The sequence below is a fragment of the Vreelandella malpeensis genome, from assembly GCF_020622355.1.
GTDB classification, from domain to species: Bacteria; Pseudomonadota; Gammaproteobacteria; order Pseudomonadales; family Halomonadaceae; genus Vreelandella; species Vreelandella malpeensis.
Map to the genome: position 1 here is coordinate 166,023 of NZ_WHVL01000005.1, position 55,906 is coordinate 221,928.

A 55,906-nucleotide genomic window follows, 5' to 3' on the forward strand; every position below is an offset into this window, starting at 1 on the left:
GAACGGTACGCGCCTCAAGCTGCTGGCGCGTTCCCGGGCCATCCGCCTCGAGGTTGGTCATTACGATCGTGCGGCTGGCGTTCAAGCGCCCGCTACGTCTGTGCTCACTGAACGCGGCCTGTTTCACTTCGTTGCCGCTGGGTTGGAATGCGGTGTTCATGGCTTGAGGCCTCCTTACTCACACAGACCGTACACGGATGAGCACGCAGGCCCCTCCGACGACGCGATCAGATCAAATTGACGTCCGCCACGACTGGTACGTGACCAGTCGACAACGGAATGGATGCCATGACGCTTGAGCGACACGTCGGTGGCGCCACGAGCCGGCCAGAATGTAGCTACGCCCCGTTTGCTCGCCGCGCTTACGATCCGCTCCCACTCGGCGACGCGCTCAATGACCTCCGGGTAGCGGCTGGCGATCTCGGCGAACTCCCCCTTGCGAGCATTGATGCACGGCATGCAGCCCACGCGGCTCATGCCCTGGCTGTACAGCGCGTTGGGCTCGATGCGGTGCTTGTGGTGCATGGCAAACACCTCGGCGACGCTCCACTCGAGAATGGGCCGGTAGGCAATGATGCCCAGGTCGAGCAGCTCGGAATGCGGCAGGCGTTGGCGGGCGGGCGACTCCTCCTTGCGAACGCCTTGCCAACTGATGACGCGGTGGCCGGCGCGCAGCAGTGGCATTTCAACCTGCTGCTGGATGGGCAGGCTCTTGAGCTCGCCCGTACAGAATTTCGCTTTGGTACTGGGAAAGCGCCCCTTGAGCATGGCCAGGTCGAGAAACGGAATGCCGGTGGTGTGCTGTAGCGCCGCCATGCCGCGTTCTTTCAGATCGTCCGGCCAGTGATCGGCGATGTACTGGCGCTTGCGAGCAAAGTCGGCAGTAAAGTCGGCCTGAACCCGCTGGATCTCCAAGCCCAGGGCCTGCTCGAGGTAGGCGATGTACTCATACGTTTTCGGGTGCTCGTGCCCCGTGTCGGCTAATACCGGCACGAGGTTGGGCGTGCCGCGCTCCAGCGCCAGCAGTAGCATGGCAGTGGAGTCCTTGCCGCCGCTGATGCTGATCACGTTTTGAAAGGCCATTTTTATCGGCTCCCCAGGGCGGCGCGTATCATGCGCAGCCCCTGTGTTGAATTCATGCGATCGGGCATGCCGGCATCGGCCGCGGCGCGCGCGGCAGCTTCACGGCTGGCGCGCTCGGCTCGCTCGGCGCGGGTCATGGTGCTGTCATGACCGATCAGGCCCCGGGCGCTCAGCTGCTCGCCGGCCATGACGCGGTTGACCAAGGCGGCGTACTCGCGGCGGAACTGGCGCTCGAGGCGCCCAGCGCGGGTCTCGCCGCCGCCGTGGGTCAGCTCCCACCAGCCCACTGCCGCGCCGGCCATGCGCACCGCTTCGTGCGACCACTGGTGCTGGCCGGGCTGGTGGGCGTGAGCGCACACCTCGCGCCAGGCCTCTGCCTCGGGCAGCAAGCCCATGTCCTCGGCGCGGGGCTGGCACAGGGCTGCGAACTCGGCGGGCATCGGCGGCCATGCGGTATCACCCTGGCGGGCGGCGTCCTGTACCCGCTGGCGCACCCTCCGCAGGCCGACGGCCAGCTGTGCCGGCGCCAGCGCCTGGAGCTCGGCCCACCAAGCGCCGGTCTGGTCATACGGGCCCCAGTCGCTGGTAAACCGGGCACCGAACAGCTCGCCCATCACGTTGAACAGCTCGTCGATGTCACCAGCCGCCACCGTGGGCGCGGTATTCGCCGTCGAGCGTTTGGCCTGTGCCGGGTTCTGGCGCTCGGCCTTCGGCGCGTGCCCGGGCTTCCTGAGCTGTGAGACGGCGTTTGGGAGTACGGTCGCGGCGGTTTTCATGAGCGTTGCCTCCGGTGGTAGTCGGGGTGGTATGCTGCTGGGCTTGCTGGCGCTTGGCATTTTCGGCGACCCAGCGCGCAAAGCGGCGGGTCCAATCGGCATGGGTCATCGTGCGGGCGGGCTGGGCGGTGAAATGCTCGCGGAAGTCGGTTAAGGCGTCGTACACGTTGGCGTCCGGGGCCAGCCCGCGCTGGTAGCATGCAATCCAGTAGGTTTCCTGATCAGGCTCCCAATTGAACGTCATCGCGGTTTTGCGTGGCGAGTCGATGGGGTCGGCAACGGGTTCGCCGTCGTCGGCCTGGGCGGCGGCGCGTTCGAACACGCTGGACGCTTCCGGCGCGCTCGCGTCAGAGAGAGAGGGGGTTGTGATCTTGGTATCTTGATTCGTCGGAGATTTTTCCGACCCTTCGCGGATATTTTTCCGACCCTCGGATATTTTTCCGTGCTGGGTCGGATTTTTTTCCGACCCTTCGGCGCCCGGTTGTGGGGTCGGATTTTTTTCCGACCCTTGCGCCTTGTTCCAGCTCTTCGCCTTGCTTGTCAGGCGCATGTAGGTCTTGTTGTCGGTGCTGGTCATGTCGATCAAACCGGCGTCGCGCAGCTGCTTCATGAGCCGGTAAGCCGTATCGGGCTTGTCGGTCAAAAGCGGCAACTCCTGAATGATTTTGCCTTTGCCTATGTTGAACCACACCGCCCCGTCGATCTGGCGGGAATCGGCCCACGAGGGCACCTGGTACAGGAACGCGAACAGCATGGCCTGCTGGGCATTCAGGCCCCAGGCGAGTGCCTTGGATTGGTTGATGGTGACGAGGTATTGCATCAAGCGCCCCCGGCGAACATATCCGCCTGCTGGCACTCAGCCGCAACTCGCGATGATAGCCAGATCGACTCGGTGCGAAACACGGTTCTACCTCGTCCGGACGCTGGAACTTCACTACAGACCTGGGTCCAGTTACACAGGTGATCGCGGTACAGATCGCAGTCATATCCACTCACGATGACGAAGCCGCGCAGCCGCTTGATTGCCTCGAGAAACATCTCGTGATCGGCGTCACTCATTTCATGCCGGTAGCAACCGCCATCCGCTCCCAGAGCTCGGGTGCCATGGACGTAGGGCGGATCCACGTAATGCATGACCCGGGCACCATCGCGATCCCGCATCACATCCACGGCGGGCCTGTTCTCGATCACCACTCCAGACAAACGCTCACCGAACGCTGCCAGATTGTCAGGGAAGCGAGCCCAGTAATTGGCGGGGTTGACGCCGCGTCCACTAGAGCCAGAAAAGCCTCGGAAGCCGGTGCGCCCCTTCGTGGCGGCCCCGCTACCAAAGCCCGAGAAGGCTCTGAACACCGTGCGACGTGCCTGCTCAACGGGGTCATCCGACGTTTGATAGGAAAGCTCGAACTCGGCACGGGCATACGGGGTAAGCGCCAGCAGAGAAGCCAGTCGCTCGCGCTTCACATCGTCTTGCAGTACGCGGAAGACGTTGACGATCTCCCCATCCATGTCGTTGTAGACCTCGTACGGGCTGCGAGGCTTGCGCATCAATACACTGGCGCTGCCACCGAAGGGCTCGACGTACGTGTCGTAGGATGAGGCGTTGGGAAAGTGCGCCAGCAGCCAGTCAGCCATTTTCCACTTGCCGCCGTGGTAGCGCAGAACGGGAGGCAGCTTGCTCATACCCTCACCTCACAAATACCTGTATACAAAATCACGGTTGCGGTACCGATGAATCAGCCGCGCCGGTAGCGGTAGACTGTTTGTGATCGGACGGCGAGAACACGCCTGGCAGCAGATCGGCAGCCTTAACGCGACCGAACGTCTTTTGCTCGATGAGAACAGCAAAGCGTGGCGGCAAAGGCCGTTTGCCCCGGCAGACCTGAGAAAGAAACTGAGGAGTCATACCGATCGCATCACACAGCGTGGCGCGAGACCCTCCAAAGTGTTCGATGGCTTTTTCGATCATAAGAGAACCTAAAGCGTAGCTTTACTAATTGATCAAGCATAGCTTGCTTTAAGCGCATTGCCTACCCCTGTCAAAATTAAAGCAGTGCTTAACTTATAAAGGGCGTGGTATGGACATCGAATTGTTCAAGGATCGGATACGACAGGCGATCATGCTCGCCAAGAAGGAGGGCCACACCCAGGCGGCGATAGGCGAGGAAGCCGGCGTGACGCCTCAGGCGGTCGGGCAATGGCCACGAAGCGGCAAGATCACCAATGACAATCTGGCAGTCCTGGCGCGGCTATCGAAAACGCCCATCGAGTGGTTTTACAACGAGAGTTTTTCACGCGAAGCCGTGGCGCCACAGGAAGCGCATGGCAAAGAAATCGGCCCCGCGCCCGCCATCACGGGCCTTTGCCCAGAGATCAGCTGGGTGCAGGCAGGGCATTGGGCGGAGGTATGCGACATCAATCATGATCCCGAAACAACAAACTGGTTTCCCCGGCCCCCGGGCGCCAGCCCGCAAACGTTCGTCTTGAAGGTCGTAGGCGAGAGCATGCTGCCCGACTACCCGCCCGGTCGATTCATCTTCGTTGACCCGGAAAAAATCGCTGCCAGCAATGACGATGTGATCGCCGTCATGACGGAGACCAACGAAGCCACGTTTAAAAGGCTCATCGAAGAGCCAGGTAGCCCGCGCATGCTCAAGGCCTTGAACCCTGCTTGGAAAAACCCCTACCTCGAGATCAATGGCAGTTGCAACATCATAGGCGTGGTCATTGCCGACATGCGGATGCGCCACCGCTAACGCTGCTGATCGCCACTCCCGCATAAAGCCCGCCACTGTGCGGGTTTTTTCTTGCACGCTTTATCTCTGCTTTATTTTTTGTAAAGCTGAGCTTGACTCAAAATGAAAGCATTGCTTTACTTGGCATAAAGCAAACAGGGATAAGCATCATGCACACCATCGAACCCCAAGAATTCGAATGCCAGGGCTTCACTTGCCGCTTCGGGCCTCGCAATAGCCAATGGCCGAGCCGCGTACAAGCGCAGGTGATCGCCTGTATCGCCGCCGGGCTCACGCATAAAGAGATCGCCAAGCTGCGCGGTTGCTCACCGCGCACCGTCAGCGCCACCGCGTCCGCACTGCTCTACTACCTGAACGCTCACCGGGCGGCGGCCGCCGTCGCCGAGGCCATGCGCCGCGGCTGGATCGCCCCGCTACTGCTGGCGCTGATGATCACCGCCATCACCCCGGACGCGCCGGCCCTGCGCCACCGTCAGCCGATGCGCACCCGCACACCGCACAGCCTCACCCGCCTGGTTTCCAGCAGCCGGGGCGCGGGGAGCGCGTCCGCATGAGCGCCGTCGACAAGACCATCAGCCAGCTCGCCGGCAACCGCTTGGGCGACATCACGCGCATGGTTGCCGAGACGAACACCGGCGCGTTGGCGCGAATGGATCTGCGCATTCAGTCCACTGAGCTCCAGCTCGAGATAGACCGGGGGCGACGCCGCATGGTGCTGCACGCATTCATTGCCGGCTCTGATCGCGACACGCTCAACGAGCTGGAGGCGCTGATCACCGACGCCGCCGATTTCATCGGCACAACGCCCGCCGCCCTGGGAATCCATCTCACTCTGGGAGTTCAGCCATGACCCCGAAAAAACGACGCACCCTGCTGGGCGGCACCGCCCTGGCCGCCCTGCTGGCCCTGGGCCAGATCACCCAGCACGACGCCGAGCGCCAGCACGACTGGCTGGTGGCGTACTGCACCGATGCCGCCGTATGGCAAGCCGAGGAGCGCCGCGGCGTGCCGCTCAACCAGCGCACCGGCGCGCCGGACTACCGGGGCATCGCCGCCGAGTCCTGCCCCGGTATGCGCCCCGCCGGGCCCGCGCTCGATGCCGATCGGCAGGCGCCGGCGCGGATTGCGATGCCGGATACCGCCGGCGCGCCTTTCCAACTCGTTCAGTTCTGAGGTGATCGCCATGACTTTCCGCGTATTCGGCATGACCGAGAGCAAAGCCCGCCAACTGGCAAGGGCTACCCCCCCCCGCCCGCAAGAGGACCTCAAGGTCTACGAGGAGCGCGTTTGCCAGAAATTCGACGCACTTATGGAAGGGAAGCGCGTGGTTCCGGTGAGCGCATCGTTCGACGCGCCGCAGTTCGCCAGGCAGTTCATCGATATGGCGCGCCGCTCAGGGCGTCATCGCAACCTGATGATCAAGTACCCGCAGGAGATCGACGTCGTGAAGCGCGGCAAGCCTGCAAAGAAGACCGTATGGCTGGAGTACACGCAGTGATCGACGAAGCCGCTTTCGACCGAATCTTCAAACAGCCCACGCCCGCCCAGGGCGATAACCAGAAAGGTGAGACCAAATGAGCAACCAAACCCTGGAGCAGCTACTTCACGCCCGTATCTCTGAGTTCACTGCCAGCGAGCGCCCGAAAGAGATCATCGACCAGCACGTGGAAAAGATGTTCGCCAGCGTGATCGAAGATGCCTTTCGCAGCTATGGCGACATGGGCAAAGCCGTGAAAGAAGCCATTCAAGCGGCCATGCCTGGCAACGTCAGCAGCATGGTAGAGCTGACTCGCTACAACAGCCTCATTGCCAACGCTATGAAAGAGAAGTGGGAGCAGTCAGGCGTGGCCAGCGACATGGTGCGCCGTGCCCATGAGGCCATTGACGAAGCCGTCAGCGAATTGGAAGTGCCCGAGTTTGTGAGCCTGAGAAAATTGCTGGCATCGTTCGTTGAGGAGCATGCCGAACAGGCCATGGAAAACCAGTGGGATGCACCGCGAATTGAAATTGAGGAGTCCGACAGCTTAGACGGTCACTACCACATTTACTTTGATAAAGACCCCTCCGAACCCAGCTACAGCACGCGAAGTGTTTACCGCCTAGACAACATGCTGGCCGTTAGAGCGCGTGGAATCGATAAGCACGATGACCATGACACCGGCGAGGTCTACGCCGCCCAAATCGACGGCAGCATCATGGGCAAAAAGATGGGTGTTTGGCGCAATGACTGGCAAAAGCAAATGGTCGCTCTCTACTACGGCGGCGCAAAGCTGGTCATCGACTGCGATGCAGACGACTTCTGCTACCCACACAACTACTAAGGCGGCCCATCATGTGGTTCAAACACCTACAACTCTACCGCCTGCACGGCATGCAGCTACTCAGCCCCGAGCAAACCGCCCTGGCAATGGCTGAGCACGCCGCCAAGCCATTGGGCAATGCCGACGCCCGCCGCATGGGCTGGACGCCCCCCGCTAGCCGCCTGGGCGGTGGCCAGTTGCTGCACACCCTGCAAAACGATGGGCACCGCCTTATCAGCGCCCTACGTCAGGAGCGTCTGCTGCCCGCCTCGGTTATCAAGGAGGAAGTGGAAGAGCGCGTTGCCGAGATCGAAGTAACCGAAGGCCGCAAGGTCACGTGCAAGGAAAAGAGCGCGCTCAAAGAACAGGTAATCGAAGAGCTACTGCTCCGCGCCTTCGTGCGCAGCCAGAAAATAGACCTGTGGTGGGACACCAAGCGCCAGCTGATCGGCGTCAACACGTCGAGCCGCGCCCGCGCCGAGGAAACGCTCGATCTGCTGCGCGAAACCCTGGGCTCGTTGAAAGTCACGCCGTTGACCACGCAAACGCTACCGGTGCGTGCCATGACCACCTGGCTTGGCGACGCGGCCACCCGCCCCGCCGACATGCAGCTGGGTGACCAGGTGGAGCTCAAGACCAAGGGTGACGACGGCGTGGTGCGCGGGCGCCAGCTCGACCTCGACAGTGACGAGGTGCAGCAGCACCTCGAGCACGGACGGCAAGCCACCCAGCTCGCCCTGGGCATCGAGGGCCAGCTCTCGTTCGTGCTCCACGACGATCTGGCAATCAAGTCGCTGCGCTTCGGCGATGCGCTGATCGAGGAAGCCGATTTCGCCGATGATGGGGACGACGCCCTTGCACGGCTCGAGACCGACTTCGTGCTGATGGCCGGGTGCTTGCGCGCCAGTGTCGAGCGGGTTGTCGAGTGGCTGGGTGGTGAGGCTCAGCGCCAGCAGGGCAACCCGGAGGGCAGTAGCGATGCGTAAACCAGCCTACCGCCACAACGGCATCTACATCGACGATCCTGTTACGGGTGTGAAAACGTCGCTCAGCGCCATGGCAAAAAGGCACGGCGTCAGCCCCTACATGGTCACCAAACGCTATCACGCCGGCGTGCGGGGCGCGGCGCTGATCGAGCCCTACAACCCAGCCCAGCTTTTCGAAGAGCACCTGGCGCGGCAGCGCGCCGAGGCGGAAAAGCGCGAGCGCATTTTCTGGACGAACACTTGGGGACTGGCGTGTCCGATGTCGCGCCTGGGTGATGTGTTGAACCGTGGGGAGGGCGCGCAATGAGCAATGCTCCTCACTGGCGTACCCAGTACGCACTCGATTACGACGGTGAGATCAACGTCGATCTGTTCGCCGGCGGCGGCGGGGCCAGCACTGGCCTTGAAATGGGCCTGAAACGCCCGGTGCACATCGCTATCAACCACGACGCCGACGCGATTAGCATGCACATGGCCAACCACCCGGGCGCAGAGCACTACCAGTGCGACGTTTTCGAAGTTGATCCGCTCACCGCTACGCGCGGCCGCCCGGTGGGTCATTTGCACATGAGCCCCGACTGCACCCATCACAGCCAAGCCGCTGGCGGCCAGCCTCGCAAGCGCGCCATCCGCTCACTCGCCTGGGTCGGGCACAAGTGGGCGGGCAAGACGCGCCCGCGCGTCCTCTCGCTCGAGAACGTCAAGCAGATGATGCAGTGGGGCCCACTCGTTGCCAAGCGCTGCAAAGCCACCGGCCGTGTCATAAAGTTGGACGGCACCGTCGCCGCACCTGGTGAACGAACGCCGGTCAACGAACAGTTTCTGGTGCCGTGCAAGAAGCGCCGCAGCCAGAACTGGAGGCACTTCATCAAGGGGCTACGCGCCATGGGTTACGCCGTCGAGTGGCAAACCCTGGCCGCCTGCGACTTCGGCGCCCCGACTACACGCGACCGCCTCTACCTTTACGCCCGGCGCGATGATCTCCCAATCGTATGGCCACAAGCCACCCACGCCCGCAAGCCTGCCAAGGGGCAACAGCGCTACGCGCCGGCGGCGAGCTGCATCGACTGGTCGGATCTCGGCAAGAGCATTTTCGAGCGCCCCCGCCCACTGGCCGAGAACACGCTGAAGCGGATCGCCAAGGGTATCGACAAGTTCGTGCTCAATGCGGCCGAGCCGTTCATCGTGCCCGTGACCCACCAAGGCGGCCCTGGGCGCGTGCATTCGATTCAAGAGCCGCTTCGTACCGTAACAGCCGCTCATCGCGGTGAGCTCGCCGTTGGCTCGCCCTGCCTCGTTCAGCTCGCCCACGGCCAGGGAAAGCCGGGCGGCGTTCAGCGCTGGGGCATTGGCAGTCGCGATATTGAAGAGCCCATGAACACCGTCACAGGCAGCGGCGGCATGGCAGTGGCCACCGCGTTCATGGCCCAAATGAATGGCGGATTCTATGAAGGCGCTGGCCGCGCCATCGATGAGCCGCTCAGCACGATTACCGGGCGCGGCACCCAGCAGCAAATCGTCACCGCCCACCTGATGGTGCAGCGGCGCAACCAGCACGGCGCCTCGATCGCAGAGCCGCTGCAAACGATCACCGCCGGCGCGAACCATCACGGGCTGGTGAACTGCACCCTATCGCCCCAGGTAGAAGAAGGCGCACTACGCGTCGCCGCGTTCCTGATGCGCTACCACAGCACCGGCGGCCAATGGGCAGACCTCAATGATCCGATGACGACGATCACTACCAAGGACCGCCTGGCCCTGGTCACCGTCTACATCAAGGGCACGCCCTACGTCATCGTCGATATTTGCCTGCGCATGCTCAAGCCGCGCGAACTCTACCGCGCTCAGGGATTCCCTGAAACCTACATCATCGATCACGGCCACGACGGGCGCCGATTCACGATCACCGCCCAGACTCGCATGTGCGGAAACTCGGTAAGCCCATTGCCGATGGCGGCACTGGCTCGGGCCAATGATCACCAACTGCCAGCAGCACTGGCAATGGGGGCAGCATGAGCCGCTACGCAGAAAACACCAGCGTCTCGAGCGAGCGCAGCCGCGCCGAGATCGAGCAGACCGTCTCCCGCTACGGCGCCAGCGGCTTCATGTACGGCTGGGACGGTGCCACCGCGGTGATGGCGTTCCAGATGCACGGGCGCCGCGTGCGCTTCGATCTGGCGATGCCCGACCGCGCCAGTCGCGAGTTCACGCAAACCGAAACCGGGCGCGATCGGGCGCCAGCCCAAGCGGCCAAGGCGTGGGAACAGGCGTGCCGCCAACGGTGGCGCGCCCTCGCCCTCGTCATCAAGGCGAAGCTCGAGGCCGTCGAGTCCGGTATCACTGAGTTCGAGGAAGAATTCCTGGCCCATATCGTGCTGCCCCACGGCGGCACCGTCGGCGGCTGGATGCTGCCGCAAGTCAAAAGCGCGTATGAGACCGGCGATATGCCGCCGTTACTGCCTGCCCCGGGGGATCAATGACACAGCCCACCCACACCCACCGCGATCACGGCGGCAAATACGCCGAGATCGCCCAGTACCAGGGCGCCGGCGCTTTAGAGGGCCAGTGGCTAGTGGTCTACGAGGATCTCGATAAGGGCGTCCAGAGCGCCACAACCCAAGACGACTGGCGCCAGCAGTGGCGCCCACTCGAGCGCGACGACTGCCCGTTGTGCCTGGGCGCTGGCACCGACCCGATAAAGGGTGATAAGAGCAAACCCTGTGGCCACTGCTACGGGCTGGGGAAAGTCCGCGCCGACGGCAAGCCCCTCAGCGACCTATGGGGTGTTGCTGACATCGCCACCGGCATCATCCAGCGCCAGCGCGTCGAGCTCGAGCAGCTGCGCGCGATCGCCGACTACCCGGGCGTGCGGGAGCTGGTAGAACGTGAGCGCCAGCAGCGCATCGACGCGAGTATCACGCTGCAGGAGCAGGAATGGCGCGGCGGAAAGGGTCACAGCCATGGCGGCCAGAGATATACGGGAGACTGAGGATGAAAACTGGAAAACTGATGGAGCTGGAGCAGTGGAGTCGCGCTCGATTCGAAGGGCGGCCGCCCTCACCCACTACGGTGCGGCGGTGGTGCCGGGAAGGCCATGTACCCGCTAAGAAAATCGGCGGGACCTGGTTTATCGACCTGGACGCCGAACGGCGCCAGACCGGCAACGAACTCGCCGACAGTGTACTAGGAGCCTGACATGGCACCACGCCCGCGCAAGCGAAAAAATAAGGGCCTCGAGCCCAACTTGTACGAGAACCGCGGGTATTACACCTACCGGCGGCCCGATACGGGTACGCGGCATGGCATGGGAAGAGACCGTGCAAAGGCGCAGGATGCCGCCCGGGTGCTCAATGCGAGGCTTGGAGTAGGTGGGGACCTGGTCGCCGAGGTGATGGGCGAAAGCGGAGTAACGCTAAAAGACGCGGTGCATGCCTGGCTGGCGGAATGGGTCGAGCCAAGCAAGTTGGGTGAGTGGACGAAGAAGGCAAAGCGCGGGCGTGGAAACCGCATCATCGCTGATGCCGGGAACGTGCTGCTCGAGCATGTTACGACTCGCTGGTGTGCCGAATACCTCGACGAGAACCACCACAACACGGCGTACGTTCAATACCGCGCGGTGCTCTCCCAGATATTCCAGTTTGCGCAGACGAAAGGCTGGGCAACCGTGGACCCTGTAACGCCTACACGAAAGGACAACTTCTACGAGAAGCAGCGCCAGCGGCTCACCGTCGAGCAATTTCGCGCTATCCATGCAGCCGCACCACCCTGGTTCCAAATCGCGATGGAACTCTCGCTCGTATGCCTGCTCGGTCGCGCGGAGGTAGTGGCTGCAAAATACGATGATGCCCACGATGGGCGACTGCACTACATCCGCCAGAAGACCAAAGAGCGCAGTAAGACGGCCTACGTTGCCATCGGCATGACCGACACCATGGAAGACATCATCAAGCGGTCACGCCAGATCGAACCGGTGTCGCCTCATATCGTGCATCGCAGGCCAAGCCGTATGCCCAAACGCAGGCCAGGGCGGCATTGGTCGCAAGTGACACCTGACTACCTGTCGCGAACGTTCAATGAGCTCGCCCAGGGCGTTCCCACCATCCGCTCGATGCCAGAAGAACAGCGACCCACATATCACGAGATACGCGCTTTGGGATCTCGATTACTCGAGCTGAAAGGGGTCAGTGAGGAGGAGATTCAGGTATTGATGGGGCACTCAGATGTGAGCACCACCCAGGTATATCTGGACAAGCACGACACACGCTGGCAGCTCGCCCAAGGCAACCCGTTCAACATGGAGACGCTGCTCAAGGCAATGAAGCAAAAGGCATGATTTTTACGGCCCGGTGCAACGTTTTACCAATATATTCAGAAAGTTTTACGACACCAACGAAAACCGCCGCTCGGCATGATCCGTAAGCGGCGGTTTTCGTTATGATTCTTTTGGTCGGAGTGACAGGATTCGAACCTGCGACCTTTGCAACCCCATTGCAACGCGCTACCAAGCTGCGCCACACTCCGATGCCCGTTGGCTTATCGCCTCAGAACGGAGCGTATACTAGCGTTAAACGGTGCAAATGAAAAGACCTTTTTAGGCTTTCTTATCAAATGCTTGGCAATCGCATTATTACACGCTCACGAGCAGCGCCTTCATCTCATCGAAAACACCGGGCGCGGTGATCAGTAGCTGCTGCGGGTACAGGTCTTCGGAAAATCCCGGCGGCACGTCTACCAGCCTCCCTACCGTCGCCCCCGCTTCGCGGGCGATGACCCACCCGGCAGCAAAGTCCCAGGGCGAGACGGTTTCGACATAAGCATCGAGGCGCCCGCAGGCAATATCGCAGATATCCAGCGCCGCCGCGCCGTTGCGGCGGATGTCCTGGCAGTGAGTGAGAATGGCTTCCAAGCGAGGCATGAGTGTCTTGCGCGCGCTGCGATCATAGGGGAAACCGGTGCCCACGAGTGTCGTGGCCAGCGCGTCGGCGCCGCTCGGCGCAATGGCGCAACCGTTGCAGAAGGCGCCACCACCCTCCACCGCGGTGAAGGTCTCGTCAAGAAACGGCGCGTGCACTACGCCGACCTTGCCCACGCCGCGCTCAAGCCAGGCAATCGAGACCGCCACGTGGCGAAGCCCTTGGGCAAAGTTCACGGTGCCATCGATCGGATCGACCACCCATAGGGCCTCTTCCAGCCCCGTGGCCTGCTCCGGGCTCAGCTCCTCGCTCAGGCGCGCCTCGCCGGGGAAACAGCGCGCAAGCTCCTCGCTGATGAACGTATCCACCGCCACGTCGACATCCGTGACCAGCTCGATGCCCTGCTTCATGCGCCGGTCGAAACGCTGCTCCGCTCGAGCCTGAGTGATTATCCGCCCCGCCTCTCCGGCGATGCGCACCGCTTCATCAAGGCGCGCCTTCAAGGTAATCGCCATATGCTCTCCCGCGTTCAAGATTAAACGGTTCATGGTAAGCGCAGAAGATGGCGGTGTCATGACATCAACTAAATAGAGATTCGATTAAGTATAATTGAATTATATGATGCGGGGGGATGAGACCACCCCCTTTTTTAAATTTTATAAATTAAGCTTGTATCTGTAATAGATATAAAATTAGGCTAAAAAGCCGTATAACAGCTTTTTAGCCTATCGAATAACTGCTAAAAACAATTTATTCTTGGGTAGAAGCAGGATTATCAGCAGAAATTTGACCAGTAGCGCTTACATATACAGTTTGATTGCGATTTTGTGTAGTAACAGGGGTTGCACCAGTAGGCTCATTTGTTCCTCTAAACCTATCGTTAAGAGATGTAAAATCTGACTCTCCTACATCACAAGATTGAAATTCAAATTCAGGATTCTCAGCCTCACTAGCGCCTACAGCTGTCGTAGACATTGCTAAAGACCTATAGGAACTAAGTTCTGAAAGGCAAGCACTACGCTCTGAACGATCCAAATAATTCCCATACTGCGGTACAGCAATCGCCGCCAGTATACCGATGATCGCGATCACGATCAGAAGCTCGATCAGCGTAAAGCCAGCCTGATAGTAGCGGCGCACTTGCGAGGTGGTCGGTGTTTGCATGATGGGTTCCCTTGCGTGGAGTCGTGGGGGTGATCTAAAGGGGCTTAGCCCGTTATGAATTCACATTAGACCAGCTCTCATTCCTTGACAACTGGGGTTTATCAGCCGTTTTTCAGCGCTATTCAGGCTTTTTGATGACGCCGGAACATGCACTATAGTAGTTTTGATGGCAACTGCCCCTCGTTGCCGCCCCGACTACCAGGCGAAGTTTATGAGCCCTACCCCTTTCGACGAGCCGCATTACGACCGCGAGCTGACCGGCGTTGCCAGACGCCTGGTCGATCACGGCGCGCTGACCGAGGCACAGGCAGAAGTCGCCGATGACAGCGCCGCCGGGCTCGAGCTCTCGTTTCTCGAGCATGCGGTGGAGAGTGGCCTGGTGGCCTCGAAAGACGCCGTGCTCGCCGCCGCCTGGGAGTACGGCCTGCCGGTGGTCGACCTGGAGGCGGTCAGGCTCAAGGCGCTGCCACCGGCCAGCGACTACCCGGTCAAGCTGCTCACCAAGCTCAACGTGCTGCCGCTGGCGCGCCACGGTCACCGCCTGACCGTGGCGGTACCTTATCCTGCCACCCTTACGCAGCTCGACGAGCTGCAGTTCGCCACAAACTTGAGCGTCGAGGGCGTGCTGGCGCCGATCGACCAGATTCGCAGCAATCTGGCCCACTACGTGACGCAGAACGAGCGCAGCTTGCTCGACGAGCTGGACGGCGTGGATGACGCCGTGGCCGAGCTCAACATCGTGACCGAGGAAGACGAAGAGATCGACCTGGAGAGCAGCGCCGGCAGCAAGGACGACGCCCCGGTGGTCAAGTTCGTCAACAAGGTACTGCTCGACGCCATCAGCCGGGGCGCCTCGGACATTCACTTCGAGCCTTATGAGTCTCAGTATCGAGTGCGCTTTCGTATCGACGGCATGCTGATCGAGATCGCCAAGCCCCCATTCGCGATGCGCGACCGGATCGCGGCGCGCCTGAAGATCATGTCGCGGCTGGATATCTCCGAGCGCCGGCTGCCCCAGGATGGCGCGATCAAGCTGCAACTCTCGCGCACCCGATCGATCGACTTTCGTGTCAACTCGCTGCCCACGGTGTACGGCGAGAAGCTGGTACTGCGAATACTCGACCCCTCCTCGGTACGCCTGGGGATCGAGCAGCTCGGCTTCAGCCCCGAGCAGCAACGAGAGTACGAAACCGCGCTGACGCGCCCTCAAGGCATGATCCTGGTGACCGGCCCCACCGGTAGTGGCAAGACGGTGACGCTCTATACCGGCATCAACATGCTCAACGAGATCGAGCGCAATATCTGCACCGCCGAGGATCCGGTGGAGATCAAGGTGTCTGGCATCAACCAGGTCAACGTGCTGCCCAAGATCGGGCTCAACTTCGCCAGCGCCCTGCGGGCGTTCCTGCGTCAGGACCCGGACGTGGTGATGGTCGGCGAGATTCGTGACCTGGAAACCGCCGAGATCGCCGTCAAGGCCGCACAGACCGGCCACATGGTGCTCTCCACCGTGCATACCAACTCTGCGGCCCAGACGCTGACGCGCCTGGCCAACATGGGTGTTGCCACCTACAACATCGCAAGCTCGGTGACCCTGATCATCGCCCAGCGACTGGCGCGGCGGCTGTGCGCGCACTGCAAGACCCCGGCAGACATCCCCATGGCGGCGCTCAAGAAAGCCGGCTTCACCGCCGAGCAGCTCGAGGACGCCACTCTTTACCGGGCCGTGGGCTGCAAGCAGTGCACTCAAGGCTACAAGGGGCGCGTGGGCATCTACGAGGTGCTGCCGATCAGCGACGCCATGCGCAACCTGATCATGCGTGACGGCAACGCCATCGAGATCGACCAGCTCGCCCGCCGTGAAGGCCATTCGAGTCTCTATCAGAGCTGCCTCAACCGGGTGCTGGACGGCAGCACCAGCCTCGAGGAAGTCAACCGGATCAGCAAGGAGTAACCGCGGTGATGGCCAAAGCGAAAACGCGCACCAAACTCGCCCCTCTGCACCGCTGGAAATGGCAGGGCAAGGGCCCCCAGGAGCGGGTGATGAAGGGTGAGCTGATCGGCCGCACCCGGGAGGAGGTGGTCGAGCAGCTTGCCAAGCAGCGCATCAGCGCGATGCGCATCCAGAAACGCAGTAGCCTCAATGGACGCGGCAAGGTCAAGAGCGTCGACATCACGCTGTTCGCCCGCCAGATGGCCACCACGATGCGCGCCGGCATCCCGATACTCCAGGCGCTGCAAGCGATCTCGGAAAGCGTCAAGAAACCCGCCATGGTGGAGCTCACCCAGCAGATCATGCGCGACGTCTCCTCCGGTGACAGTCTCTCTCAGGCGATGGCCAAGCACCCGCGCCAGTTCGACCGTCTCTTCGTTAACCTGGTCGCCGCCGGTGAACAGGCCGGTGCCCTGGACGAGATGCTCGAACGGGTCGCCACCTACAAGGAGAAGGTCGCGTCTCTCAAGGCACGGGTGAAGAAGGCATTGTGGTACCCGGGGGCGGTCATGACCATCGGCGTCGGGGTGACGATGGTGCTGCTCGTGGTAGTGGTGCCCGAGTTCGAGAGCATGTTCCAGGGCTTCGGCGCCGAGCTTCCCATGTTGACCCAACTGACCGTGCGCTTCTCCGAGCTCGCCCAGGCTTTCTGGCTGCCGGCACTCGCGTTGATCGTGGGCGCCATCGTGCTGCTCAAGGCCGCCGCTCGGCGTTCTGAGAGCGTGGCCTTCAGCATCGACCAGTTCATGCTGCGCCTGCCAGTGCTGGGCGATATCCTGCACAAGTCCGCCGTGTCGCGCTTCACCCGTACGCTCGCCACCACCTTCAGCTCCGGCGTCCCCCTGCTTGAAGGGCTCGAGACGGCCTCTGGTGCTGCAGATAACCGCGTGTACATGAAGGCGATCGACGAGGTGCGCCAGGACGTGACCACCGGCCAGCAGCTGCACTTCGCCATGCGCCTCACCAACCGCTTCCCGCCGCTGGCGGTACAGATGGTGAACATCGGAGAAGAGGCCGGGTCCCTCGACGCCATGCTCAACCGGGTCGCGGACTATTACGAGGAAGAGGTCGAAAACAAGGTCGACACCCTCACCTCGTTGATGGAACCGGTTATAATCGTGGTCCTGGGTCTGCTGGTCGGGGGCGTGGTGGTCTCCATGTACCTGCCCATCTTCGAGATCGGTACGGCCCTCTAATTTTTCCCCACGCCTTTGGAGCACCATGGGTTTACCGCCAGTCATTCTTTATGCTTTCGTTTTCGTCGTCGGACTTTGCCTTGGCAGCTTCCTCAACGTGGTGATCACCCGCCTTCCGGTGATGCTGATGCGCCGCTGGCGAAGCGAGGCACTCGAAGCCCTCGAGATGCCCGCCGAGTCTGCCGCTCCTTTCAATCTTGCCACACCCGCCTCGCTCTGCCCGCACTGCGAAGCCCCCATTGCCTGGCACGACAACCTGCCGCTTCTGGGCTGGCTCAAGCGGCGCGGGCGCTGCGCGCAGTGCGATCAGCCCATCAGCATGCAGTATCCATTGGTGGAGCTCGCCGGCGGCCTGCTTGCGGTCGCGGTACTGGCGCTCTTTGGTATGGTGCCGCAGACGCTGTTCATCTATTCGGCGTGCCTGGTGCTGCTGGCTCTTTCAGTGATCGACTTTCGTACTTACCTGCTGCCGGATGCGTTGACGCTACCACTCTTATGGCTCGGCCTTGTCTATCAGCTCCTGTTTCAGCCCTACATGCTAGGTGATGCGGTGATCGGCGCCATGGCGGGCTATCTGAGCCTGTGGAGTTTCTACTGGCTGTTCAAGCTGGTCACCGGCAAGGAAGGCATGGGCTATGGCGACTTCAAGCTCCTGGCCGCGCTGGGCGCTTGGCTTGGCTGGACCTTTTTGCCGCTTCTGCTGGTGCTTTCGGCAGGGCTAGGCGCCACCGTCGGACTTGCCGCCCAGGCGTCTTCGCCCGCTCTGCGCGGCAAGCCGCTGCCCTTCGGCCCTTTTCTGGCGCTGGCTGGCTGGACATGCCTACTGGCCGGTGACGAGCTCTTCGCCCTGTACATGCGCCTCGGCGCCTGATCGAAACCACTGACTACTGGAATCACACTGATGATCGTTGGCTTGACAGGCGGTATCGGCTCGGGAAAATCCACCGTCGCGGTTGCCTTCGCAGCACTCGGGATACCCTACGTGGATGCCGACGATGTCGCTCGTGAAGTGGTCATGCCCGGCGAGCCGGCGCTCGACGAGATCCTTGCCCATTTCGGTGACGGCGTGCGCCTCGAAGATGGCACGCTGGATCGCGCAGCGCTGCGTGCTCGGATTTTTGACGCACCCGACGAGCGGCGCTGGCTCGAGTCCGTCACCCACCCCCGGATTCGCCAGCGCCTTGAAGAGCAGTTGGCAGAGCTCTGCACACGTGCGCCTTACGTACTGCTGGTGTCGCCACTGCTGTTCGAGTCGGGTCAGGATGCACTTGTCGCGCGCACGCTGGTGGTAGATGTTAGTATGCAGACACAGCGCGAGCGCACGCTGCGCCGCGACCGGGTCAGCGAAGCACAGGTCGATGCCATCTTGGCCGCCCAGCTCTCTCGGGAAGAGCGACTGGCACGTGCCGACGACGTGATCGACAACGAGGCCGATCCGGCCTTGCTCGCTTCCAAGGTCGACCTTCTCGACCAGCGCTACCGTTACCTGAGTTCCACCGCCTAGGAGTGTTATGTCACCGGCCAACGATTCACCGCTCGAAGTATCCTGCCCGCAGTGCACTAAACTAGTTTCATGGATACCGGACAGCGCCTACCGCCCTTTCTGCAGCAAACGTTGCCAGCTGCTGGATCTGGGCGCCTGGGCTGACGAAACACATCGCATCGGCGGCGAATCGGCCATGGATGAGGCCGATATCGAGACGCTGCTTGCCCAGGCCGACAAGGATGCCCCACTGAGCTGAGCCTTTCATGACCCGCTCCGAACCCACCGCTTATCGCCTTTACCACGAGCTCGACGCACGCTTCGATGCACTGCTCGAGGCCATTGATCAAGCCTCGACCCTCTACGAAGCCATTCGACCGCCGACCTGGCGGCTGGATGCCCTCGATGACATCGGCTGGTTTCGCGAGGCGCTGCTCGATATGTGGCACAAAGAGGGGCAGGATGGGCGCGAGACGCGCAACTACATCGGTGTGATCGCCGCCGATGAAGCGCTGCTCGAGGCAGTGGCGGAGGTCAATGTGGCCAAGAGTGCCATCAGTGAGCTGCTGGGACATATCAAGGCACTTTCACCCAGCGCCTTGAGCGAAGCCAAGGCGCGCTTGCCGGCGCGTCATCCCCGCGTAGGGGACGTGCTGCGCAAGACCGCCATGGCGAGACTTCATCTCAAGCAGTGCTGGCGCCACCTGCCCACCGCACCGGCACCGGTGGCCCGTGTACGCCTGGCTTGGTACACGAGCGGGCGCTCGATCAAGAAGCTGAGTGTTCAGCAGGCTGAAGCCAAGCTGCTGGCACTCGATACTGACGCCGCCCATGTTCGCATTCAATTGAAAAAGCTCGCGGGCCTTCCAAGTGACGAAACCCTGGCACAGGTACAGGCCCAGGCACCGCTGATGCGCGCCAACCTGTTCTTCGTCGAACCGCTGCTCGACGGCCATACCCGCCAGGCCATGAATATTGCCATGCCGCTGGTGGTGCCTGCGCAGGAGACGCGCTTGCCGCATATCAAGGCGCCTTCCATGCAGGCGCCCGCAACGCGCACACGCGCCAAGCGACGTGATGAAAAACTCGAGTCGGAACCTTTCCTGCCTAGCCTACGGATCTACCGCTACCGTTGAGAGTCACTATCACCGCGAGTCACTATCGGCGTGGTTTCGAGATCCCAGCGCCCATGATGTACGAGCAGTTCGACCAGCTCCTTCACGACCTTTGCACTGTAGCCATACTCCTTGCAAAGCGCTGTTAGGCGCTCACCAAAGAGCCGCTCGTGTTCCTGTGCCCGGCTCTCCTTCTCCTGCTCTTCCAGATCCGCGAGCGAACGCACGGGGGGGCCAGTAGGGATATCGAAATGATTGCCGGGCTCTTCGAGCTGCTTCAGCGCCTGAGCAAAAGCGTCGTCCAGTTCACGAAACTTGCGCAGCTTGTCGCGCTCGTCCAGCTGTTTGTGTGCCTTTTGATATTTCATCGACCTTACATTTACACCTTACTTAAGAAGAGAGCCAAGGATAGGTAGCGGTACACTCCCCACCAACGAACGGCGCTGGTCCATTCGAATACATGCTTGAGCAAGGAGTGACTTCACACGTTAAGCATAGTGCTATAGGTACGCGCCAGCGGTGTACTAACATCGAATTACCAAGCGAGAAAAGCCTTAACCAGAACCAGACCCTTCCCATAGTCAGGCTTCTCATAGCCAGGTGTCAGAGAGAGTGAACCGCCGGTGAAATCAGAGATGGCTGCTGGCACCCAGAGAAAGCGCTGACCTGACAATAATGAGTATAGACGCTATGCGAAGAACAGTACGACGGCGGTGATCGTCGTCTTGCTGCATTCGAATAAATGAAGCCCGTAATTAACCGATCTTTAATCGAATGCAAGCCTGACCGTGCCCTACTCATTGAACATCGATGAAGTGATGCGCATTGGATGAAAACGTTTACATAAAATCGAAGGCGCGAATCGCTTCAGGAAAAGGCATCTTGAATATAAAAATGCCGGTGCCCTGTTCAGGCTACCGGCACTATCCTTAACTATCCTGCTGCAGCCAGGACTCGACGGTTTCTTCACCGTACTCGTCCTTCCAGCTACGCAGGCCTTTATGATTGCCACCACGGGTTTCGATGACCTCACCGTTATGCGGGTTCTTGTAGACTTTCAAGCGGCGCTTGCGACGGCTGGAGGATGCGGCGGCTTTCGGAGCTGCGCTACGCTGTTCGCTGGAGGGTTCGAGGAGTGCCACGACATCGGCAGGGCGCTTGCCGAACTCGTTCATCAGCGCTTCGAGCTTGGACTTGAATTCCAGCTCACTCTTCAACCGCTGATCTCCTTCGAGACGCTGAAGATCTTCCTGAAGCTGCTTTAACTGCTGCTCTTTTTGAATATATTCGTTAAGAAGTGACATGGGGATTCCTTCAGAATAGAGATGAAACGAACCAGAGACACTGCATTATTGTATCGGTCTTCAAGTCGCCTTGAGGTGCTACCATTATTACTTTATTTACTCAAATTGACAATAGTCTAGTTGATCTCGAGCTATTTACTAATCGTTTTTTTTATATCTAGAGTTTAATATCTAAACTTTACTGTTGGCTGAAACCTTTCACTACCGATAGGTTTCATCGATACAAAAAAACGCCACCCGAAGGTGGCGTCCTTTAGCATGGAGTCGTGACGTTTAGTCTTGACCCATCTGCTGCTTGATCAGGTCACCGATCGTGGTAGCACCACCGGTTTCTGAATCCTGCTCGCGCAGTTTCTTCATGTTCTGACGCGTGTCGTCCTGCTCTTTCGCCTTGATCGACAGATTGATCTGACGGCTCTTGCGATCGACGTTGACGATGCGTGCTTCAACGCTGTCGCCTTCGCTGAGCACGTTACGCGCATCTTCGACACGGTCGGCGCTGATTTCAGACGCTTTCAGCACGGCGATGACGTCGGTTGCCAGTTCAACGTGAGCTTCCTTGGCGTCGACTTCGACGACGCGGCCAGTCACGATGCTGCCCTTGTCGTTGACAGAGAGGTATTCAGCGACAGGATCGGAATCCATCTGCTTGATACCCAGCGAGATGCGCTCGCGTTCCGGGTCGATCGACAGGATGACGGCTTCGGCTTCGTCGCCCTTCTTGAAGTGGCGAACCGCTTCTTCGCCAGTTTCCGTCCAGGAGATGTCGGACAGGTGAACCAGACCGTCGATGCCGCCTTCCAGGCCGATGAAGATACCGAAGTCGGTGATCGACTTGATAGTACCGGAAACGCGGTCGCCCTTGTTGTACTCGGCGTTGAAGGTTTCCCACGGGTTGGCGGTGCACTGCTTGATACCCAGGGAAATACGACGACGCTCTTCGTCAATGTCCAGAACCATGACTTCGACGTCGTCACCGACCTGCACGACCTTGGACGGGTGGATGTTCTTGTTGGTCCAGTCCATTTCGGAAACGTGAACCAGACCCTCGACACCCTCTTCCAGCTCCGCGAAGCAGCCGTAGTCGGTCAGATTGGTCACCACGGCCTGCACCTTGGTGCCTTCCGGGTAGCGTGCCTTGATGTTGACCCACGGATCTTCGCCCAGCTGCTTGAGGCCCAGCGATACGCGGTTGCGCTCGCGGTCGAACTTCAGCACCTTGACGTTGATCTCGTCGCCCACGGCCACGATCTCGGACGGATGCTTGATGCGCTTCCAGGCCATATCGGTGATGTGCAGCAGGCCATCGACGCCGCCGAGGTCAACGAAGGCGCCGTAGTCGGTCAGGTTCTTGACGATACCCTTGATCTGCTGGCCTTCCTGAAGAGTGGCGAGCAGCGCTTCACGCTCGGCGCTGTTCTCGGCTTCGAGTACGGCGCGGCGTGAGACGACGACGTTGTTGCGTTTCGGGTCGAGCTTGATGACCTTGAAGTCGAGCTCTTTGTTCTCCAGGTGCGCAGTGTCGCGAACCGGACGAACGTCGACCAGAGAACCCGGCAGGAAGGCACGGATGGAGTCGACGTCGACGGTGAAGCCGCCCTTGACCTTACCGTTGATCACGCCCTTGACGATCTCGTCTTTCTCGAAGGCCGCTTCCAGAATCTTCCAAGCTTCAGCACGCTTGGCTTTTTCGCGCGACAGACGGGTTTCGCCGAAGCCATCTTCGACGGCTTCGAGCGCCACGTGGACGTCGTCGCCGATCGCGATGTTGAGTTCGCCGTTTTCATCGCGGAACTGGGCCGCAGGGATTTGGCCTTCGGATTTCAGACCAGCATTGACGGTAACCCAGTCACCATCGATGTCGACAACTTGGGCCGCGACGATGGCGCCCGGCTCCATGTTGATGTCGTTAAGAGACTGTTCAAACAGTTCAGCAAAGCTTTCGCTCATGGTTTTCCTACGTGATCAACGTTGTTGAGGCATGACGCCTTCTCCGTACCACCAGCGAGTACGGGCCTATGTAACTCAGCTCTCGGGGGTGTTAGCGCTGGTTGGACCTGACCGGGCTCTCCGATATGAAGGATCATATGAACTGCCGCCCTGCCATGTCGTGACACCTTCCCAAAAACGCCGCAAGGGAGAGTCAGCGCCCGTCCGCAAGCCCTTTCTGGGCCAGCAGCTGGATCAACCGATCAACCACTTCCGGTATACTCAGGCGCGTGGTATCAAGCGTGATGGCATCATCTGCCGGCTTGAGCGGGGCCACGCTGCGCTGCGTGTCGCGTGCATCGCGTGCCTGAATCTCCTTCAAAAGACTCGAAAGACTAGCATCTACACCGGCGGCCTGCAACTGCTGGTACCGCCGTCGGGCACGCTCTTCGGCGCTGGCCGTCAAGAATATCTTCAGGGGTGCCTCGGGGAACACCACGGTGCCCATGTCGCGACCATCGGCCACCAGTCCCGGCGCCTTGCAGAAGTCGCGCTGGCGGTCGAGCAGACTCTGGCGCACCCCAGGAAGCGACGCCACCCTGGAGGCCCGCTCGCCGGCCTGTTCGGTGCGGATCAGGCGAGTCACGTCCTCACCTTCGAGCAGCGTGCGCGCGGCGCCCTGCTCGACGGGAAAGGCGATATCCAGGCGCGCCGCCAGCGCCTCGAGCGCGGCTTCGTCATCGAGCGCGACGCCGTGCTTGACCGCCGCCTGGGCGGTCAGCCGATAAAGCGCGCCGCTATCCAGCAGGTGCCAGCCCAACCGCTCGGCGATCAGGCCGCTGATGGTTCCCTTGCCGGCGCCGCCCGGGCCATCGATGGTGAGTACAGGAATCGACACCATTACGCCCGCGCCTCCTCGGCCGTCATGCCGATGCGTTCTAGAAGGCCCAGAAAGCCGGGGAAAGAGGTCGCTACGTTGGCGCAATCCTCGATCACGATCTCGCTGGAGGCCCTGAGCGCGGCGACGGCAAAGGCCATAGCGATGCGGTGATCGCCAAGACTGTCGACGGTGCCACCGGCGTAGCTGGGCGATTCGCCAGCGCCCGCGGTGCGCCCGACGATATCGATACCATCCTCGACCAGGGTATGCTCGACGCCCAGCACCGCGAGTCCGTCGGCCATCGCCTGGAGACGGTCGGACTCCTTGACCCGCAGTTCCTCGGCGCCGCGCAGGCGCGTGGTGCCCTCGGCATTGGCGGCAGCGATGAACAGTGCCGGGAACTCGTCGATCGCCAGCGGCACCTGCTCGACGGGGATGTCGATACCGGACAGCGGCGCGTAGCGAATGCGAATGTCCGCCACCGGCTCACCGCCGACCTCGCGCTCGTTCTCGAAGGCGAGATTCGCGCCCATCAGCGACAGGATGTTGATCACACCGATGCGCGTGGGGTTCATGCCGACGTGCTCAAGGGTAATGTCCGAGCCTGGGGTGATCGCCGCGGCGACCAGAAAGAACGTCGCCGAGGAGATGTCTGAAGGCACGTCGATCGGGCCTGCCGTGAGCGTATGGCCGCCCTCGAGCCAGCAGGTGTCGCCTTCGCGAGACACCGGATAGCCGAAGCCGTTGAGCATGCGCTCGGTGTGATCGCGGGTAGGGGCCGGCTCGCGCACGCGAGTCTCGCCCTCGGCGTAGAGCCCGGCGAGCAGCAGGCAGGATTTCACCTGGGCGCTGGCCATCGGCATGTCGTAACGAATGCCCTTGAGCGATGCACCGCCTTTGATGGCAAGCGGCGGCCGGCCGCCCTCGGCGGTCTCGATGGTGGCGCCCATCGCTCTCAAGGGGTCCGCCACGCGTCCCATGGGGCGCTTGGTGAGCGACTCGTCGCCGGTCAGTTCGCTATCGAAGGCTTGTCCGGCCAGAAGGCCCGCGAACAGCCGCATGGCGGTCCCGGAGTTGCCGACGTAAAGCGGCCCCGCCGGCGCCTTCAAGCCATGCAGGCCAACGCCGTGAATGGTCACGCGCCCCTGGTGGGGGCCTTCGATGGCCACGCCCATTTCACGAAATGCCTGAAGCGTGGCCAGGCTGTCCTCGCCTTCAAGAAATCCTTTCACTTCGGTGACGCCATCGGCCAGCGCCCCCAGCATGATGGAGCGGTGGGACATGGACTTGTCGCCGGGTACCCGCAGCCGGCCCTGGGCCTGACCGCCGGGTTGGACACGGTAAGTGACGCGCTGCTGAGAATGCATATGGTACTCCGCCTGGTAACTGGTTTTACTGAGTAGGGTTCCAAAGTAGCGCCGCGCATGGCTCGCCCGGTCGAAGGTGGCGATCAGCGCATCGCTGTCGCCGGAGGCGATCGCCGCGCGCAGCGTCTTGAGCCCCGCCTCGAAATCGTCGAGCGACGAAAGTACCGCGTCACGGTTGGCGATAAAGATATCGCGCCACATGACCGGGTCGCTGCCAGCAATGCGGGTGAAGTCGCGAAAGCCGCCGGCGGCGTAACGAAAGATGTCGAGCCGCTCGTCCTGGCGGGCCAGCGTATCGACCAGCGAGAACGCCAGCAGATGCGGCAGATGGCTGGTGCGCGCCAGTACCTGATCGTGGCGCTCGACGCTCATCTCGAGCACCTCGGCACCACACGCCTGCCACAGCGCGCGCACCCGTTCGAGCGCGCGCGTTCGGGTATCGGGTTCCGGGGTCAGGATCACCTTGTGATCGACGTAGAGCTCGGGATTGGCGGCGTCCACGCCGCTCTTCTCGGAGCCCGCGATAGGGTGGCCCAGCACGACACTTGCGGGCATGCGGTCGAAAACGCGCACCACGCTTTCGCGAATCGTGCCTTTGGTGCTGCCGACATCGGTGATGACCACGTCCGGCGCGGCGCGGCCGATGTTCGCGGCCACGCTTTCGAGCACCGACTCCATGGCCAGCACCGGTACAGCGAGCACGATCATCGACACGCCGTCGAGAAGCGGCGCGAGCTCGCAGCCGCCGGCCTCGATCAACCCCTTCTCGATACCGAGGGCGATTTCGCTCTCGCTCGGATCACAAGCCACGATACGTCCGTAAAAGCCTCGCGCCTTGAGGGCAGCGGCGAGTGAGCCGCCCATCAAGCCGAGCCCGACGATCAGAAGTGCCGGCTCGCGGCACCCGCCGCCCGGTACAAAGGCCACACGCTCGGTCACAGCACGCCCTGGGGGTAGGAACCCAGTACGCGAAGCTCCAGCGCCTGCTGACTCACTTCCTCGAGCATGGCGGCCACGCCAGGCTCGTCACGATGGCCCTTGAAGTCGATGAAGAAGACGTAGTTCCAGACGCCGGTGCGCGAGGGACGCGTCTCGATGCGGGTCAGGTCGATGCCGTGGCGATGGAAGGGTTCGAGCAGATCATGAAGCGTTCCTGGCTGATTGCGCATCGCTACCACTACCGAGGTCTTGTCCTCGCCGCACATCGGCACGTCGTCGCTGCCGATGATCAAAAAACGGGTCGAGTTGTCCGGCCGATCCTCGATCTTTTCGGCGATGTGGGCCAGCCCGTAAAGCTTGGCCGCCATGTCACCGGCAATCGCCGCGCTGTGCCATTCGGTCTTGACCAGCTTAGCCGCCTCGGCGTTGGAGGAGACCGGCACGCGCTCGGCGTGAGGAAAGTGCGCGTCGAGCCACTTGCGACACTGACCGAAGGACTGCGGATGCGAATAGATGCGGGTGATCTTGTCGCGCCGGGTATTCTCGCTCACTAGCAGGTGGTGGTGAATGCGCAGCACGACCTCGCCACAGATCCGGATCGAGGAGTCGATGAAGGTGTCGAGGGTATGGTTGACCACGCCTTCGGTGGAGTTCTCGACCGGGACCACGCCGTAGTTGACCGCGCCGGCCTCGACCTCGCGAAACACCTCGTCGATCGCTGCCATGGGCAGGCTGACGGCGCTGTCGCCGAAATGCTTGAGCGCCGCCTGCTGGGTGAAGGTGCCCTCGGGGCCGAGGTAGGCCACCTTGATGGGCTTCTCCAGCGCCAGACACGCCGACATGATCTCGCGAAACAGCCGCGCCATCTCTTCGGCGTCGAGCGGCCCTTCGTTGAGCGCCATGATCCGGCGCAGTACCTGGGCCTCGCGCTCGGGGCGGTAGAAGATGGCGTTCTCGTCCTCGGCGAGCTTGACGTGTGCCACCTGCTGGGCGCAGCTGGCACGCTCGCTGATCAGGCGCACGATGTCACCATCGAGCTGGTCGATGCGCTGACGCAGCGCCTCGAGGTTGATCGGCGTATCTGACATGGATCCTAGCCCTTTCGTTGTTCGAAATCGTGCATGAAGGCGATCAGCGCGTCCACGGCGGCTTCCGGGACGGCGTTGTAGAGACTCGCCCGCATCCCGCCAACGCTGCGATGGCCTTTCAGGTTCAAGAGCCCCGCTGCCTCCGCCTCGCTCAAAAACGCTTTATCGAGCGCACTATCGGCGAGCACGAAGGGCACGTTCATGCGCGAGCGGTTGTGCCTCGCGATCGGGTTCGAGTAGAAGTCGCTGTCATCGATGGCGCGGTAGAGCTTGTCGGCCTTGCGCTGGTTCAGCGCATCGATGGCCGCCAGCCCGCCCATCTCGTTCTCCAGCCAGTCGAAGACCAGCCCGGAGAGATACCAGGCGTAGGTCGGCGGCGTGTTGACCATCGACTCCGCTTCGGCGAGCGCCTGGTAGTCGAACAGCGTCGGGGTGCGGGCGAGTGCATGCCCGATCAAATCCTCGCGCACGATGACCAGCGTAAGCCCGGCGGGCCCGATGTTCTTCTGGGCGCCTGCGTAGATGACGCCGAAATCGGTCACGTCGATGGGCCCGGACAGAATGCTCGAGGACATGTCGCATACCAGCGGCACGTCCGCGCCATCGGCACGGGCGAGCGTCGGCACGTAGTCGAACTCGAGTCCGCCGATGGTCTCGTTGGCGGTGTAGTGCAGGTAGGCGGCGTCATCGCTCACCTGAAGGCTTTCGCGCGATGGCACCTCAATATGGCCGTTGGACTCGCTTTCGCCTGCCACGTGGCAGTCGAAGCCAAGGTGGCGGGCTTCGGCCAGCGCCTTCTTGCCCCAGATACCGGTCTGGATGAAGTTGGCGCGCCCGCCGCGGCCCAGAAGGTTCATCGGCAGCATGGCGAACTGCATGCTCGCCCCGCCCTGCAGAAACAGCACCCGGTACTGCTCCGGTATGCCCATCAGCCGACGCAGGCAGGCCTCGGCCTGGTGAGCGATACCGGCGAACTCGTCGCTGCGATGACTCATTTCCATGACCGAAAGGCCACGCCCTTCGAAATCGAGCATCTCGCGCTGGGCGCGCGCCAGCACCGCGTCGGGCAGGGCCGCCGGCCCCGCGCAGAAGTTATAGTGACGTGTCATCTTGGCCTTGGTCCTCTTCAACGCCGTTCGTCGCCGTTTGCGGTGCACCGTCGAGGTCGGTCTCCTCCTCTTCCTGGGGAGCGTCGACGGGCTCGTCGACCCGAACGGTCTTCACCAGTTTCTCTTCCTTGCCCAGGCGGATCAGCATCACGCCCTGGGTATTGCGCGAGGTAGTGGAAACCTCCTCGACCCGGGTACGCACCAGCGTGCCCCGGTCGGTGATCAGCATCATCTCGTCGCTGTCGTAGACCTGCATCGCCGCGACCAGCGCGCCGTTACGCTCGCTGGTCTGCATCGCGATCACGCCCTGGCCGCCGCGTCCGCGCAGCGGAAACTCCTCGAGACGGGTACGCTTGCCGTAGCCGTTCTCGCTGGCGGTGAGGATGTAGATCTGACCTTCGGCTTGGGGCTGCACGTCCTGCGCGGTCGCTTCGCCCTCTTCGCCATCGGCTTCGGCATCGATCTGCTGGCTTTTGGGAATGATCAGGCTGATCACTTCCGCATCATCGAGCAGACGCATGCCACGCACTCCGCGGGCGGTACGGCCCATGGCGCGCACGTTGCTCTCCTCGAAGCGAATCGCCTTGCCGTTCGAGGAGAGCAGCATGGCGTGATCGGACCCGGAGGTGATCGCCGCGCCGACCAGGCGGTCGTCCTCTTCGAGGTCGATCGCGATCAGGCCGACCGAACGGGGCCGCGAGAACTGCTCGAGGCTGGTGCGCTTGACCGTGCCCTTGGCGGTGGCGAAGAAGATGTAGTGGTTCGGGTCGTAGTCGCGCACCGGCAGGATGGCATTGATCGACTCGCCCTCCTCCAGCGGCAGCATGTTGACCAAGGGCTTGCCCCGCGAGCCGCGGCTGGCGTTGGGCATCTCGTAGACCTTGAGCCAGTACACCTTGCCGCGGTTGGAGAACAGCAGCACCGTGTCGTGGGTCGAGGCGACGAGCAGATGCTCGATGACGTCTTCGTCCTTCATCGAGGTGGCGGACTTGCCGCGACCGCCACGGCGCTGGGCCTGGTAGTCGGAAAGCGGCTGAGTCTTGGCGTAGCCGGAGCGCGACACCGTGACCACCATGTCCTCCTCGGCGATGAGGTCCTCGATGGAGAGATCTAGGTGGCTCGCCTGGATCTCGGTGCGGCGGTCGTCGCCGTACTGATCGCGCACCGCATGAAGCTCCTCGCGAATCACTTCCATCAGGCGCTCGGCAGAGGCGAGAATCTCGGTCAGCTCGGCGATGCGCTGCAGGATCGCCAGGTACTCGTCGAGCAGCTTCTCGGTCTCGAGCCCGGTCAGGCGATGCAGGCGCAGCTCCAGAATCGCCTGGGCCTGGGCCGGCGACAGCCGGTACTCGGTGGCCAGGGTGTTGAGACCGAACCCTTCGTCGAGATCGTCGGGCTTGCAGGAGGTCGCGCCGGCGCGCTCGAGCATGCCGGTCACCTGGCCGGGCTGCCACACTTTCTCCAGCAGCTTCTCCTTCGCTTCGGCGGCGTTGGGAGAAGCCTTGATCAGCTCGATCACTTCGTCGATGTTGGAGATCGCGACGGTCAGGCCTTCGAGGATGTGACCACGCTCGCGCGCCTTTCTGAGCTCGAACAGCGTACGACGAGTGACGACTTCGCGGCGATGGCGAATGAACGCTTCGAGCATCTCCTTGAGGTTCAAGGTGCGCGGCTGGCCGTTCTCCAGCGCCACCATGTTGATGCCGAAGACGTTCTGGAGCTGAGTCTGGGCGAACAGGTTGTTGACCACCACCTCGCCTGATTCACCGCGCTTGATCTCGATGACCACGCGAAGCCCATCCTTGTCGGACTCGTCGCGAAGCTCCGCGATGCCCTCGATGCGCTTCTCCTTTACCAGCTCGGCGATCTTCTCGATCAGCCGCGCCTTGTTCACCTGATAGGGAAGCTCGGTGATGATGATGTGGTCGCGCCCGGTCTTGTCGTGGTGCTCGATGGTGTGAGCAGCGCGCACGTAGATGCGTCCACGCCCGGTACGGTAGGCATCGAGGATGCCCGCGCGGCCATTGATGATGCCCGCCGTGGGGAAATCGGGGCCCGGGATGTACTGCATCAAATCGTCGATGGTCAACGTATAGTCGTCGATCAGCGCCAGGCAGCCGTCGATGACTTCGCGCATGTTGTGCGGCGGGATGTTGGTCGCCATGCCCACGGCGATGCCCGAGGAGCCGTTGATCAGAAGGTTCGGCACCTTGGTCGGCAGCACTTCCGGAATACGCTCGGTGCCGTCGTAGTTGTCGACCCAGTCGACGGTGTCCTTCTCAAGATCCGCCAGAAGCTCGTGGGCCAGGCGCGCCATGCGCACCTCGGTGTAACGCATGGCGGCCGCGTTGTCGCCGTCGATCGAGCCGAAGTTGCCTTGGCCGTCGACTAGCACATGGCGCATGGAAAAATGCTGCGCCATGCGCACGATGGTGTCGTACACCGCACTGTCGCCGTGGGGGTGATACTTACCGATGACATCGCCGACGACACGCGCCGACTTCTTGTACGGTTTGTTCCAGTCGTTGCTCAGTTCGTGCATGGCGAACAGCACGCGGCGATGCACCGGCTTCAAGCCATCGCGAACGTCCGGCAGCGCGCGGCCGATGATGACGCTCATCGCATAGTCGAGGTACGACTGCTTCAGCTCGTCTTCGATATTGACGGGCAAGATTTCTCTGGCGATGTCACCCATGAAAGTCAGATCCTTTGCACTGCATTGGCACTGCGAGAGTTGAAAGCGCTTTTATTTCGCCCTGATAGCGAACCCAGCGGCGAGCGCACATACGCACACATCATACCACTGCAAGCGCATCAAGGGCAGTCAGCGAAAGGTCTCGACTTCGCGGCAAGCGCCGCCTTGCACGTCACTCTGTGTCGAGCGTGAACGCCTCGCGCTCGACACAGAGTTTCTCCAGTACCTCACGCACCGCTTCCTCGATCGGGCACGCCTCGTTGGCTTTCACGTCGAGCAGCACGAAGGTGAGATCCGCCTGGGCTACCACCTTGCCGTCGCTGGACAGAATGCGATGATGGCAACGCGCGCTGCGCTCGCCGATGTCGAGAATACCGGTCAGCACGTGCAGGTCGTCGTTCTGCACCGCCGCGCGCTTGTAGTCGATGTTCAGGTTGACCACCACGAAGGCGCGCCCCGCCTTGTGGAGTTCGCGGATCAGCTCGGCGTGATCATCGAAGAAGGCCCAGCGCCCCTCCTCCATGAATTCGAGATAACGGGCGTTGTTGACGTGGCCATACCCGTCAAGGTGGTAGCCGCGCACGCGCAGATCGACACGAGTAATGGAAGATGACATGAAAGACTCCTGTGGGGTCATGGTGAGTGCGCCCATTAGCTCGACGGGCGCGGGGTTTTATCAAACGCAGGTTTCAAACGTATGCAATGAAGCGGTGTTCGCGCAATAGGCTGGCAGGAGCGGGTCGGTTTCGACATAATGTGCCCCCTTTTGCACAGGATCGGTGATATGTGGTTCAAGCACCTGCACTTATATCGTCTGCACGGCGAGTTCGCGCTCGACGCAGCGGCGCTGGAAGGCGCCCTCGAACCCCAGGCGGCAAGGCCTCTGGGCGGTGCGGATGCGCGCCGATTGGGCTGGACGGCACCGGCAGGACGCTTGGGCGGTGGTCAGCTTCTTCACGAGATCCAAGGGCACCGGCTGCTGTCCGCCCTGCGCCAGGAGCGCCTGCTTCCGGCCTCCGTGGTAAAGGAGGAGCTCGATGAGCGGGTGGCGGATATCGAGGCACAGGAGGGGCGCAAGGTCACCCGCAAGGAGAAGACCACCCTCAAGGAGCAGATTACCGAGGAGCTGATGCCGCGCGCCTTCGTGCGCAGCCAGAAGGTGGATCTCTGGTGGGATACGCGTGCCAACCTGATCGGTATCAACGCAAGCTCAAGAAGCCGCTGCGAGGAGATTCTCGATCTGCTGCGCGAGACCCTGGGCTCGCTCAAGGTCACGCCGGTCACCTCCCAGACGCTGCCGATCCGCGCCATGACCACCTGGCTTGGCGACGCCGCGAGCCGCCCGGCGGACATGCAGCTCGGCGACCAGGTCGAGCTCAAGGCCAAGGGGGATGACGGCGTGCTGCGCGCCCGCCAGGTCGACCTCGACAGCGACGAGATCCAGCAGCTGCTGGAGAGCGGTCGTCAGGCGAGCAAGCTGGCCCTCGGGCTCGAAGGCCGCTTGAGCCTGGTGCTGCACGACGACCTGGCGCTCAAGTCGCTACGCTTTGGCGATGCCTTGATCGAAGAGGCAGATCACGCCGACGATGGCGACGACGCCCTGGCGCGTCTGGAGACCGACTTCATCCTGATGGCGCAGTCGCTGTCCCAGGACATCACCCGGCTGCTCGAGTGGCTCGGCGGCGAAGCGCAGAAAGAACCGAGCGCGCTGCAAGGCGCAAGCTAAACCGACGCTTGGACATCCTCGACCTGGCTGACTCTCATGACGGATCGCATGACTGACCCACTTCTCGCCCCTACTGCCGCCACCGCCGACGACCCCTGGGGCGACATCCGCCCCTACATGGATCACGAGGTTCAGGAGGTGCTCACCCGGCTCAGCCACGACAGCGAGCTGCTCGATGCGCTGACCCGGTTTCGTCTGCCCCGGCTCGCCAGATGGGCACCGGCGCTCGCGCGCCTGATCGCCGCTCGCGCGGTGCGCCGCGAGATTGCAAGCGTGACCTCGGTGCGCGACTTCCAGATGCGCATCGCAAGCTACATGGAACGCATGATTCGCACCACCACCGACGCCTTCGAGGTATCGGGACTGGACAAGCTCGACCCGCAAAGCGCTTATCTTTTCATCGGCAATCATCGCGACATCTCGCTGGACCCGGCCTTCGTCAACTACGCGCTCTACCAGTCCGGGCGCGATACGGTGCGCATCGCCATCGGCGACAACCTTCTCAAGAAGCCCTACGTCACCGACCTGATGCGGCTCAACAAGAGCTTCATCGTGCCCAGAAGCGCCCGCGGCAAGCGCGCCATGCTCGCCGCCTACCAGCAGCTGTCCGGCTACATTCGCCACTCGATCACCGCGGACAACCATTCGATCTGGATGGCCCAGCGCGAGGGGCGTGCCAAGAACGGCATCGACCGCACCGACCCTGCGATCATCAAGATGCTGACCATGGCCAAGCGCGGCGATCCGGGCGATTTCGTCTTCGGCGAAGCAGTGGCGGAGCTCAAGCTGGTGCCGGTATCGATCAGCTACGAGTACGACCCCTGCGATCTCCAGAAGGCGCAGGAGCTTCATGACGTGGCGACCAAGGGCAGCTACGCCAAGAGCGAATTCGAGGACATCCGCTCGATCGTGGCCGGCATCACCGGCAGCAAGGGGCGCGTCCAGCTACGTTTCGGTCAGCCGGTGAACGCGGACATGGCGACCCCCGACGAGGTGGCCGCCGAAATCGACCGCCAGGTGATCGGTGGCTACCGACTCTTCCCCAGCCACTACCTGGCGCTCGAGGCACTCGGCGAGGCACCGGAGCTGATCGCCCGCAAGGCGATCACCCGGGAGGATCGCGCCCGCTTCAACGAGCGCCTGGCGGGCGTCCCCGAGGCGCTCAAGCCGTTCTGGCTCGCCCAGTACGCCAACCCGGTCAAGCACAAGGCGGGCCGGCTGGGCCGCTGAAGCGCGAGCCGCCCACCGGTTCATGTTGCACCAGGCAAAAAGTGCTATGGTCAAGGCATTCATCACAAGGTTTTGGGCCTGCCTGCGGGCGGGCCGACGAGGAGCGCTCCATGTCTGCATCCGAAATTCAGAAAACCCGCGTCATCAACGAGTTGCGCGGCTTCATTCGCAAACTGCTGCAGGACCCGGAGATTCTGCGCCAGTCGCTTTCCATTGCCCGCGAAGAGCTTGCCGGAGGCTCCGGCCCTGCGGTGATGGCGCGCATCGCCAACGAAATTTCCGACACCACCAGCGTGCACATTCCCGAGGACCCCGCAGAGCACTCCGAGGCGGACAAGCTCTTTCTGGAGCTTCTCAAGGAAGTGGTGCAGGAGGAGCAGGCGCTCTACTGAATCGCGCCACGCCCGACCGCCCCTTGTCCCGGCGAACACCGTGATCGGCGAAGCGCCTCCTTCGCCGACTTTTTTTCGTTACTGCCCAACCGGAAGCACTCCCGATCATGTCAAATTCCGCCCCGCGCAACATACTGGTGACCAGCGCCCTGCCCTACGCCAACGGTGACATTCACCTGGGCCATCTTCTCGAGTACATCCAGACGGATATCTGGGTACGCTTTCAGAAAAGCCGCGGCCACCACTGCTACTACGTGTGCGCCGACGACGCCCACGGTACCGCCATCATGCTGCGTGCCGAACAGGAAGGCATCACGCCGGAAGCGCTGATCGAGCGGGTCTCGAACGCTCACCAAGTGGACTTCGCCACCTTCGGCGTGGGCTTCGACAACTACCACTCCACCCACTCCGACGAAAACCGCTACTTCAGCGAGCTGATCTACACGCGCCTGCGCGATCAAGGCCACATCGCCACCCGCGATATCGAGCAGATGTTCGATCCGGTCAAGGGGCTGTTTCTGGCGGATCGCTTCATCAAGGGCACCTGCCCGAAGTGCCATTCCGATGATCAGTACGGCGACAACTGCGAGAAGTGCGGCGCCACCTACACTCCGGCAGAGCTGATCGACCCGGTCTCGGCGATCTCGGGAGCTACGCCGGAAGTCAGGAGCTCGACCCACTACTTCTTCAAGCTGCCGGAGTTCAGCGCGTTCCTGGAGGCGTGGATCAACGACGGTCACGTCCAGCCGCAGATCCGCAACAAGCTGATGGAGTGGTTCGAGTCCGGCTTCAATGAGTGGGACATCTCTCGTGACGCGCCCTACTTCGGCTTCGAGATCCCTGACGCCCCGGGCAAGTACTTCTACGTCTGGCTCGACGCGCCGATCGGTTATCTTGCGAGCTTCAAGAACCTGTGCGAGCGCGAAGGCATCGACTTCGACAGCTTCTGGGAGAAGGAGTCGAGCGCCGAGGTGTACCACTTCATCGGCAAGGACATCGTCTACTTCCACGCCCTGTTCTGGCCGGCGATGCTCCACGGCGCCGGGATGCGCACGCCGACGGCGGTCAACTGTCACGGCTTCTTGACCGTCGACGGCGCCAAGATGTCGAAGTCACGGGGCACCTTCATCAAGGCCGCCACCTACGCCGAGCATCTGAACCCGGAGTATCTTCGCTACTACTTCGCCGCCAAGTTGAGCGCAGGCGTCGACGATCTCGACTTGAACCTCGAGGATTTCGCCGCCCGGGTCAACGCGGACCTGGTCGGCAAGGTGGTCAACATCGCCAGCCGTTGCGCGGGCTTCATCAAGAAGCTCGGCGGCTGCAGGCTTTCCGCGCGCTGCGCTGAGCCCGAGCTCGTTGAGCGGTTCATCCAGGCCGGCGACGACATCGCCCGGGACTTCGAGGCCCGCGAGTTCGGCCGCGCCATGCGCAAGATCATGGAGCTTGCCGACGACGCTAACACCTACATCGCCGACCAGGCGCCCTGGGCGCTGGCCAAGGAAGAAGGCCGCGAGCAGCAGGTGCTGGAGATCTGCTCCGTGGGCATCAACCTGTTCCGCCAGCTGATGGTCTATCTTGCCCCGGTGGTGCCGGCCATGGCTTTTGAGGCGCAGCGCTTTCTCAAGCTCGATACGCTCGACTGGGCGAGCCGCGTCACGGTGCTGACCGACCACGAGATCGAGAAGTTCAAGCCGCTGATGACGCGCATCGAGCGCGACAGGGTCAACGCCATGATCGAGGCGTCAAAGGAGGATCTGGTGGAAGAGCAGAAGCTCAAGGAAACCCCCAAGGGGCCGCTGGCCGACGAGCCGATCGCGGCGGAAATCGGCTTCGACGACTTCGCCAAGGTGGACCTTCGCATCGCGCGGATCGCCAAGGCGCAGTACGTCGAGGGCGCCGACAAGCTGCTGCAATTGACGCTGGATCTCGGCGGCGAGACGCGTAACGTTTTCTCCGGCATTCGCAGCGCTTACTCGCCGGAAGCGCTCGAGGGGCGCCTGACGGTGATGGTGGCGAACCTGGCACCGCGCAAGATGCGCTTCGGCCTCTCCGAGGGCATGGTGCTGGCCGCCGGCGACGACGAAGGTATCTACCTGATGTCGCCGGACAGCGGCGCCAAGCCGGGCCAGCGGGTAATGTAACGTGGTCGCCGAGCAGTTGATCGACGCCATTGATGCCGAGCTTCCCCAGACCCAGTGTACCAAGTGTGGCTTCGAGGGTTGCCGGCCTTATGCCGAGGCGATCGCCCGGGGCGAGGCGATCAACCGTTGCCCGCCCGGTGGCGACCAGACGCTAAAACGGCTAGCCGAGCTGACCGGACGGCCGGTCATCGCTTTGGCCGAGCCGCCCCAGGCGCCCACGCTTGCGGTGATTCGTGAGGCCGAGTGCATCGGCTGCACCAAATGCATTCAGGCCTGCCCGGTGGATGCGATCCTGGGTGCGGCCAAGCAGATGCACACGGTGATCGAGGACGAATGCACCGGCTGCGAACTCTGCGTGGCGCCCTGCCCGGTGGACTGCATCGACCTGGTGCCCCACCCACAGTGGCAAACGGCGAATTCCGAAGCGATGCGCCAGGATTATTTGGAGCGGCGCGCCATCAAGGGGCGCGAGCGCTTCATCGCCCGTAACCGCCGTCTGGCGCAGGAACAGGATGCCAAGCGCGCGCGACGGGCGGCGCGGGTGGCTCGGTCAGTACCGCCCGAGCGCACTCAAAGCCAACCGTCCCCGGCCGTATCGCCGAGCGCGCTGCGCGCCAGCAGGGCGCGCCAGGCGGCCGCCTTGAAGCGCCTTAAGCGCAAGCGGGATGCCCTCAGCGAGAGCCCCGAGCGCCAGGCGCTTTCCGAGCAGATCGAGCAGCAGCGCCGCGAGATCGAGAAGATCGACCTCGCTTTGGGCAAACAAGGGGCATCGCCCGGCGACGACACCAGCGCCGCCCGACGTCATCAGAAACGCCTGGCCTTGAAAGCCGCCGAGCAGTCGCTTCGCCACGTTCGCCAGCAGCTCGCTCATGCCAGGCGCCAGCAGGGCGCCGACGAGATCGCCCGGGTGGAACAGCAGCTGCAGAAAGCCCAGCAGGTCGTCGATAACGCTCGGGCCGCGCTCGAATCGGAAACGAGTTCATGAATCAGCAAAAGCGTTTCGAGATATTCTCGCGCCTGCGCGCCGAGAATCCCCATCCTACCACCGAGCTCAACTGGAGCACGCCCTTCGAGCTTCTCACCGCCGTGCTGCTCTCCGCCCAGGCGACCGATGTCGGCGTCAACAAGGCGATGGCGAAGCTCTTTCCCGTCGCCAATACGCCGGAGGCGATTCTCGAGCTCGGCCTCGACGGCCTGAAAGAGCATATCAAGACCATCGGGCTCTTCAATACCAAGGCGCAGAACCTGATGAAGACCTGCCAGCTTCTGGTCGAGCGCCACGGCGGCGAGGTGCCGCACACCCGCGAGGCGCTGGAGGCGCTGCCCGGCGTGGGGCGCAAGACCGCCAACGTGATTCTCAACACCGCCTTCGGCGTGCCTACCATCGCGGTGGATACCCACATATTTCGGGTTTCCAACCGCACTGGCCTTGCCAAGGGCAAGGACGTGGTGGAGGTCGAGCGCAAGCTCGAGCGCCACGTCCCCCGCGAGTTCAAGCAGGACGCCCACCACTGGCTGATCCTGCACGGCCGCTACACTTGCATCGCCCGCAAGCCGCGCTGCGGCAGCTGCATCATCGAGGATCTATGCGAGTTCAAGGAGAAGGTGGAGCTGTGAGCAGCGCCCTGTAGGCCCCCTCCCAGTTCGGCCACTCCCAGGCGCGGGTATCAAGCCTTGACGGCTGGCACGAGGGCTCGAGGAGCCACGCCGCGAGCCGCTGATAGAGCCCTTCGACCGTGCCGTCATAGCGGTAAGCCTCGGGATAGAGTTCGGGAAAGCAGAGCCGCTCGGGCACCAGCGGCCGGGCGCCGCACTGGGCCGCCTCCATCAGGGCCAGACCTTGAAACTCGTGCCAGGTGGTCGAGACCACGATACCCCCACCCGCCAGCAAGCGACGATACTCCCCTACCTCCTGCGGACCCCAGCAGACGATGTGATCGGCAAGGCGGGCGCGTGCCTGCTCGAACACCGCCGGCTCACCGCGAAAGCGCTGCCCCACCACGGCGAGTTCAAAAGCCACACCTTCTTCGCTGAGCCGGTACAGCACCGCGAAGAAGTCTTCAGGATTCTTGTCGTACTCCCAGCGGTGGTTCCACAGGATACGCCTTGATGCGTTGAGATCGGCTCCGGCTTTCCTGCGCGCCTCGATGGGCACAGGCATTATGCGCGCGCGTGCTCGCAGCGCTTCCAGCGGGCGGGCGGCGGCCAGGTTGTCCGGCATCTTCTTCAAGAATGCCCGAGCGCCGTCGATGAAGGAGTCGCGGTTGTAGGCAGTGTTGAAAACGATGTCATCGGCGGCCAGGGCCGCATAGAGATTCACCATCATCGCCTCTACCGGCGGCGCTTGATCGCTCGAGCTCGGATAGGCGAACTGGTTCTCGTGAAAGTAGACGATCTTGCGCGCCCGGGCGAGGTGCGGGAAAAGCCCGATGAGCGTGGCCAGATCGACCATCGAGGTGGCGAGCACCACATCGAAGGGCTGGCTCAAGCTAGCGTGCTCCTTGAGCCACCAGTTCAAGGGATTGCCGCGAATGCGCCAGGCGAAGTGGCGCGGGGCAAGGCTCAGCCGCGTCCACTCGATATCCTCGAGGCGTGCCGTCAGCTGGTCCGCCCAGTAGCGGTGGCTAACCGCCTCGTAAGCCGAGAGTAGCAGTACCCGCATCAAAGAAACCTTGTCATCCCAGCGCCTTGGCAAGAGGCTCGAGTATAACAAGCCCTGGCCATCCGTGATTGGCCAAGACTTTCACCCAAGGTCGCCTAGGCGCCTTGGTGGGCTGTCATTAAGCTTGAAGATATTTCGCTTCGTGCAGGAGAATGCCCTCATGATCGTCATCATCGATGATCGCCAGCGCCACCCTACCCGAGTGAGCACCCGACATGGCTGAAGGACTACCGAGGCGGCAGGCGCTGGTGGGCGGATGGCTCCTGCTCGGCGGTCTCGGCCTGGTAGGCGGCGCCTTTTTCGCGACCTGGCTCGACAGCCGCCTGGCGCTTTCCGGCGCGTCACGAGTAGCACTCTGGCTGGGCTCGCTGTCCGGCGGCCTCACGCTGCTGGCAGTGGGTTTTCTGCTGGAGCAGCGGCTGTTTCGACCGCTTCGCACGTTGCACGCGCAGTTGGCAAGGCTTCTTGCCACCCCGAACGCCACGTTCACGCCACCCGATGGCTGGCTGGCTGGCCTGGCACCGGAACTCATCCATATCACTTCTCGCCTGAAGGACCAACACGACAGCCGCGAGCAGGCGCGCCATGAGGGAGCGCTTGATACTCGGCGCGTTCGCCAGGCTCTCGAGACGCTGCTTCAGCATCTCGACACCCCCATCGTGGTATGCGACGGGCATCGACGCATTCTGCTGTTCAACCCGGCCGCCGAGGCGTTCTTTCCTGCCCCCGGCACGCTTGGGCTCGGCAAGCGCCTGGACACTCTGTTCACCGACCCCGCTCTGGTCGTGCGCTTTCAGGCGCTGATCGATAGCGACCCGGCCAAGGCGCCGCTTCCCCGCGAGATGCTTGCAAGGTTTGCCGAGCGTACGCTGTCGATCAATCTCACGCGGCTCCACGCTAACCCCGCCGAAGTGCTGATCACGCTGCGTGACGTCACTCACACCTGGCAAACTCAGCTGGAAACGCGAACTCGAATTCAGCAGGCTCTCGATGCTCTCGATGCAAAGCCTGAAACGCTGGCACTGGGGAACATGATGGCTTCGCTGAGTTTGCAGAGCGAGCAGTGGCGCTCGATCTGGTCGGATACCTTCTGGGACGTTCTGGACGAGCAGCTCGACCCGGCCCACAAGCTGATCACGCCTATCGGCGCGCCGGATGGTTTCACAGGCCATGCGCCGTCGCTCGTGGCGCTGTTCGATACCTTGATCAAAAGGCTGCACGGCGAGCTCCCGTACTGTGAATTCGAAGGAGAGATCAGGCGCGACGGCGAACGTCGCTGGCTCGCCTTGAGCTGGCCGGGCGAACCCGTCGATACCGACACGCTGCAGGGTTGGCGAGTGGTGCGACTCGAATCGCTCCCCCTAGCGCCAAGCGTCGAGGACGTGCTGAACCTGCATGGAAGCGAGCTGTGGAGCGATGCGAATGCAAGCGCAGGCCGCGCACGACTGTGCGTATCGCTCCCACACCCGGGCCCACGCCAGGCACCGCCGGCGCAACGCGCGCCGCGCCCCGAATTCCACGACTTCGATATTGCCTACCACGTATCGCCCGGTACCCCGCTGGATGAACGCCCTATCGAGCAGCTCGAGATCGTCGCCTTCGATACCGAGACCACCGGGCTCGATCTACGCGGCAACGACCGTATCGTGAGCCTAGGGGCGTGTCGCATCGTCAATGCCCGACTGCAGATGGACGACACCTTCGAGGCGTTGGTGAACCCGCGCCGTCCGATTCCCGCCGCGAGTACCGCCATTCATGGCCTGAGCGATCGGGATGTCGAGTACGCCCCCTCCTTGCCAGCAGTTTTCGCGCAGTTTCAGGTCTTCACCGGGGAGGCGATCCTTCTCGCTCACAACGCCTCATTCGACCTCTTGGCGCTGCGTCCCGCCGGCGTGTCGCTTACCAACCCAGTGATCGATACGCTCCTGATCTCGAAGGCGCTCGACAAGGCGCTTGATGAGCACGACCTGGACGCGCTGGCCGCACGCTACGATCTTGATTGCCCGCCGCTTGACCGACATACCGCGCTCGGGGATGCGCGCCTGGCTGCAAAGCTCTGGCTTGCGTTGCTTCCCCGTCTTAAAACGCGCAATGTTTCCACTCTGGCTCAGCTTCTAGAACTACAGAAAAGCGCTTATGCCAAGAACGATGGCAGCCGCTGAAAACCGCCGATTCCATTACGAATTTTTGAATAATCGCTGTAAACTGGATAACGTGGGTTAAGAGCAAGTTCCCGCATTTTCTATACTTTAATGCGTTGGAACTACTTTTCTAGTGCCATCAAGGTAGAGCCTCATACTATATGACGAGAGCCCGGGGGCCATGGAGTCGATGACAAGGAGCGTACCGAAATCAGCGTCTCTGGGTTACACCATCGCGTTGCAACCTATCGTCGATGCCGATCTCAACCATGTCGCCGATGAGCTGCTCTACCGTCATCATCACCGTGAGAGAACCGCGACCATCGACGACGATGTACAGGCGACCGCGCGCGCCTGCGCGGTGGCGATCTACGAGATCGGACTGGAGACGCTTTGCGAGCAACGCACCTTGTTCATCAACGTTTCCGAACAGTGGCTGCTCAATTCAGAGCTGTGTCGCCTGCCCACTGATCGCATCGTACTGGAAGTGCTCGAGTCGACGCCCCCCACCGCAGCGGTTCGCGATGCCATGGCCAACCTCAAGAGCATGGGCTATACCCTGGCACTCGATGATTTTCAGACCGACCAGGATCACGATTCCTTGCTCGATCATTGCCATATCGTCAAGTTCGATGTCTCTCGCGACCTGCCGCTCGCCCAGATCGAGTCGTTGAGAGCACAGGGTTTCACCCTGCTCGCCGAACGCGTGGAAACTCATGAAGCCTTCGACCGCTGCAAGGCGCTCGGCTTCTCGCTCTTTCAGGGCTACTTCTACGAGCGCCCTCGCATCCAACGCTCTCGTGGCACGCACCGAGACTCATCAAGTCTCACTCACCTGCTCTTGATCACCAAGCTCTATCGCAGCGAGATCGATCTCGGCGATTTATCTCGTTTGATCGCCAAGGATGCCTACTTGACCGAGGCGGTGTTGAAACGGGCAAAAGCAGTGACTCATGCCGACTCCCGCACTTCTGACACGCTGCGGGCATCGATAGAACGTCTGGGGGTGATCGAGCTCAGAATGCTGGTCACCATCATGCTACTGGCAAGTCACGGCCCTGCCAGCAAGCTCGAGATCATCAAAGGGCTTACTCGGGCGCTGGCCTGCCAGCAGGCGGCGTTCGAGCGTAGCGTGGGCGAAGAGGAGGGGTTCATGCTGGGGCTTTTCTCGCACATGCCGATGATTCTGGATGTGGAGCTCGAGACATTGATTCAGCAACTGCCTTTGACCTCGGACCAGGCCAAGGCCTTGACTCAACGCGCTGGCAGACTGGGCGCCTTGTTGAGTGACGTGGAGTCCGCCGAGCTTGGCGAGCATGTCGACGCGCTACCCGATACGCTACTTGAAAAGGCAGAAATCGAGGCGCAGCGCTGGATGGAAAAGACGCAATTCTAGGCGTCGGTCGCCCCCTGCGGCGTTGATGCCTCACGAGGATCCGCCTCGAACATCGCCTCGCCCACCTCATCGATGTAACGCTTGGCCTTGACCACCATCATCTCGTCGCAGGCCTCGCGACCGGGCAGCATGTCCGAGCGCTCGAAGCGGTGCTCGAGAACGCGCCCATCGGGGTCGACCTTGGTGATCGTGCCACTCACCCGGAACTGACCGCCTTGCGAATCCGGTCGGGAGACAATCGTGAAATCCCGGTAGTGAACGGGGTCGGTGGGCCTTACGCCGGTGGTCGGCTTGTCGCCACCGCTCATCAGGCCTGAAAACAGTTTCTTGAACATGACCATTTCCTGACATCTTGTTACGTGCAAGCGTAAAAAAAGCGGCCAGCCGTGCTGGCCGCTCGGGATCAGCTTTGCTTGCGACCCTTGCCTGCCGCGATGCGCAGGCGCAGCGCGTTGAGCTTGATGAAGCCCTCGGCATCCTTCTGGTTGTAGGCGCCGGCATCGTCTTCGAAGGTAGCGATCGATTCGTCGAACAGCGACTGCTCGGACTTGCGGCCCACCACGGTGGCATTGCCCTTGTAGAGCTTCATGCGCACGACGCCCGAAACGTTGCCCTGGGTCTCGTCGATGGCGGCCTGCAGCATGCGCCGCTCCGGACTCCACCAGTAGCCGTTGTAGATCACTTCGGCGTACTTGGGCATCAGCTGGTCTTTCAGGTGCGCCTCTTCACGGTCGAGGGTCAGCGACTCGATGGCGCGGTGGGCGCGCAGCATGATGGTACCGCCGGGGGTTTCATAGCAGCCGCGGGACTTCATGCCCACGTAGCGGTTCTCGACGATATCGAGACGACCGATACCGTTGTCGCCGCCGAGCTTGTTGAGCTTCTCGAGCACTTCGTGAGGCTTGAGCGCTTCACCATCGATGGCGACGATGTCACCCTTCTCGAAGGTCAGCTCGACGTAGGTCGGCGTCTCGGGTGCCGCTTCCGGCGAAACACTCCAGCGCCACATGTCCTCTTCGGCTTCTGCCCAGGGATCTTCCAGGATGCCGCCCTCGTAGGAGATGTGCAGCAGATTGGCATCCATGGAGTACGGCGATTTCTTCTTCTTGTTGGCGAAGTCGACGGGAATGCTGTGCTCTTCGCAATAGGCCATCAGCTTCTCGCGGGAGGTCAGGTCCCATTCGCGCCAGGGGGCGATGACCTTGACGCCGGGCTTGAGCGCATAGCCGCCGAGCTCGAAGCGAACCTGATCGTTGCCCTTGCCGGTGGCGCCGTGAGAGATCGCGTCGGCGCCGGTCTCGTTGGCGATCTCGATCAGGCGCTTGGCGATCAGGGGGCGCGCGATGGAGGTGCCCAGCAGGTACTCGCCTTCGTAGATGGTGTTGGCACGGAACATCGGGTAGACGTAGTCGCGCACGAACTCCTCGCGAAGATCCTCGATGTAGATCTCCTTGACGCCGAGGGCCTGCGCCTTGGCACGGGCAGGCTCGACTTCTTCCCCTTGGCCGATGTCGGCTGTGAAGGTCACGACTTCACACTGGTAGGTCTCTTGCAGCCATTTGACGATCACGGATGTGTCCAGGCCACCGGAATAGGCCAGCACAACCTTCTTGACATCGGACATTCTTCACTCCTCTGGGTCAACGACGCCTGCAGGCGGCCTGCAGGCGTCAACGCATGATTTACCGCACGAGTATAGCGCCCTCGCTGTCCGGCGAACACCGCCGAGGGCGAAGCCCGCGCAAAGCTGCTAGAATCACGCGACTGTTAGCGGTGGCATGCCGTTACTCTTACCTTACCGACTACTCGCTTTACCAAGGAGAGCTGCATGAGCGAGGCAATAGCCCGTGAAATGATGGCCCAGCGTTTTCGCAGTTATCTACCGGTCGTCATCGATCTGGAAACGGGAGGGTTCGATGCCCAGCGCGATGCGCTTCTCGAGATCGCCGCGGTGACGCTGACGATGGATTCCGACGGCAACCTGCTGCCTGACGAGACCTACGCCTTCCACGTCACGCCTTTTGAAGGCGCAAACGTCGAGCAGTCGGCGCTCGACTTCACCGGTATCAACCTGGACGACCCGCTGCGCAAGCAGGTGGCATTGTCGGAGGCCGACGCGCTAGCCGAGATCTTTCGTCCTATCCGCAAGTCGGTCAAGGCTCACAACTGCTCGCGGGCGATCCTGGTCGGCCATAATGCGGCTTTTGATCACGGCTTTCTCAACGCCGCGTCCAACCGCTGCAACGTCAAGCGCAGCCCCTTTCACCCGTTTTCGAGCTTCGATACCGCCACGCTCGCCGGCTTCGTCTACGGCCAGACCGTGCTGGCCCGCGCCTGCCGCGCGGCGGGCATCGAGTTCGACAACAAGGCGGCGCACTCGGCACGCTACGACACCGAACGGACCGCCGAGCTCTTCTGTGCCATGGTCAACCGCTACAAGGATCTGGGCGGCTGGCGGCTGGCCCAGCAGGAACAGGAGCTCGACACCCCGGAGTGACCCCGTGGTGCCCGACGCGCCTTTAGGCTAAACTTCGCGCCATTTATGGCGTCCGCTGAAGCGACCCTCACTGTGCGGCGCTCCAACCAATCGAATCAGGAGTCAAGACGTTTCCATGGCCCAGCATAACGCCTTCTACGCCCAGTCCGGTGGCGTCACCGCCGTCATCAACGCAAGCGCCTGCGGCGTTATCGAAGCCTGCCGTCAGGCGCCCGACCAGATCGGCAAGGTGTACGCCGGGCACAACGGCATCATCGGCGCGCTGACTGAGGATCTGATCGATGTGACCCAGGAGAGCGACCAGGCGATCGCCGCGCTCAGACATACGCCCGGCGGCGCGTTTGGGTCGTGCCGCTACAAGCTCAAGGACATCGAGACCCACCGCGCCCAGTACGAGCGGCTGATCGAGGTGTTCAAGGCGCACGACATCCGCTACTTCTTCTACAACGGCGGCGGCGACAGCGCCGACACCTGCCTGAAGGTATCGCAGCTCTCCGAGAAGCTCGGCTACCCGCTGACCGCCATCCACGTGCCCAAGACCGTGGACAACGACTTGCCGATCACTGACAACAGCCCCGGCTTCGGCAGCGTGGCCAAGTACATCGCCACCTCCACCCGCGAGGCGTCGCTCGACATCGCGTCGATGTGCGCCACCTCCACCAAGGTGTTCGTGCTCGAAGTGATGGGCCGCCACGCCGGCTGGATCGCCGCCGCCGGCGGGCTCGCCGGTGAAGGCGAAGGCGAACCGCCGCACCTGATCATCTTCCCGGAAGTGGCCTTCGATCGCCGCGCGGTAATGGCGCGGGTCGACGAGAGCGTCAAGAAGTACGGCTACTGCGTGATCGTCGTCTCCGAAGGGGCACGCTACGAGGACGGTACCTTCCTGGCCGACGCCGGTAACACCGACGCCTTCGGCCACCGCCAGCTCGGCGGCGTGGCGCCGACGCTCGCCGGCATGGTCAAGCAGGACCTGGGCTATAAGTATCACTGGGCAGTGGCGGATTATCTGCAGCGCGCCGCGCGCCACCTGGCATCCAAGACCGACGTCGAGCAGGCCTACGCCGTGGGCCGCGAAGCGGTCAGCTTGGCGCTGGCGGGCAAGAATTCGATGATGCCGGCGATTCGTCGCGTAAGTCAGGCGCCTTACCAGTGGGACGTGATCTCGGCACCGCTTGCCCAGATTGCCAACCAGGAGAAGTTCATGCCTCGTGATTTCATTTCCGAGGATGGCCTGGCGATCACCCAGGCGTGCCGCGACTACCTCTCGCCGCTCATCCAGGGTGAGGACTTCCCTCCCTTCGAGAACGGCCTGCCCAAGGTCGCCAAGCTCACGCTCGCCAAGGTGGAGAAGAAACTGCCGGCGTTCTCGCTCTAGGCAAACGCCGACGCGGCGCTGCTTGAACGGAAAACGGGGCGATGTCATCGCCCCGTTTTCCGTTCTGGCCTAGCGCAAGAGCCAGGAGAGCACGAGCAGCAAGAGCAGGATTCCCGCCACCCCCTGCCAGAAGCGGCGCGGTTCGCGATTAGGCTCTTCTGGTGCTGGCGCCCGCCCCAGAGGGACGCGAAAGGCGTGCAGAAGCTCCGACATGCGCCGAAAGCGCAGCGCCCGCTGCGGGTCTAATGCCCGGCGCAGTGCATCGTCCAGCGCTTGGGATATTTCCGGGTTGACGCTGCGCGCGCTCTTGTAGGTCAGCGACTCGAGGTCGGTGTGGCTGCGCAGGCGATCCGGCGTGAGGCTATAGGGTAACGCCCCGGTGAGCAGCCAGTAGACCGTGGACGCCAGCGAATACTGGTCGCTGCGCCGCCCGATACGATCGCCCAAGGCGTACTCCGGTGCGGTGTGCTCGGTGAAGCCCACCTGGCGCAACAGCTCGCCGGAGTTTTTGTGCCCCTCCATGTCGCGCATGTGACAGGCGCTGAAGTCGGCCAGCACCACCTGACCGTGCTGATCGATCAACACGTTGTCCGGCGTGACCAACTGGTGGATGATGTCGCGGTGATGGAGCGCCTGGATGGCCTTGCCGAGCTGATTGGCGATGTCCAGGCGCTGCTTGAGGCTCGCCTGGGGATGGCGGTCGGCCCACTGCTTGAGGGTCTCGCTCTCGACGTACGCCATCAGGTAGTAGAGATAGCGTCGCGGCCGCGACGGCGTGATCACCTTGATCACGAAGGGCGAATTGACCCGCTCCACCACCCACTGCTGGAGCAGGAAATGCTCCAGATAGGCGTTTCTCAGTGAAAGTTCGGGGCTTGGCGCCTTCATCATCATGGTGCGCCCGGTATGGCTGTCGCGCACCTTGTAGACCCTCGACTGGGCATTGCGCGACAGCACCTGTTCGACTTCCATGCCGTCGAGACGCTGGCCCGGCGAGAGCTCCGGGGGGATCGGCAGGTCGCCGTAGATCAGGGCCGGGTCGCTTTCGACCTCCTCGGGAAGCTCGTCGATACGCAGGATCTGGAAGCAGAACTGGTCGCCGCCATAGCCGCGCTCCTGGGCGCGCTGCTTGGCTTCCGCCGCCAGGCGCTCGCAGGCGGCGTCGAGATCGCTCGCGTTCGCGCGAATCAGGCGCACGTAGTCCGAAGGCATCAGGGTGCCGCGCACGCCTTGGGTGGTGAAGACGAAGAAGTCGCCCTGCTTGAGCGGCAAGGGGGTGTAGTCGATGTCGAGGCTGCCATCCATGCCCAGCGCCCGGGAGGGGTAGCGGTAGCCGCCCACATCGGTGACGTGGTCCCGGGTCAACTGTTCGAACTCCGCGCCGCGCAGGCGAAACACCAAGGTGTCGCCCATGTGGAACAGGAAGGAGTCGCGCCCGCGAAACACCATGGCGGACATCGAGGAGACGAAGCTCCCCTCCTTGACGTGCTGGCTCTGGCTGTAGCACCAACTGTTGAGCGCCAGCATCACCCGGGTCGCCGAGGTCTTGACGTCCCAGTGCTCCGGCGTCGAGAAGTAATCGGCCAGAAAGCCGCGCACGCTCAGATCGCCGGCCTGCTTGGCCATGGTATTGCGCGAAATGGAGTCGCTGATCACCGCGCAGGCGCCCTTGGTCGACAGCAGCGGCGACTCCGGTACGCGCACCGACATCGAGCTTCTATGCGTGCGCCGGTCCGGGGCGACAAACGCCTGACCGTAGCTGATCAGTAACTGTGCGTGCGCCAACTCGTCCTCCTTGGCCCTGGCGGGTAGTGGCCGTGTCGGACGGCCCTTGCGATGGGTGCCATGATACACGTTGTACTGGCCTTGCGATGCCCCGCCGAAAGTCGGTGGCGTCGCGAAGCTTCTTCATCGCCCCGCAATGCCAAAAAAAGCGCCTGCGCAAGACGCCGAATTGGTAATCCAGCGGGCTTGTTCGTATAATTCCTCGCAATTGCGCAGTACATCAACCGCTTAGACCACGCACACAAAACGCCAAGTTAAGGACTTCAAATGAATTTCGACCACATCCCCGCTGGTAAGGATCTGCCCAACGACATCTTTGTTGCGATCGAGATTCCGGCCAACCACGCGCCCATCAAGTACGAGATCGACAAGGACATGGGTGCCCTGCTGGTCGACCGCTTCATGGCGACCCCGATGTTCTACCCGGCGAACTACGGCTTCATCCCGCACACCCTGGCCGACGATGGCGACCCGCTCGACGCGCTGGTCGTCACCCCGCATCCGGTGGCGCCGGGCAGCATCATTCGTGCGCGCCCGGTCGGCATTCTCAACATGACCGACGAAGCCGGCGAAGACGCCAAGCTCGTGTGCGTGCCGCACCCGAAACTCAGCACACTCTACGACGACGTTCAGGAAGTGACCGACCTGCCCGAGCTTCTGCGTCAGCAGATCGCGCACTTCTTCGAGAACTACAAGGATCTCGAAAAAGGCAAGTGGGTGAAGGTCGAGTCCTGGGAAGGCGTGGACGCCGCGCGCAAGGCCATCGAGAAGTCCGCTGCCGCCTACCAGAAGGCGTAACACCTGATGCTGTGCAAGAAGGCCGCCACGAGCGGCCTTCTTGCGTTACGCCCGCCTGCCGGCGCGGCACGTCACCGCAGCCGCTACGCGAGCGAAGGTGCCTGCGTTAAGATGGCGAGGATACGATCGCCAAGGATTTACCGTGTTATCGACCAAGCGCTTGATGTTGCTGTGCCTGCTGCTCGGGCTTCCCTTGCTTGCTCAGGCCCAGTGGTTCTCCCAGAGCCAATCCTCCGACTTCCTGCCCGTCAACGAAGCCTTTCAAAGTCAGGCCTGGCATGACGGCGAGCGGGTCTACGTCGGCGTCACGATCCACGATGGCTACTACCTCTACCGCCATCAGCTCGACTTGAACCCAAGCAGCGAGCGAGCGGCAGACGCGCAGCTCGGCGCCTTGAGCATCCCGGAAGGTGAGCACATCACCGACGAGTTCGTCGGTGATGCCTACGTCTTTCGCCACCAGCTGGTTTTTGAAGCCCCCTTCGACGCCCCGCAGGATGGCCCGCTCAGTCTCGACTTTCGCTTTCAAGGTTGCGCCGATGCGGGGCTTTGCTATCCGCCGGAAACCGTCACCCTCGATGCAGCACAGACCACGGCACCCGCCGCCTTCGCCGGCTGGGAAAGCGAAGCGAACGCCGCCGCCCCGAGCGAAGGTAACGCCGAGGCCTTCACCGCGCCGCAAAGCGAGGATGGCCGGTTCAGCGCCCTGATCGGTCAGGCGAGCCTGCCGCTGATGCTCGGCCTCTTCTTCCTGGCCGGCCTGGGGCTGACCTTCACTCCGTGCGTGCTGCCGATGCTGCCGATCCTGGCCGCGATCATCGTCGGCCAGAACCCCAGCCGCCCTCGCGCCTTCGTGCTCTCGTCGAGCTACGTGCTGGGCATGGCGGCGACCTACGCCGTCGTGGGGGTGCTGATGGGGTTGTTCGGAGCCGGTCTCAATCTGCAGGCGCGGCTCCAGTCGCCGCCGGTGCTGATCGGCTTCGCGGTGCTCTTTACGCTGTTCGCGTTCGCCATGCTGGGGGCCTTCGACCTGCGTCTTTCGCCGCGGCTCGCCACGACCGTTGAGCGCTGGCAGGCCCGCGCCCAGCGCAGCGGCCCGCTCGGGCTCGCCGTGGCGGGGGCATTGTCGGTACTGGTGGTGTCTCCCTGCGTCACCGCGCCCCTGGCGGGGGCGCTGGTGTTCATCTCGAGTACCGGCGACGCCTTGGCCGGCGGCGCGGCGCTGCTGGCACTGGGTCTTGGCATGGGGCTGCCGCTGCTGCTCGCCGGCACTTTCGGCACCACCTTGCTGCCGCGCTCCGGCGCCTGGATGAACGGCGTGAAGGTCGCTTTCGCCCTGCTGCTGTTCGGCGTGGCGATCTGGATGATCGAGCGTCTGGTCGCGCCGCCGGTGGCGCTGCTGCTCTGGGCGGCGCTGGCCATCAAGACCGCTCTGGCCCTCGGGGCGCTCACCTCCAAGACGTCATCGAATGCCGCACGGGCGCGTCAGACGCTGGGCGTGATGCTGCTCGTCTGGGGCGTGGCACTGGTCTTCGGTGCCGCCCAGGGCGGCAGTGATCCACTGCGCCCCTTGCAGGGGCCTGCCACCTCTGCAGTCGAGGCGGTCCCTACGCTGGACTTCGAGACCGTCGACGGTCTCGAGGGGCTCGAGCAAGCGCTTTCGCGCACCGACGGGGGGCTTGCCTTCGTCCACTTCACCGCGCAGTGGTGCATCTCCTGCAAGCTGATGGAGCGCGATGTCTATCCGGATCCGCGCGTCGTCGAGGCACTCGACGATGTGACGCTCATCGCCGTCGACGTGACCGACACCACGGCGCAAAGCCGCGCGGCGCTGCAGGCTTTCGATCTCTTCGGCCCGCCAAGCCTGCTGTTCTTCGAGGGCGAGCGCGAGGTGCGCGCTGCGCGCATCCAGGGCGAGGTGGATGCCGAAGCGCTCGCGGCACACCTCGATTCGCTCAAGCGCTACGTTCGCGATGAACATGACGCCTGAGTCTCTTGCTCAGCCCTCGGCGCTCGAGGGCGGCCGATGCTGGACAACACGCGGGTTTTTCGGCAAACTCCGCCTCCATAGTGCAAACAGACGCTTTTACGGTCGCCAAGCGCTCAACGTTCGTCAACGTGCAGCTTTCTGTCAATTTTACCGCACGGTTTACTGCGCTCTTGAACGTTCGTTTCAGACGCGATGCGACTCCCTTTGAGCCATTCACCATTACCGGGGCCCTCTCCATGGATATTCGCAAGGTCAAAAAACTCATCGAGCTGCTCGAAGAATCCAACATCAGTGAAATCGAGATTCAGGAAGGCGAGGAGTCGGTGCGTATTAGCCGTCATCCCGATGGGTCGACCTGGCAGCCCCAGCCCATGCCGCACTACGGCTACGGCGCGCCTGCACAGCCCGCACCGGCACACGCCGCTCCTGCGGCAAGCGTAGATGTAGCCCCCGAAGCCCCGGCCGCCAGCTTCCGCGGTGAAGCGGTGAACTCGCCGATGGTCGGCACCTTCTACCGCAGCCCGGCGCCGGGTGCGAAGTCCTTTGTCGAAGTGGGCGATACCGTGAAGCGTGGCGATACCGTCTGTATCGTCGAAGCCATGAAAATGATGAACCAGATCGAGGCGGATCGCGACGGCGTGGTAGAGGCCATCCTGGTGGAAGACGGCGAGCCGGTGGAGTTTGACCAGCCCATGGTCGTCATCGCTTAACTCTTTCATTTCAATACGGGTGGATTCTCCCATGCTGGACAAGGTACTTATCGCGAACCGCGGCGAGATTGCCCTGCGCATTCTACGCGCCTGTAAAGAGCTAGGGATCAAGACCGTCGCGGTGCATTCCAAGGCCGACCGCGACCTGATGCACGTGCGTCTGGCCGATGAGGCAGTCTGCATAGGGCCGGCACCGTCGGCCCAGTCCTACCTCAATATTCCCGCGCTGATCAGCGCCGCGGAAGTCACCGACTCGAGCGCCATACACCCCGGCTACGGCTTCTTGTCCGAGAACGCCAACTTCGCCGAGCAGGTGGAACGCTCGGGCTTCACCTTCATCGGCCCGCGCGCCGAGACCATTCGCCTGATGGGCGACAAGGTCAGCGCGATCGAGGCGATGAAAGCGGCGGGCGTGCCCACCGTACCCGGTTCCGACGGCCCGCTAGGCGACGACGATGCCACCAACCTGGCCACCGCCAATCGCATCGGCTACCCGGTGATCATCAAGGCCGCCGCCGGCGGCGGCGGTCGCGGCATGCGCGTTGTGCACACCGAAGGGCATCTGCTGTCGGCGATCACCGTGACCCGCACCGAGGCCCACGCCGCCTTCGGCGATGGCACCGTGTACATGGAGAAGTTCCTCGAGAAGCCGCGCCACGTGGAAGTCCAGGTGCTGGCCGATGGTCAGGGCAACGCCATCCACCTCTATGACCGCGACTGCTCGCTGCAGCGTCGTCACCAGAAGGTGCTGGAAGAAGCGCCGGCGCCGGGTCTCGACCCCGAGGCCCGCGCCAAGGTGCTCGAAGCCTGTCGCGAGGCGTGCATCGAGATCAATTATCGCGGCGCCGGCACCTTCGAGTTCCTCTACGAGGACGGCGAGTTCTTCTTCATCGAGATGAACACCCGCGTGCAGGTCGAGCACCCGGTCACCGAAATGGTCACCGGCGTGGACATCGTCAAGGAGCAGTTGCGCATTGCCGCCGGGCTTCCGCTGTCGATCCGCCAGGAAGACGTCAAGCTCGACGGCCATGCCTTCGAGTGTCGCATCAACGCCGAGGATGCGCGTACCTTCATGCCCTCGCCGGGCAAGGTCACGCTGTTTCATGCCCCCGGGGGGCTTGGCGTGCGCATGGATTCGCACATGTATACCGGCTACAGCGTACCGCCGCACTACGACTCGCTGATCGGCAAGCTGATCACCTGGGGCGCCAGCCGCGACATCGCGCTGACGCGCATGCGCAATGCACTCGACGAGCTGCTGGTCGAAGGCATCAAGACCAATATCGACCTGCAGAAGGATCTGGTGCGGGATAGCTACTTCCGTCAGGGCGGTGTCAACATTCACTACCTCGAGAAGAAGCTCGCCAGCTGATTCTTTCGCGATCATGACCTCGACGGGGTGGCCTGGCCACCCCATCGGCGTTTTCACCCTCATTTCGGAGAGTGCCATGCCCTGGCTACAGCTTCGCGCCCACGTCGCGCCGGAACAGGCGGAACTGCTCGAAGAGCTTCTGCTCGAAGAAGGCGCTACCGCCATCGGCCTGCAGGACGCCGAGGACGACCCGGTGTTCGAGCCCGACCGTGGCACCACCCCGCTCTGGCAGGAGACCATCCTTACCGGGCTCTATGACGACCTGGAAGGTATCGATGCGATGCTGTCGCGCATCGAGGGCGCCTGGGCCGAGCAGGTTCCCGGCGAGCCCTGCCCCACCATCGAGTACGAGCTGCTCGCCGACCGCGACTGGGAACGCGAGTGGATGGACGACTTCGCTCCGCTCAAGATGGGCCAGAAGCTCTGGATCGTGCCCAGCTGGATCGAGCCGCCGGAGGCGAACGCGGTCAACCTCATTCTCGACCCGGGCCTGGCCTTCGGCACCGGCACCCACGCGACCACCGCGCTGTGCCTCGAATGGCTCGACAGCCTGGCCGTCGAAGGCGAGCTCGATGGGCAGACGGTGCTGGACGTCGGCTGCGGCTCGGGCATTCTCGCCATCGCCGCGCTGAGACTGGGTGCCGTGCGGGCCGACGCCACCGACATCGACCCCCAGGCGCTGCAGGCGAGTCGTGACAACGCCGAGCGCAACCAGGTCACAGCCGACCGGCTATCGCTCTTCTACCCGGAGCAGCTCGCACCCGGCAATGGCTACCCTGTGGTCACCGCCAACATCCTGGCAGGCCCGCTGGTCGAGCTCGCGCCCACCATTGCCGGCTACGTGGCACCGAAGGGCCTGATTGCGCTGTCGGGCATTCTGGCCAACCAGGCCGCCGAAGTGATGAAGGCTTACGAAGCACAAGGCCTGATCGTCGACGAGCCGGTCCTGCGCGAAGGTTGGGTACGGCTGACCGCCCGGCGTCCGGGTTAATCCGGCCATCGGGCTTCACCCTACTTGCAAGTAGGCGTATCATACGCCCCCTTGCGACCCCACCCCCGTTCGACAACTGATCTGCCATGACATTATCGACCCTTGAGCTTGCGACCATCGGGCCTTATCGACTTCAGAGCCCGGTGATGCTGGCGCCGATGGCCGGCGTCACCGACCGCCCCTTTCGACGGCTGTGCCGGCGGCTGGGCGCGGGCTGGGTGGTGGGCGAAATGGTCACCTCGGACCCGTCTCTTTGGCACACGCGCAAGTCCCGGCTGCGCATGGATCATGCCGGCGAGCCCTCGCCGCGGGTGGTGCAGATCGCCGGCGGTGACGCAGAGATGCTCGCCACCGCCGCCCGACTCAACGCCGAGCTCGGCGCCCAGGTGATCGATATCAACATGGGCTGCCCCGCCAAGAAAGTGTGCAACAAGGCCGCAGGCTCGGCGTTGATGCGCGATGAATCGCTGGTGGCCGAGATTCTCGAGGCTGTGGTCGGTGCCGTCGATATCCCCGTGACGCTCAAGATTCGTACCGGCTGGTGCGCAAGCTCCAACAACGCGTTGAACGTGGCGCGGCTGGCCGAAGACGCCGGCATCCATGCGCTGGCGATCCATGGTAGACACCGCCAACAGCGCTATACTGGATGTGCCGAGTACGACACCATCGCCGAGGTCAAGTCGCGCCTGTCGATTCCGGTGATCGCCAACGGCGATATCACGTCGCCGGAAAAGGCCGCCTTCGTGCTGCGCTATACCGGCGCCGATGCGCTGATGGTAGGTCGCGGTGCCCAGGGCAACCCTTGGATCTTCGAGCAGATCACCCACTACCTGGCCCACGGCGAGCATCTCGCGCCGCCGTCGCTCGAGACGCGCCACCGGGTTCTCGAGGAGCACCTCCAAGCCCTTCACGCGTTCTACGGCGAGGTGATGGGCGTGCGCATCGCGCGCAAGCACCTGGGCTGGTACCTCGACGAGGATGCACGCTTCGCGCCGCATGGTCGCAAGGCATTAAAACAACAATTCAATGCGTTGAGCACGCCCCAGGCACAGCTTGAATGGATCGACAATGCGATGACGCCTGACGCCGCTGCGCGACTGCTAGACAAAGGAAGCCATGCCGCATGAACGAACGTTTTACGATGGAAAGCGCCCCGGTGCTCGATGCGGCCTCCTCGTCCGCTCACGAGCCGCCCCAGCCGCTCAGGGAAGCCGTCGAAGCCGCGATGCGCCGCTACTTCGAGCATCTCGATGGCAGCCAGGCCAGCGACCTGTACGCCATGGTGATGGCCGAAGTGGAGGCGCCGCTTCTGACCTGCGTCATGGATCACACCGACGGCAACCAGACCCGGGCCGCGGACGTGCTGGGGCTGAACCGCGGCACTTTGCGCAAGAAATTGAAGCAGTACGGACTTATCAGTGACGCCCCTTGAGTGGGGCGTCGTCGTTTTCACCCCTTGAGTTTCATGAGCATTATATGGCAGACACCCCCCACACCCCCGTTCGCCGCGCACTGCTGAGCGTCTCCGACAAGACCGGCATCGTCGACTTCGCCAAAGGCCTTCGCGAGCAGGGGGTCGAGTTGCTCTCCACCGGCGGCACCTTCCGGCTCTTGAAGGAGC

Annotated in this window: 58 protein-coding genes and 1 tRNA gene (2 of these 59 only partly in view); 37 read left to right on the top strand and 22 right to left on the bottom strand. The window is 62.6% G+C overall.

What is annotated here, in order from left to right:
• The 6 genes in view from GEV37_RS12645 to GEV37_RS12670 are tightly spaced (at most 31 nt apart) and all read right to left on the bottom strand, a layout consistent with a single transcriptional unit that may run on beyond the window.
• Window positions 1–160, bottom strand: partial view of a MarR family winged helix-turn-helix transcriptional regulator gene (locus GEV37_RS12645; protein ID WP_227390618.1) — the 5' portion only. It extends 158 nt beyond the left edge of the window; the window shows 160 of its 318 coding nt (coding positions 1–160); the start codon lies at window positions 158–160; its stop codon lies beyond the left edge, outside the window.
• Window positions 161–174: 14 nt separating this feature from the next.
• Window positions 175–1,083, bottom strand: a complete 909-nt coding sequence (locus GEV37_RS12650) for a phosphoadenosine phosphosulfate reductase domain-containing protein (RefSeq protein ID WP_227390619.1) — start codon at window positions 1,081–1,083, stop codon at window positions 175–177.
• 2 nt (window positions 1,084–1,085) lie between these two features.
• On the bottom strand, window positions 1,086–1,733 hold the full coding sequence (locus tag GEV37_RS12655; protein WP_227390620.1) for a replication protein P: 648 nt from the start codon (window positions 1,731–1,733) through the stop codon (window positions 1,086–1,088).
• Window positions 1,720–2,679, bottom strand: a complete 960-nt coding sequence (locus tag GEV37_RS12660) for a DnaT-like ssDNA-binding domain-containing protein (protein ID WP_227390621.1) — start codon at window positions 2,677–2,679, stop codon at window positions 1,720–1,722. The genes GEV37_RS12655 and GEV37_RS12660 overlap by 14 nt, the downstream gene beginning before the upstream one ends.
• Window positions 2,679–3,542 (bottom strand): DNA adenine methylase, encoded by an 864-nt coding sequence (locus GEV37_RS12665; protein ID WP_227390622.1) that lies wholly within the window; start codon window positions 3,540–3,542, stop codon window positions 2,679–2,681. The genes GEV37_RS12660 and GEV37_RS12665 overlap by 1 nt, the downstream gene beginning before the upstream one ends.
• A gap of 31 nt (window positions 3,543–3,573) precedes the next feature.
• On the bottom strand, window positions 3,574–3,828 hold the full coding sequence (locus GEV37_RS12670; RefSeq protein WP_227390623.1) for a transcriptional regulator: 255 nt from the start codon (window positions 3,826–3,828) through the stop codon (window positions 3,574–3,576).
• Window positions 3,829–3,937: 109 nt separating this feature from the next.
• Here GEV37_RS12670 and GEV37_RS12675 point away from each other — a divergent pair, with 109 nt between their 5' ends.
• From GEV37_RS12675 to GEV37_RS12735, 13 genes are all read left to right on the top strand, one after another.
• Window positions 3,938–4,615: a LexA family protein gene (locus GEV37_RS12675; RefSeq protein ID WP_227390624.1), complete on the top strand. Its 678-nt coding sequence runs from the start codon at window positions 3,938–3,940 to the stop codon at window positions 4,613–4,615.
• A 149-nt stretch (window positions 4,616–4,764) separates the two neighbouring features.
• Window positions 4,765–5,169: a LuxR C-terminal-related transcriptional regulator gene (locus GEV37_RS12680; RefSeq protein ID WP_227390625.1), complete on the top strand. Its 405-nt coding sequence runs from the start codon at window positions 4,765–4,767 to the stop codon at window positions 5,167–5,169.
• The gene (locus GEV37_RS12685; RefSeq protein WP_227390626.1) at window positions 5,166–5,465 is read left to right on the top strand and encodes a hypothetical protein; all 300 of its coding nucleotides are present in this window, start codon (window positions 5,166–5,168) and stop codon (window positions 5,463–5,465) included. The genes GEV37_RS12680 and GEV37_RS12685 overlap by 4 nt, the downstream gene beginning before the upstream one ends.
• Window positions 5,462–5,788, top strand: coding sequence for a hypothetical protein (locus GEV37_RS12690; RefSeq protein ID WP_227390627.1), 327 nt, complete (start codon window positions 5,462–5,464; stop codon window positions 5,786–5,788). The genes GEV37_RS12685 and GEV37_RS12690 overlap by 4 nt, the downstream gene beginning before the upstream one ends.
• Before the next feature lie 10 nt (window positions 5,789–5,798).
• The gene (locus GEV37_RS12695) at window positions 5,799–6,113 is read left to right on the top strand and encodes a hypothetical protein (RefSeq protein ID WP_227390628.1); all 315 of its coding nucleotides are present in this window, start codon (window positions 5,799–5,801) and stop codon (window positions 6,111–6,113) included.
• Window positions 6,114–6,189: 76 nt separating this feature from the next.
• Window positions 6,190–6,936, top strand: a complete 747-nt coding sequence (locus tag GEV37_RS12700; protein WP_227390629.1) for a hypothetical protein — start codon at window positions 6,190–6,192, stop codon at window positions 6,934–6,936.
• A gap of 11 nt (window positions 6,937–6,947) precedes the next feature.
• Window positions 6,948–7,901 carry a recombination-associated protein RdgC gene (locus GEV37_RS12705; protein ID WP_227390630.1) on the top strand — a complete coding sequence of 318 codons (954 nt, stop codon included), beginning with the start codon at window positions 6,948–6,950 and terminating at the stop codon, window positions 7,899–7,901.
• On the top strand, window positions 7,894–8,208 hold the full coding sequence (locus GEV37_RS12710) for a hypothetical protein (RefSeq protein WP_227390631.1): 315 nt from the start codon (window positions 7,894–7,896) through the stop codon (window positions 8,206–8,208). Before GEV37_RS12705 ends, GEV37_RS12710 begins: the two co-directional genes overlap by 8 nt.
• Window positions 8,205–9,917 (top strand): DNA cytosine methyltransferase, encoded by a 1,713-nt coding sequence (locus tag GEV37_RS12715; RefSeq protein ID WP_227390632.1) that lies wholly within the window; start codon window positions 8,205–8,207, stop codon window positions 9,915–9,917. The genes GEV37_RS12710 and GEV37_RS12715 overlap by 4 nt, the downstream gene beginning before the upstream one ends.
• Complete coding sequence (locus GEV37_RS12720) at window positions 9,914–10,381, top strand: hypothetical protein (protein ID WP_227390633.1); 468 nt, start codon at window positions 9,914–9,916, stop codon at window positions 10,379–10,381. Before GEV37_RS12715 ends, GEV37_RS12720 begins: the two co-directional genes overlap by 4 nt.
• The gene (locus GEV37_RS12725; RefSeq protein ID WP_227390634.1) at window positions 10,378–10,890 is read left to right on the top strand and encodes a hypothetical protein; all 513 of its coding nucleotides are present in this window, start codon (window positions 10,378–10,380) and stop codon (window positions 10,888–10,890) included. Before GEV37_RS12720 ends, GEV37_RS12725 begins: the two co-directional genes overlap by 4 nt.
• Window positions 10,891–10,892: 2 nt before the next feature.
• Complete coding sequence (locus GEV37_RS12730; RefSeq protein ID WP_227390635.1) at window positions 10,893–11,096, top strand: excisionase; 204 nt, start codon at window positions 10,893–10,895, stop codon at window positions 11,094–11,096.
• A 1-nt stretch (window position 11,097) separates the two neighbouring features.
• A complete protein-coding gene (locus GEV37_RS12735) occupies window positions 11,098–12,234 on the top strand; it encodes a phage integrase Arm DNA-binding domain-containing protein (protein WP_227390636.1) in 1,137 nt (378 codons plus the stop codon).
• A gap of 111 nt (window positions 12,235–12,345) precedes the next feature.
• Here GEV37_RS12735 and GEV37_RS12740 read toward each other — a convergent pair.
• From GEV37_RS12740 to GEV37_RS16995, 3 genes are all read right to left on the bottom strand, one after another.
• Window positions 12,346–12,422: transfer RNA gene (locus tag GEV37_RS12740), tRNA-Pro, on the bottom strand.
• Window positions 12,423–12,528: 106 nt separating this feature from the next.
• On the bottom strand, window positions 12,529–13,329 hold the full coding sequence (locus tag GEV37_RS12745; RefSeq protein WP_227390637.1) for an inositol monophosphatase family protein: 801 nt from the start codon (window positions 13,327–13,329) through the stop codon (window positions 12,529–12,531).
• A gap of 235 nt (window positions 13,330–13,564) precedes the next feature.
• Window positions 13,565–13,978 (bottom strand): prepilin-type N-terminal cleavage/methylation domain-containing protein, encoded by a 414-nt coding sequence (locus GEV37_RS16995; protein ID WP_275951407.1) that lies wholly within the window; start codon window positions 13,976–13,978, stop codon window positions 13,565–13,567.
• Between the two features lie 211 nt (window positions 13,979–14,189).
• On the opposite strand from GEV37_RS16995, the gene pilB reads away from it, so the two are divergent.
• The 6 genes from pilB to GEV37_RS12780 are packed head-to-tail and all read left to right on the top strand — an operon-like array spanning window position 14,190 to window position 19,786.
• Window positions 14,190–15,932: a type IV-A pilus assembly ATPase PilB gene (pilB, locus tag GEV37_RS12755; RefSeq protein WP_227390638.1), complete on the top strand. Its 1,743-nt coding sequence runs from the start codon at window positions 14,190–14,192 to the stop codon at window positions 15,930–15,932.
• An 8-nt stretch (window positions 15,933–15,940) separates the two neighbouring features.
• Window positions 15,941–17,167 (top strand): type II secretion system F family protein, encoded by a 1,227-nt coding sequence (locus GEV37_RS12760; protein ID WP_227390639.1) that lies wholly within the window; start codon window positions 15,941–15,943, stop codon window positions 17,165–17,167.
• A 25-nt stretch (window positions 17,168–17,192) separates the two neighbouring features.
• Window positions 17,193–18,038, top strand: a complete 846-nt coding sequence (locus tag GEV37_RS12765) for a prepilin peptidase (protein ID WP_227390640.1) — start codon at window positions 17,193–17,195, stop codon at window positions 18,036–18,038.
• A gap of 30 nt (window positions 18,039–18,068) precedes the next feature.
• Window positions 18,069–18,671: a dephospho-CoA kinase gene (coaE, locus tag GEV37_RS12770; RefSeq protein WP_227390641.1), complete on the top strand. Its 603-nt coding sequence runs from the start codon at window positions 18,069–18,071 to the stop codon at window positions 18,669–18,671.
• Between the two features lie 7 nt (window positions 18,672–18,678).
• Window positions 18,679–18,909: a DNA gyrase inhibitor YacG gene (gene yacG, locus GEV37_RS12775; RefSeq protein ID WP_227390642.1), complete on the top strand. Its 231-nt coding sequence runs from the start codon at window positions 18,679–18,681 to the stop codon at window positions 18,907–18,909.
• Window positions 18,910–18,916: 7 nt separating this feature from the next.
• Window positions 18,917–19,786 (top strand): DNA replication terminus site-binding protein, encoded by an 870-nt coding sequence (locus GEV37_RS12780; RefSeq protein WP_227390643.1) that lies wholly within the window; start codon window positions 18,917–18,919, stop codon window positions 19,784–19,786.
• Here the strand turns inward: GEV37_RS12780 and GEV37_RS12785 are convergent.
• The 9 genes from GEV37_RS12785 to GEV37_RS12825 form a co-directional block, all read right to left on the bottom strand.
• Complete coding sequence (locus GEV37_RS12785; protein WP_227390644.1) at window positions 19,777–20,133, bottom strand: hypothetical protein; 357 nt, start codon at window positions 20,131–20,133, stop codon at window positions 19,777–19,779. The genes GEV37_RS12780 and GEV37_RS12785 overlap by 10 nt on opposite strands.
• A gap of 561 nt (window positions 20,134–20,694) precedes the next feature.
• Window positions 20,695–21,069, bottom strand: a complete 375-nt coding sequence (locus tag GEV37_RS12790; RefSeq protein ID WP_227390645.1) for a histone-like nucleoid-structuring protein, MvaT/MvaU family — start codon at window positions 21,067–21,069, stop codon at window positions 20,695–20,697.
• A gap of 273 nt (window positions 21,070–21,342) precedes the next feature.
• Entirely contained in the window at window positions 21,343–23,019 is a 1,677-nt protein-coding gene (gene rpsA / locus GEV37_RS12795; protein ID WP_227390646.1) for a 30S ribosomal protein S1, read from the bottom strand.
• Between the two features lie 193 nt (window positions 23,020–23,212).
• On the bottom strand, window positions 23,213–23,899 hold the full coding sequence (gene cmk, locus GEV37_RS12800; protein WP_227390647.1) for a (d)CMP kinase: 687 nt from the start codon (window positions 23,897–23,899) through the stop codon (window positions 23,213–23,215).
• Entirely contained in the window at window positions 23,899–26,184 is a 2,286-nt protein-coding gene (locus GEV37_RS12805) for a bifunctional prephenate dehydrogenase/3-phosphoshikimate 1-carboxyvinyltransferase (RefSeq protein WP_227390648.1), read from the bottom strand. Before GEV37_RS12805 ends, cmk begins: the two co-directional genes overlap by 1 nt.
• The gene (gene pheA / locus GEV37_RS12810; RefSeq protein ID WP_227390649.1) at window positions 26,181–27,272 is read right to left on the bottom strand and encodes a prephenate dehydratase; all 1,092 of its coding nucleotides are present in this window, start codon (window positions 27,270–27,272) and stop codon (window positions 26,181–26,183) included. Before pheA ends, GEV37_RS12805 begins: the two co-directional genes overlap by 4 nt.
• 5 nt (window positions 27,273–27,277) lie before the next feature.
• Window positions 27,278–28,381 (bottom strand): 3-phosphoserine/phosphohydroxythreonine transaminase, encoded by a 1,104-nt coding sequence (serC, locus tag GEV37_RS12815; protein ID WP_227390650.1) that lies wholly within the window; start codon window positions 28,379–28,381, stop codon window positions 27,278–27,280.
• Complete coding sequence (gene gyrA / locus GEV37_RS12820; RefSeq protein WP_227390651.1) at window positions 28,365–31,076, bottom strand: DNA gyrase subunit A; 2,712 nt, start codon at window positions 31,074–31,076, stop codon at window positions 28,365–28,367. Before gyrA ends, serC begins: the two co-directional genes overlap by 17 nt.
• A gap of 172 nt (window positions 31,077–31,248) precedes the next feature.
• Window positions 31,249–31,692, bottom strand: a complete 444-nt coding sequence (locus tag GEV37_RS12825) for an acyl-CoA thioesterase (RefSeq protein WP_227390652.1) — start codon at window positions 31,690–31,692, stop codon at window positions 31,249–31,251.
• 168 nt (window positions 31,693–31,860) lie between these two features.
• Here GEV37_RS12825 and GEV37_RS12830 point away from each other — a divergent pair, with 168 nt between their 5' ends.
• From GEV37_RS12830 to nth, 6 genes are all read left to right on the top strand, one after another.
• Entirely contained in the window at window positions 31,861–32,802 is a 942-nt protein-coding gene (locus GEV37_RS12830) for a recombination-associated protein RdgC (RefSeq protein ID WP_227390653.1), read from the top strand.
• Window positions 32,803–32,850: 48 nt separating this feature from the next.
• Entirely contained in the window at window positions 32,851–34,032 is a 1,182-nt protein-coding gene (locus GEV37_RS12835; protein ID WP_227390654.1) for a 1-acyl-sn-glycerol-3-phosphate acyltransferase, read from the top strand.
• A gap of 110 nt (window positions 34,033–34,142) precedes the next feature.
• Window positions 34,143–34,424, top strand: coding sequence for a hypothetical protein (locus GEV37_RS12840; protein ID WP_227390655.1), 282 nt, complete (start codon window positions 34,143–34,145; stop codon window positions 34,422–34,424).
• Between the two features lie 107 nt (window positions 34,425–34,531).
• Entirely contained in the window at window positions 34,532–36,568 is a 2,037-nt protein-coding gene (gene metG / locus GEV37_RS12845; RefSeq protein WP_227390656.1) for a methionine--tRNA ligase, read from the top strand.
• A 1-nt stretch (window position 36,569) separates the two neighbouring features.
• On the top strand, window positions 36,570–37,553 hold the full coding sequence (locus GEV37_RS12850) for an RnfABCDGE type electron transport complex subunit B (protein ID WP_227390657.1): 984 nt from the start codon (window positions 36,570–36,572) through the stop codon (window positions 37,551–37,553).
• Window positions 37,550–38,185, top strand: coding sequence for an endonuclease III (gene nth, locus GEV37_RS12855; protein ID WP_227390658.1), 636 nt, complete (start codon window positions 37,550–37,552; stop codon window positions 38,183–38,185). The genes GEV37_RS12850 and nth overlap by 4 nt, the downstream gene beginning before the upstream one ends.
• On the opposite strand, the gene GEV37_RS12860 is transcribed toward nth, so the two are convergent.
• Entirely contained in the window at window positions 38,163–39,230 is a 1,068-nt protein-coding gene (locus GEV37_RS12860; RefSeq protein WP_227390659.1) for a tRNA-queuosine alpha-mannosyltransferase domain-containing protein, read from the bottom strand. The genes nth and GEV37_RS12860 overlap by 23 nt on opposite strands.
• 215 nt (window positions 39,231–39,445) lie before the next feature.
• Here GEV37_RS12860 and GEV37_RS12865 point away from each other — a divergent pair, with 215 nt between their 5' ends.
• Window positions 39,446–41,392 (top strand): exonuclease domain-containing protein, encoded by a 1,947-nt coding sequence (locus GEV37_RS12865; protein ID WP_227390660.1) that lies wholly within the window; start codon window positions 39,446–39,448, stop codon window positions 41,390–41,392.
• 169 nt (window positions 41,393–41,561) lie between these two features.
• Window positions 41,562–42,767 (top strand): EAL and HDOD domain-containing protein, encoded by a 1,206-nt coding sequence (locus tag GEV37_RS12870; protein ID WP_227390661.1) that lies wholly within the window; start codon window positions 41,562–41,564, stop codon window positions 42,765–42,767.
• Here the strand turns inward: GEV37_RS12870 and GEV37_RS12875 are convergent.
• Together GEV37_RS12875 and GEV37_RS12880 are read right to left on the bottom strand one after the other, a co-directional pair.
• Window positions 42,764–43,102, bottom strand: coding sequence for an HlyU family transcriptional regulator (locus GEV37_RS12875; RefSeq protein WP_227390662.1), 339 nt, complete (start codon window positions 43,100–43,102; stop codon window positions 42,764–42,766). The two genes, GEV37_RS12870 and GEV37_RS12875, sit on opposite strands and share 4 nt — an antisense overlap.
• 68 nt (window positions 43,103–43,170) lie before the next feature.
• Window positions 43,171–44,391 carry an argininosuccinate synthase gene (locus GEV37_RS12880; protein ID WP_227390663.1) on the bottom strand — a complete coding sequence of 407 codons (1,221 nt, stop codon included), beginning with the start codon at window positions 44,389–44,391 and terminating at the stop codon, window positions 43,171–43,173.
• Between the two features lie 204 nt (window positions 44,392–44,595).
• Between GEV37_RS12880 and rnt the strand changes: the two genes are divergently transcribed.
• Window positions 44,596–45,264: a ribonuclease T gene (gene rnt, locus GEV37_RS12885; protein WP_227390664.1), complete on the top strand. Its 669-nt coding sequence runs from the start codon at window positions 44,596–44,598 to the stop codon at window positions 45,262–45,264.
• A 115-nt stretch (window positions 45,265–45,379) separates the two neighbouring features.
• Complete coding sequence (locus tag GEV37_RS12890) at window positions 45,380–46,639, top strand: 6-phosphofructokinase (RefSeq protein ID WP_227390665.1); 1,260 nt, start codon at window positions 45,380–45,382, stop codon at window positions 46,637–46,639.
• 69 nt (window positions 46,640–46,708) lie between these two features.
• On the opposite strand, the gene GEV37_RS12895 is transcribed toward GEV37_RS12890, so the two are convergent.
• Window positions 46,709–48,424 (bottom strand): bifunctional protein-serine/threonine kinase/phosphatase, encoded by a 1,716-nt coding sequence (locus tag GEV37_RS12895; protein WP_227390666.1) that lies wholly within the window; start codon window positions 48,422–48,424, stop codon window positions 46,709–46,711.
• 267 nt (window positions 48,425–48,691) lie between these two features.
• Between GEV37_RS12895 and ppa the strand changes: the two genes are divergently transcribed.
• From ppa to purH, 8 genes are all read left to right on the top strand, one after another.
• A complete protein-coding gene (ppa, locus tag GEV37_RS12900; RefSeq protein ID WP_227390667.1) occupies window positions 48,692–49,222 on the top strand; it encodes an inorganic diphosphatase in 531 nt (176 codons plus the stop codon).
• A gap of 142 nt (window positions 49,223–49,364) precedes the next feature.
• Complete coding sequence (gene dsbD / locus GEV37_RS12905) at window positions 49,365–51,212, top strand: protein-disulfide reductase DsbD (RefSeq protein WP_227390668.1); 1,848 nt, start codon at window positions 49,365–49,367, stop codon at window positions 51,210–51,212.
• Between the two features lie 236 nt (window positions 51,213–51,448).
• Window positions 51,449–51,922, top strand: a complete 474-nt coding sequence (gene accB, locus GEV37_RS12910; RefSeq protein ID WP_227390791.1) for an acetyl-CoA carboxylase biotin carboxyl carrier protein — start codon at window positions 51,449–51,451, stop codon at window positions 51,920–51,922.
• A 31-nt stretch (window positions 51,923–51,953) separates the two neighbouring features.
• Window positions 51,954–53,294, top strand: coding sequence for an acetyl-CoA carboxylase biotin carboxylase subunit (gene accC, locus GEV37_RS12915; protein WP_227390669.1), 1,341 nt, complete (start codon window positions 51,954–51,956; stop codon window positions 53,292–53,294).
• A 76-nt stretch (window positions 53,295–53,370) separates the two neighbouring features.
• On the top strand, window positions 53,371–54,285 hold the full coding sequence (prmA, locus tag GEV37_RS12920) for a 50S ribosomal protein L11 methyltransferase (protein WP_227390670.1): 915 nt from the start codon (window positions 53,371–53,373) through the stop codon (window positions 54,283–54,285).
• An 86-nt stretch (window positions 54,286–54,371) separates the two neighbouring features.
• Window positions 54,372–55,412 carry a tRNA dihydrouridine synthase DusB gene (dusB, locus tag GEV37_RS12925; protein WP_227390671.1) on the top strand — a complete coding sequence of 347 codons (1,041 nt, stop codon included), beginning with the start codon at window positions 54,372–54,374 and terminating at the stop codon, window positions 55,410–55,412.
• A 14-nt stretch (window positions 55,413–55,426) separates the two neighbouring features.
• Window positions 55,427–55,717, top strand: coding sequence for a DNA-binding transcriptional regulator Fis (fis, locus tag GEV37_RS12930; RefSeq protein WP_227390792.1), 291 nt, complete (start codon window positions 55,427–55,429; stop codon window positions 55,715–55,717).
• A 44-nt stretch (window positions 55,718–55,761) separates the two neighbouring features.
• Window positions 55,762–55,906: the start of a bifunctional phosphoribosylaminoimidazolecarboxamide formyltransferase/IMP cyclohydrolase gene (gene purH, locus GEV37_RS12935; RefSeq protein ID WP_227390672.1), read on the top strand. 1,436 nt of this gene lie beyond the right edge of the window; the window shows 145 of its 1,581 coding nt (coding positions 1–145); it begins with the start codon at window positions 55,762–55,764; its stop codon lies off the right edge, out of view.

Bases quoted from the DNA above. Each gene is read 5' to 3' on its own strand.
- pheA (WP_227390649.1), bottom strand. From the start codon at position 27,272: ATGTCAGATACGCCGATCAACCTCGAGGCGCTGCGTCAGCGCATCGAC.
- GEV37_RS12870 (WP_227390661.1), top strand. From the start codon at position 41,562: ATGACAAGGAGCGTACCGAAATCAGCGTCTCTGGGTTACACCATCGCG.
- GEV37_RS12685 (WP_227390626.1), top strand. From the start codon at position 5,166: ATGAGCGCCGTCGACAAGACCATCAGCCAGCTCGCCGGCAACCGCTTG.
- GEV37_RS12830 (WP_227390653.1), top strand. From the start codon at position 31,861: ATGTGGTTCAAGCACCTGCACTTATATCGTCTGCACGGCGAGTTCGCG.
- GEV37_RS12690 (WP_227390627.1), top strand. From the start codon at position 5,462: ATGACCCCGAAAAAACGACGCACCCTGCTGGGCGGCACCGCCCTGGCC.
- GEV37_RS12730 (WP_227390635.1), top strand. From the start codon at position 10,893: ATGAAAACTGGAAAACTGATGGAGCTGGAGCAGTGGAGTCGCGCTCGA.
- GEV37_RS12790 (WP_227390645.1), bottom strand. From the start codon at position 21,069: ATGTCACTTCTTAACGAATATATTCAAAAAGAGCAGCAGTTAAAGCAG.
- cmk (WP_227390647.1), bottom strand. From the start codon at position 23,899: ATGGTGTCGATTCCTGTACTCACCATCGATGGCCCGGGCGGCGCCGGC.
- pilB (WP_227390638.1), top strand. From the start codon at position 14,190: ATGAGCCCTACCCCTTTCGACGAGCCGCATTACGACCGCGAGCTGACC.
- serC (WP_227390650.1), bottom strand. From the start codon at position 28,381: ATGACACGTCACTATAACTTCTGCGCGGGGCCGGCGGCCCTGCCCGAC.
- nth (WP_227390658.1), top strand. From the start codon at position 37,550: ATGAATCAGCAAAAGCGTTTCGAGATATTCTCGCGCCTGCGCGCCGAG.
- GEV37_RS12780 (WP_227390643.1), top strand. From the start codon at position 18,917: ATGACCCGCTCCGAACCCACCGCTTATCGCCTTTACCACGAGCTCGAC.
- metG (WP_227390656.1), top strand. From the start codon at position 34,532: ATGTCAAATTCCGCCCCGCGCAACATACTGGTGACCAGCGCCCTGCCC.
- GEV37_RS12875 (WP_227390662.1), bottom strand. From the start codon at position 43,102: ATGTTCAAGAAACTGTTTTCAGGCCTGATGAGCGGTGGCGACAAGCCG.
- GEV37_RS12835 (WP_227390654.1), top strand. From the start codon at position 32,851: ATGACTGACCCACTTCTCGCCCCTACTGCCGCCACCGCCGACGACCCC.
- rnt (WP_227390664.1), top strand. From the start codon at position 44,596: ATGAGCGAGGCAATAGCCCGTGAAATGATGGCCCAGCGTTTTCGCAGT.
- GEV37_RS12825 (WP_227390652.1), bottom strand. From the start codon at position 31,692: ATGTCATCTTCCATTACTCGTGTCGATCTGCGCGTGCGCGGCTACCAC.
- GEV37_RS12745 (WP_227390637.1), bottom strand. From the start codon at position 13,329: ATGGCGATTACCTTGAAGGCGCGCCTTGATGAAGCGGTGCGCATCGCC.
- GEV37_RS12785 (WP_227390644.1), bottom strand. From the start codon at position 20,133: ATGAAATATCAAAAGGCACACAAACAGCTGGACGAGCGCGACAAGCTG.
- GEV37_RS16995 (WP_275951407.1), bottom strand. From the start codon at position 13,978: ATGCAAACACCGACCACCTCGCAAGTGCGCCGCTACTATCAGGCTGGC.
- yacG (WP_227390642.1), top strand. From the start codon at position 18,679: ATGTCACCGGCCAACGATTCACCGCTCGAAGTATCCTGCCCGCAGTGC.
- GEV37_RS12720 (WP_227390633.1), top strand. From the start codon at position 9,914: ATGAGCCGCTACGCAGAAAACACCAGCGTCTCGAGCGAGCGCAGCCGC.
- GEV37_RS12675 (WP_227390624.1), top strand. From the start codon at position 3,938: ATGGACATCGAATTGTTCAAGGATCGGATACGACAGGCGATCATGCTC.
- GEV37_RS12670 (WP_227390623.1), bottom strand. From the start codon at position 3,828: ATGATCGAAAAAGCCATCGAACACTTTGGAGGGTCTCGCGCCACGCTG.
- GEV37_RS12735 (WP_227390636.1), top strand. From the start codon at position 11,098: ATGGCACCACGCCCGCGCAAGCGAAAAAATAAGGGCCTCGAGCCCAAC.
- GEV37_RS12880 (WP_227390663.1), bottom strand. From the start codon at position 44,391: ATGTCCGATGTCAAGAAGGTTGTGCTGGCCTATTCCGGTGGCCTGGAC.
- gyrA (WP_227390651.1), bottom strand. From the start codon at position 31,076: ATGGGTGACATCGCCAGAGAAATCTTGCCCGTCAATATCGAAGACGAG.
- GEV37_RS12705 (WP_227390630.1), top strand. From the start codon at position 6,948: ATGTGGTTCAAACACCTACAACTCTACCGCCTGCACGGCATGCAGCTA.
- GEV37_RS12650 (WP_227390619.1), bottom strand. From the start codon at position 1,083: ATGGCCTTTCAAAACGTGATCAGCATCAGCGGCGGCAAGGACTCCACT.
- GEV37_RS12765 (WP_227390640.1), top strand. From the start codon at position 17,193: ATGGGTTTACCGCCAGTCATTCTTTATGCTTTCGTTTTCGTCGTCGGA.
- GEV37_RS12700 (WP_227390629.1), top strand. From the start codon at position 6,190: ATGAGCAACCAAACCCTGGAGCAGCTACTTCACGCCCGTATCTCTGAG.
- GEV37_RS12865 (WP_227390660.1), top strand. From the start codon at position 39,446: ATGGCTGAAGGACTACCGAGGCGGCAGGCGCTGGTGGGCGGATGGCTC.
- GEV37_RS12715 (WP_227390632.1), top strand. From the start codon at position 8,205: ATGAGCAATGCTCCTCACTGGCGTACCCAGTACGCACTCGATTACGAC.
- GEV37_RS12660 (WP_227390621.1), bottom strand. From the start codon at position 2,679: ATGCAATACCTCGTCACCATCAACCAATCCAAGGCACTCGCCTGGGGC.
- GEV37_RS12695 (WP_227390628.1), top strand. From the start codon at position 5,799: ATGACTTTCCGCGTATTCGGCATGACCGAGAGCAAAGCCCGCCAACTG.
- GEV37_RS12665 (WP_227390622.1), bottom strand. From the start codon at position 3,542: ATGAGCAAGCTGCCTCCCGTTCTGCGCTACCACGGCGGCAAGTGGAAA.
- GEV37_RS12890 (WP_227390665.1), top strand. From the start codon at position 45,380: ATGGCCCAGCATAACGCCTTCTACGCCCAGTCCGGTGGCGTCACCGCC.
- ppa (WP_227390667.1), top strand. From the start codon at position 48,692: ATGAATTTCGACCACATCCCCGCTGGTAAGGATCTGCCCAACGACATC.
- coaE (WP_227390641.1), top strand. From the start codon at position 18,069: ATGATCGTTGGCTTGACAGGCGGTATCGGCTCGGGAAAATCCACCGTC.
- GEV37_RS12710 (WP_227390631.1), top strand. From the start codon at position 7,894: ATGCGTAAACCAGCCTACCGCCACAACGGCATCTACATCGACGATCCT.
- GEV37_RS12860 (WP_227390659.1), bottom strand. From the start codon at position 39,230: ATGCGGGTACTGCTACTCTCGGCTTACGAGGCGGTTAGCCACCGCTAC.
- GEV37_RS12760 (WP_227390639.1), top strand. From the start codon at position 15,941: ATGGCCAAAGCGAAAACGCGCACCAAACTCGCCCCTCTGCACCGCTGG.
- GEV37_RS12840 (WP_227390655.1), top strand. From the start codon at position 34,143: ATGTCTGCATCCGAAATTCAGAAAACCCGCGTCATCAACGAGTTGCGC.
- fis (WP_227390792.1), top strand. From the start codon at position 55,427: ATGGAAAGCGCCCCGGTGCTCGATGCGGCCTCCTCGTCCGCTCACGAG.
- GEV37_RS12680 (WP_227390625.1), top strand. From the start codon at position 4,765: ATGCACACCATCGAACCCCAAGAATTCGAATGCCAGGGCTTCACTTGC.
- rpsA (WP_227390646.1), bottom strand. From the start codon at position 23,019: ATGAGCGAAAGCTTTGCTGAACTGTTTGAACAGTCTCTTAACGACATC.
- accC (WP_227390669.1), top strand. From the start codon at position 51,954: ATGCTGGACAAGGTACTTATCGCGAACCGCGGCGAGATTGCCCTGCGC.
- dusB (WP_227390671.1), top strand. From the start codon at position 54,372: ATGACATTATCGACCCTTGAGCTTGCGACCATCGGGCCTTATCGACTT.
- prmA (WP_227390670.1), top strand. From the start codon at position 53,371: ATGCCCTGGCTACAGCTTCGCGCCCACGTCGCGCCGGAACAGGCGGAA.
- accB (WP_227390791.1), top strand. From the start codon at position 51,449: ATGGATATTCGCAAGGTCAAAAAACTCATCGAGCTGCTCGAAGAATCC.
- GEV37_RS12725 (WP_227390634.1), top strand. From the start codon at position 10,378: ATGACACAGCCCACCCACACCCACCGCGATCACGGCGGCAAATACGCC.